The 55,618-nt window shown below is 73.5% G+C and carries 51 protein-coding genes and 3 tRNA genes (1 of these 54 only partly in view); 20 read left to right on the forward strand and 34 right to left on the reverse strand.

Annotation, left to right across the window (positions count from 1 at the left end):
* Together AB0C96_RS18120 and AB0C96_RS18125 are read right to left on the reverse strand one after the other, a co-directional pair.
* Positions 1 to 323 (reverse strand): winged helix-turn-helix domain-containing protein (locus tag AB0C96_RS18120; RefSeq protein WP_362918551.1); only part of this gene is annotated, 323 nt, incomplete at its 3' end.
* Positions 320 to 862 carry a UTRA domain-containing protein gene (locus tag AB0C96_RS18125; protein WP_362918553.1) on the reverse strand — a complete coding sequence of 181 codons (543 nt, stop codon included), beginning with the start codon at positions 860 to 862 and terminating at the stop codon, positions 320 to 322. The genes AB0C96_RS18120 and AB0C96_RS18125, both read right to left, overlap by 4 nt.
* A 173-nt stretch (positions 863 to 1,035) precedes the next feature.
* On the opposite strand from AB0C96_RS18125, the gene AB0C96_RS18130 reads away from it, so the two are divergent.
* From AB0C96_RS18130 to AB0C96_RS18145, 4 genes are all read left to right on the forward strand, one after another.
* On the forward strand, positions 1,036 to 1,341 hold the full coding sequence (locus tag AB0C96_RS18130; protein ID WP_362918555.1) for a hypothetical protein: 306 nt from the start codon (positions 1,036 to 1,038) through the stop codon (positions 1,339 to 1,341).
* Positions 1,342 to 1,477: 136 nt separating this feature from the next.
* Positions 1,478 to 2,257: an HAD-IIA family hydrolase gene (locus tag AB0C96_RS18135; RefSeq protein ID WP_362918557.1), complete on the forward strand. Its 780-nt coding sequence runs from the start codon at positions 1,478 to 1,480 to the stop codon at positions 2,255 to 2,257.
* Positions 2,258 to 2,341: 84 nt separating this feature from the next.
* Entirely contained in the window at positions 2,342 to 2,743 is a 402-nt protein-coding gene (locus AB0C96_RS18140; RefSeq protein ID WP_362918559.1) for a hypothetical protein, read from the forward strand.
* Positions 2,744 to 2,937: 194 nt separating this feature from the next.
* A complete protein-coding gene (locus AB0C96_RS18145; RefSeq protein WP_362918561.1) occupies positions 2,938 to 3,942 on the forward strand; it encodes a glycoside hydrolase family 6 protein in 1,005 nt (334 codons plus the stop codon).
* Positions 3,943 to 3,989: 47 nt separating this feature from the next.
* Here AB0C96_RS18145 and AB0C96_RS18150 read toward each other — a convergent pair whose 3' ends face one another.
* The 3 genes from AB0C96_RS18150 to AB0C96_RS18160 form a co-directional block, all read right to left on the reverse strand.
* The gene (locus AB0C96_RS18150; RefSeq protein WP_362918563.1) at positions 3,990 to 5,945 is read right to left on the reverse strand and encodes a kelch motif-containing protein; all 1,956 of its coding nucleotides are present in this window, start codon (positions 5,943 to 5,945) and stop codon (positions 3,990 to 3,992) included.
* Complete coding sequence (locus tag AB0C96_RS18155) at positions 5,942 to 7,849, reverse strand: cellulose synthase catalytic subunit (protein ID WP_362918565.1); 1,908 nt, start codon at positions 7,847 to 7,849, stop codon at positions 5,942 to 5,944. Before AB0C96_RS18155 ends, AB0C96_RS18150 begins: the two co-directional genes overlap by 4 nt.
* Positions 7,850 to 8,548: 699 nt before the next feature.
* Positions 8,549 to 8,622: transfer RNA gene (locus AB0C96_RS18160), tRNA-Lys, on the reverse strand.
* A gap of 479 nt (positions 8,623 to 9,101) precedes the next feature.
* On the opposite strand from AB0C96_RS18160, the gene AB0C96_RS18165 reads away from it, so the two are divergent.
* From AB0C96_RS18165 to AB0C96_RS18180, 4 genes are all read left to right on the forward strand, one after another.
* A complete protein-coding gene (locus AB0C96_RS18165) occupies positions 9,102 to 9,521 on the forward strand; it encodes an SsgA family sporulation/cell division regulator (protein ID WP_362918567.1) in 420 nt (139 codons plus the stop codon).
* A 29-nt stretch (positions 9,522 to 9,550) separates the two neighbouring features.
* Positions 9,551 to 10,726, forward strand: coding sequence for a hypothetical protein (locus tag AB0C96_RS18170; RefSeq protein WP_362918569.1), 1,176 nt, complete (start codon positions 9,551 to 9,553; stop codon positions 10,724 to 10,726).
* A 162-nt stretch (positions 10,727 to 10,888) separates the two neighbouring features.
* Positions 10,889 to 11,482: a lytic polysaccharide monooxygenase auxiliary activity family 9 protein gene (locus AB0C96_RS18175; RefSeq protein WP_362918571.1), complete on the forward strand. Its 594-nt coding sequence runs from the start codon at positions 10,889 to 10,891 to the stop codon at positions 11,480 to 11,482.
* Between the two features lie 60 nt (positions 11,483 to 11,542).
* Positions 11,543 to 13,291 carry an AMP-binding protein gene (locus AB0C96_RS18180; protein ID WP_362918573.1) on the forward strand — a complete coding sequence of 583 codons (1,749 nt, stop codon included), beginning with the start codon at positions 11,543 to 11,545 and terminating at the stop codon, positions 13,289 to 13,291.
* A gap of 60 nt (positions 13,292 to 13,351) precedes the next feature.
* Here the strand turns inward: AB0C96_RS18180 and AB0C96_RS18185 are convergent.
* From AB0C96_RS18185 to ehuB, 6 genes are all read right to left on the reverse strand, one after another.
* Positions 13,352 to 13,425, reverse strand: a tRNA-Lys gene (locus AB0C96_RS18185).
* A gap of 75 nt (positions 13,426 to 13,500) precedes the next feature.
* Positions 13,501 to 14,259 (reverse strand): IclR family transcriptional regulator C-terminal domain-containing protein, encoded by a 759-nt coding sequence (locus tag AB0C96_RS18190; RefSeq protein WP_362918575.1) that lies wholly within the window; start codon positions 14,257 to 14,259, stop codon positions 13,501 to 13,503.
* 681 nt (positions 14,260 to 14,940) lie between these two features.
* Positions 14,941 to 15,696 (reverse strand): ectoine/hydroxyectoine ABC transporter ATP-binding protein EhuA, encoded by a 756-nt coding sequence (gene ehuA / locus AB0C96_RS18195; protein WP_362918731.1) that lies wholly within the window; start codon positions 15,694 to 15,696, stop codon positions 14,941 to 14,943.
* A gap of 136 nt (positions 15,697 to 15,832) precedes the next feature.
* Positions 15,833 to 16,450 (reverse strand): ectoine/hydroxyectoine ABC transporter permease subunit EhuD, encoded by a 618-nt coding sequence (gene ehuD, locus AB0C96_RS18200; RefSeq protein WP_362918732.1) that lies wholly within the window; start codon positions 16,448 to 16,450, stop codon positions 15,833 to 15,835.
* 32 nt (positions 16,451 to 16,482) lie between these two features.
* Positions 16,483 to 17,214, reverse strand: coding sequence for an ectoine/hydroxyectoine ABC transporter permease subunit EhuC (gene ehuC / locus AB0C96_RS18205; RefSeq protein ID WP_362918577.1), 732 nt, complete (start codon positions 17,212 to 17,214; stop codon positions 16,483 to 16,485).
* Complete coding sequence (gene ehuB, locus AB0C96_RS18210; RefSeq protein WP_362918579.1) at positions 17,211 to 18,149, reverse strand: ectoine/hydroxyectoine ABC transporter substrate-binding protein EhuB; 939 nt, start codon at positions 18,147 to 18,149, stop codon at positions 17,211 to 17,213. The genes ehuC and ehuB overlap by 4 nt, the downstream gene beginning before the upstream one ends.
* Positions 18,150 to 18,299: 150 nt before the next feature.
* Between ehuB and AB0C96_RS18215 the strand changes: the two genes are divergently transcribed.
* Complete coding sequence (locus AB0C96_RS18215) at positions 18,300 to 18,800, forward strand: DUF3830 family protein (protein ID WP_362918580.1); 501 nt, start codon at positions 18,300 to 18,302, stop codon at positions 18,798 to 18,800.
* On the opposite strand, the gene AB0C96_RS18220 is transcribed toward AB0C96_RS18215, so the two are convergent.
* Both AB0C96_RS18220 and AB0C96_RS18225 read right to left on the reverse strand, forming a co-directional pair.
* Positions 18,797 to 20,221, reverse strand: a complete 1,425-nt coding sequence (locus AB0C96_RS18220) for an amidase (protein ID WP_362918582.1) — start codon at positions 20,219 to 20,221, stop codon at positions 18,797 to 18,799. The two genes, AB0C96_RS18215 and AB0C96_RS18220, sit on opposite strands and share 4 nt — an antisense overlap.
* Positions 20,222 to 20,300: 79 nt before the next feature.
* The gene (locus AB0C96_RS18225) at positions 20,301 to 21,266 is read right to left on the reverse strand and encodes a D-2-hydroxyacid dehydrogenase (protein WP_362918584.1); all 966 of its coding nucleotides are present in this window, start codon (positions 21,264 to 21,266) and stop codon (positions 20,301 to 20,303) included.
* A 207-nt stretch (positions 21,267 to 21,473) separates the two neighbouring features.
* Here AB0C96_RS18225 and AB0C96_RS18230 point away from each other — a divergent pair, with 207 nt between their 5' ends.
* From AB0C96_RS18230 to AB0C96_RS18240, 3 genes are all read left to right on the forward strand, one after another.
* The gene (locus tag AB0C96_RS18230) at positions 21,474 to 22,388 is read left to right on the forward strand and encodes a decarboxylase (RefSeq protein ID WP_362918586.1); all 915 of its coding nucleotides are present in this window, start codon (positions 21,474 to 21,476) and stop codon (positions 22,386 to 22,388) included.
* Between the two features lie 162 nt (positions 22,389 to 22,550).
* A complete protein-coding gene (locus tag AB0C96_RS18235; protein ID WP_362918588.1) occupies positions 22,551 to 23,276 on the forward strand; it encodes a decarboxylase in 726 nt (241 codons plus the stop codon).
* 164 nt (positions 23,277 to 23,440) lie between these two features.
* Complete coding sequence (locus AB0C96_RS18240; protein ID WP_362918733.1) at positions 23,441 to 24,544, forward strand: LLM class flavin-dependent oxidoreductase; 1,104 nt, start codon at positions 23,441 to 23,443, stop codon at positions 24,542 to 24,544.
* Positions 24,545 to 24,606: 62 nt separating this feature from the next.
* Here AB0C96_RS18240 and AB0C96_RS18245 read toward each other — a convergent pair whose 3' ends face one another.
* Positions 24,607 to 26,406, reverse strand: coding sequence for an EAL domain-containing protein (locus AB0C96_RS18245; protein WP_362918590.1), 1,800 nt, complete (start codon positions 26,404 to 26,406; stop codon positions 24,607 to 24,609).
* Between the two features lie 361 nt (positions 26,407 to 26,767).
* On the opposite strand from AB0C96_RS18245, the gene AB0C96_RS18250 reads away from it, so the two are divergent.
* Complete coding sequence (locus AB0C96_RS18250) at positions 26,768 to 28,009, forward strand: M6 family metalloprotease domain-containing protein (protein WP_362918592.1); 1,242 nt, start codon at positions 26,768 to 26,770, stop codon at positions 28,007 to 28,009.
* Between the two features lie 107 nt (positions 28,010 to 28,116).
* Here the strand turns inward: AB0C96_RS18250 and AB0C96_RS18255 are convergent.
* The 8 genes from AB0C96_RS18255 to AB0C96_RS18290 all read right to left on the reverse strand — a co-directional run bounded on the left by AB0C96_RS18255 (position 28,117) and on the right by AB0C96_RS18290 (position 34,761).
* Positions 28,117 to 28,190, reverse strand: a tRNA-Lys gene (locus tag AB0C96_RS18255).
* A 56-nt stretch (positions 28,191 to 28,246) separates the two neighbouring features.
* Positions 28,247 to 28,888 (reverse strand): hypothetical protein, encoded by a 642-nt coding sequence (locus AB0C96_RS18260; RefSeq protein WP_362918593.1) that lies wholly within the window; start codon positions 28,886 to 28,888, stop codon positions 28,247 to 28,249.
* A 294-nt stretch (positions 28,889 to 29,182) separates the two neighbouring features.
* Positions 29,183 to 29,509: a hypothetical protein gene (locus AB0C96_RS18265; protein WP_362918595.1), complete on the reverse strand. Its 327-nt coding sequence runs from the start codon at positions 29,507 to 29,509 to the stop codon at positions 29,183 to 29,185.
* 209 nt (positions 29,510 to 29,718) lie between these two features.
* A complete protein-coding gene (locus tag AB0C96_RS18270; RefSeq protein ID WP_362918597.1) occupies positions 29,719 to 31,098 on the reverse strand; it encodes an AAA domain-containing protein in 1,380 nt (459 codons plus the stop codon).
* A 101-nt stretch (positions 31,099 to 31,199) separates the two neighbouring features.
* Positions 31,200 to 32,750 (reverse strand): hypothetical protein, encoded by a 1,551-nt coding sequence (locus tag AB0C96_RS18275; RefSeq protein ID WP_362918599.1) that lies wholly within the window; start codon positions 32,748 to 32,750, stop codon positions 31,200 to 31,202.
* Positions 32,741 to 34,015 (reverse strand): hypothetical protein, encoded by a 1,275-nt coding sequence (locus AB0C96_RS18280; RefSeq protein WP_362918601.1) that lies wholly within the window; start codon positions 34,013 to 34,015, stop codon positions 32,741 to 32,743. The genes AB0C96_RS18275 and AB0C96_RS18280 overlap by 10 nt, the downstream gene beginning before the upstream one ends.
* A 204-nt stretch (positions 34,016 to 34,219) precedes the next feature.
* Entirely contained in the window at positions 34,220 to 34,414 is a 195-nt protein-coding gene (locus AB0C96_RS18285) for a hypothetical protein (RefSeq protein ID WP_362918603.1), read from the reverse strand.
* On the reverse strand, positions 34,411 to 34,761 hold the full coding sequence (locus AB0C96_RS18290) for a hypothetical protein (protein ID WP_362918605.1): 351 nt from the start codon (positions 34,759 to 34,761) through the stop codon (positions 34,411 to 34,413). Before AB0C96_RS18290 ends, AB0C96_RS18285 begins: the two co-directional genes overlap by 4 nt.
* Before the next feature lie 142 nt (positions 34,762 to 34,903).
* Between AB0C96_RS18290 and AB0C96_RS18295 the strand changes: the two genes are divergently transcribed.
* The 3 genes from AB0C96_RS18295 (at position 34,904) to AB0C96_RS18305 (ending at position 37,384) form a co-directional block, all read left to right on the forward strand.
* Positions 34,904 to 36,142: a helix-turn-helix transcriptional regulator gene (locus AB0C96_RS18295; protein WP_362918607.1), complete on the forward strand. Its 1,239-nt coding sequence runs from the start codon at positions 34,904 to 34,906 to the stop codon at positions 36,140 to 36,142.
* Positions 36,143 to 36,154: 12 nt separating this feature from the next.
* A complete protein-coding gene (locus AB0C96_RS18300) occupies positions 36,155 to 36,628 on the forward strand; it encodes a hypothetical protein (RefSeq protein WP_362918609.1) in 474 nt (157 codons plus the stop codon).
* A gap of 162 nt (positions 36,629 to 36,790) precedes the next feature.
* Positions 36,791 to 37,384 (forward strand): histidine phosphatase family protein, encoded by a 594-nt coding sequence (locus AB0C96_RS18305; protein ID WP_362918611.1) that lies wholly within the window; start codon positions 36,791 to 36,793, stop codon positions 37,382 to 37,384.
* Between the two features lie 58 nt (positions 37,385 to 37,442).
* Here the strand turns inward: AB0C96_RS18305 and AB0C96_RS18310 are convergent, their stop codons facing one another.
* On the reverse strand, positions 37,443 to 38,891 hold the full coding sequence (locus AB0C96_RS18310; RefSeq protein WP_362918613.1) for a tetratricopeptide repeat protein: 1,449 nt from the start codon (positions 38,889 to 38,891) through the stop codon (positions 37,443 to 37,445).
* Between the two features lie 313 nt (positions 38,892 to 39,204).
* On the opposite strand from AB0C96_RS18310, the gene AB0C96_RS18315 reads away from it, so the two are divergent.
* Entirely contained in the window at positions 39,205 to 39,603 is a 399-nt protein-coding gene (locus AB0C96_RS18315; RefSeq protein WP_362918734.1) for a hypothetical protein, read from the forward strand.
* A gap of 70 nt (positions 39,604 to 39,673) precedes the next feature.
* Here AB0C96_RS18315 and AB0C96_RS18320 read toward each other — a convergent pair whose 3' ends face one another.
* Together AB0C96_RS18320 and AB0C96_RS18325 are read right to left on the reverse strand one after the other, a co-directional pair.
* Positions 39,674 to 40,969, reverse strand: coding sequence for an NAD(P)-binding domain-containing protein (locus AB0C96_RS18320; RefSeq protein ID WP_362918615.1), 1,296 nt, complete (start codon positions 40,967 to 40,969; stop codon positions 39,674 to 39,676).
* Between the two features lie 97 nt (positions 40,970 to 41,066).
* Positions 41,067 to 42,155 (reverse strand): ATP-grasp domain-containing protein, encoded by a 1,089-nt coding sequence (locus tag AB0C96_RS18325; RefSeq protein WP_362918616.1) that lies wholly within the window; start codon positions 42,153 to 42,155, stop codon positions 41,067 to 41,069.
* Between the two features lie 185 nt (positions 42,156 to 42,340).
* Here AB0C96_RS18325 and AB0C96_RS18330 point away from each other — a divergent pair, with 185 nt between their 5' ends.
* Positions 42,341 to 43,462: a glycosyl hydrolase gene (locus tag AB0C96_RS18330; protein WP_362918618.1), complete on the forward strand. Its 1,122-nt coding sequence runs from the start codon at positions 42,341 to 42,343 to the stop codon at positions 43,460 to 43,462.
* A gap of 2 nt (positions 43,463 to 43,464) precedes the next feature.
* On the opposite strand, the gene AB0C96_RS18335 is transcribed toward AB0C96_RS18330, so the two are convergent.
* From AB0C96_RS18335 to AB0C96_RS18375, 9 genes are all read right to left on the reverse strand, one after another.
* Complete coding sequence (locus tag AB0C96_RS18335; protein ID WP_362918620.1) at positions 43,465 to 44,616, reverse strand: GNAT family N-acetyltransferase; 1,152 nt, start codon at positions 44,614 to 44,616, stop codon at positions 43,465 to 43,467.
* Positions 44,613 to 45,311, reverse strand: coding sequence for a Wzz/FepE/Etk N-terminal domain-containing protein (locus AB0C96_RS18340; RefSeq protein ID WP_362918622.1), 699 nt, complete (start codon positions 45,309 to 45,311; stop codon positions 44,613 to 44,615). Before AB0C96_RS18340 ends, AB0C96_RS18335 begins: the two co-directional genes overlap by 4 nt.
* A gap of 8 nt (positions 45,312 to 45,319) precedes the next feature.
* Positions 45,320 to 46,558 (reverse strand): glycosyltransferase, encoded by a 1,239-nt coding sequence (locus tag AB0C96_RS18345; RefSeq protein ID WP_362918624.1) that lies wholly within the window; start codon positions 46,556 to 46,558, stop codon positions 45,320 to 45,322.
* Positions 46,555 to 47,424: a polysaccharide deacetylase family protein gene (locus AB0C96_RS18350; RefSeq protein WP_362918626.1), complete on the reverse strand. Its 870-nt coding sequence runs from the start codon at positions 47,422 to 47,424 to the stop codon at positions 46,555 to 46,557. The genes AB0C96_RS18345 and AB0C96_RS18350 overlap by 4 nt, the downstream gene beginning before the upstream one ends.
* Positions 47,414 to 49,051 (reverse strand): lipid II flippase MurJ, encoded by a 1,638-nt coding sequence (locus AB0C96_RS18355; protein WP_362918628.1) that lies wholly within the window; start codon positions 49,049 to 49,051, stop codon positions 47,414 to 47,416. Before AB0C96_RS18355 ends, AB0C96_RS18350 begins: the two co-directional genes overlap by 11 nt.
* Positions 49,048 to 50,496: an O-antigen ligase family protein gene (locus tag AB0C96_RS18360; protein ID WP_362918630.1), complete on the reverse strand. Its 1,449-nt coding sequence runs from the start codon at positions 50,494 to 50,496 to the stop codon at positions 49,048 to 49,050. The genes AB0C96_RS18355 and AB0C96_RS18360 overlap by 4 nt, the downstream gene beginning before the upstream one ends.
* A complete protein-coding gene (locus tag AB0C96_RS18365) occupies positions 50,493 to 52,040 on the reverse strand; it encodes an exopolysaccharide biosynthesis polyprenyl glycosylphosphotransferase (RefSeq protein ID WP_362918631.1) in 1,548 nt (515 codons plus the stop codon). Before AB0C96_RS18365 ends, AB0C96_RS18360 begins: the two co-directional genes overlap by 4 nt.
* A complete protein-coding gene (locus AB0C96_RS18370) occupies positions 52,037 to 53,224 on the reverse strand; it encodes a glycosyltransferase family 4 protein (RefSeq protein WP_362918633.1) in 1,188 nt (395 codons plus the stop codon). Before AB0C96_RS18370 ends, AB0C96_RS18365 begins: the two co-directional genes overlap by 4 nt.
* 111 nt (positions 53,225 to 53,335) lie before the next feature.
* Positions 53,336 to 54,436 carry a hypothetical protein gene (locus tag AB0C96_RS18375; protein WP_362918635.1) on the reverse strand — a complete coding sequence of 367 codons (1,101 nt, stop codon included), beginning with the start codon at positions 54,434 to 54,436 and terminating at the stop codon, positions 53,336 to 53,338.
* Between the two features lie 267 nt (positions 54,437 to 54,703).
* On the opposite strand from AB0C96_RS18375, the gene AB0C96_RS18380 reads away from it, so the two are divergent.
* Both AB0C96_RS18380 and AB0C96_RS18385 read left to right on the forward strand, forming a co-directional pair.
* Positions 54,704 to 55,045 carry a chaplin gene (locus AB0C96_RS18380; protein WP_362918637.1) on the forward strand — a complete coding sequence of 114 codons (342 nt, stop codon included), beginning with the start codon at positions 54,704 to 54,706 and terminating at the stop codon, positions 55,043 to 55,045.
* Between the two features lie 232 nt (positions 55,046 to 55,277).
* Positions 55,278 to 55,618 carry the 5' end (the start) of a fused MFS/spermidine synthase gene (locus AB0C96_RS18385; RefSeq protein WP_362918639.1) on the forward strand. Its footprint extends 520 nt past the window's final position, so the window shows 341 of its 861 coding nt (coding positions 1–341); it begins with the start codon at positions 55,278 to 55,280; its stop codon lies off the right edge, out of view.

Genomic DNA, 55,618 nt, shown 5'->3' on the forward strand with positions numbered 1-55,618 from the left:
GCTTCTGTGAGCCAGCGGTAGCGATCGCCCTGGGTGGCCGGGGCCATGTAGGAGGCGGGACGCATGGTGCGTTGCCGACGGGCGCGCACGGTGACGGCCGAACCGGCTCGGCCGACGACCAGACGCTCGTCCTTCAGGAGCCTCAGCGCCTTCTGCACCGTCGCGTTCGAGGCGCCGAACCTCGCCGTGAGCTGAGCCGTCGACGGCACCCTGGCGCCCGGCGGGAGGTCTCCGTTCATGATCTCGTCGCGCAGATCGGCGGCGATCCGCTCGTGCAGCGAACGGCCGTCGAAGGGCTCGGTCTCGTCGTGGGGCATGGTCATCCGATCCTGACGTCGTAGCGCAGTCGCTGGAGCTGCGCGGACATGACGATTCTGTCTGCCTGGACGGGCCGGTCGTGCGTGTCGAACGTGATCCGGAGCAACTGGAGCACCGGCTGTAACAGTTCCGTTTCCAGGGCCGCGGCTTCCTCGGTGCTCGGCAGCCGTGCGGTGACGTCCTCGCGGGCCCGGACGCCGACGTACCCGAGCTCGGCGAGCAGCGTGACCGCCCCGCCCGGGATCTTCGCCGTCCCGGCGAGCCGGGTGCCGCCGGCGACGGGCAGCGGGTAGTAGGTGTCCGTCAGTTCGCACGGCCGCTCGTCCAGGTACATGATGCGCCGCCGCACGACGACGGCGGCGCCCTGTTCCACGCCCAGCGCCTCCGCGATCTCGGCAGGCGCGGTCACTTCCCCGGCATGCACGATGCGCTGGCTGCCCCTGCGGCCCTTGGCCGAGGTTTCGGTGCTCCAGGCGTCCTGCTGCCCCCTCTCACGTGGCGTCAGATACGGGGCTGACGTGCTGACCCATTCCACACTGCTCACGGCACCCTCCGGCGCGGTCGACGACGTCCTACCAACCTTGCTGCTTTACACGGTAAGTGATACTCCTCGGCTGACTCCCGCCTTGATGCATTTCGCGAATAGCTCTATGATTGTCGCCGTTGCGCGGCCCAATGAGCCGTGTGCGACCCCAAGCAACGAGGCGGTGGTCCACCATGCCCCTGAACCCTCCCCAGCGCGCCCGGCTCCTGCCGTGGTCAGGTCCCGAAGGCAAGGCCTGCTATGTCGTGGGCGACGGAACCGGCCCCGTGTCCCGCCTCGCCGACGAGGTGGCGGAGACGCAACTCGGGATGGCTGCCGAGTTACTCGGCCATGCGCGGGCGATGCTCGACGACCAGCGCGTGTCGAAGGGCGAGCTGCGCTTCCTCGGGGAGCGGCTGGCCGAGGCGCTGGGCGACGTACGACGGATTGCGGAGAGCCGGCGGACCGACCGTGCCCCCGGGCCGGAAGATCGGGACTGATCGACGAGGTCGCGGTCGCGGCCCGCTGACTTAGGGTGGGGGCGTCGGCCGTACGTACGACGCGTGGGGCGGTGGCCCCGTGCGCGCGGAAGACCGGCCGACGCCCTTGGTCATCGCGTACGGCAGGAGTCCGGCAGTGGCAGAGCGCAAGCCGATCGAGTCATGGCTCACCGACATGGACGGCGTCCTGATGCACGAAGGCGTCCCGGTCCCCGGGGCGGAGGCCTTCATCAAGCGGCTGCGCGAGTCGGGCAAGCCCTTCCTGGTGCTGACCAACAACTCCATCTACACCCCGCGTGACCTGCACGCCCGGCTGAGCCGGATCGGGCTGGACGTGCCGGTGGAGGCGATCTGGACGTCCGCACTGGCCACCGCGCAGTTCCTGGACGAGCAGCGGCCCGGCGGCACCGCACACGTCATCGGGGAGGCGGGCCTGACCACCGCCCTGCACGACATCGGCTACGTCCTGACCGACCACGCCCCCGATTACGTCGTTCTCGGAGAGACTCGAACGTACTCGTTCGAGGCGCTGACCAAGGCGATCCGGCTGATCGACGACGGGGCCCGGTTCATCGCGACCAACCCCGACGAGACCGGCCCGTCGCCCCAGGGGCCGCTGCCCGCGACCGGGTCGGTCGCCGCGCTGATCACCAAGGCCACCGGCGTCGAGCCGTACTTCGTGGGCAAGCCCAATCCGCTGATGATGCGGCACGGGCTGAACGCCATCGGCGCGCACTCCGAGACCTCCGCGATGATCGGCGACCGGATGGACACCGATGTGCTGGCCGGTCTGGAGGCGGGCATGGAGACGTTCCTGGTGCTCACCGGGTTGACCCGGCCCGAGGAGATCGAGCGGCACCCGTTCCGGCCCTCCCGGGTCGTGGACTCGATCGCGGACCTGATCGACCTGGTCTGAGCACCCGAACGGCCCATGCGGGGGCCGCACCGGGATGCGAGCCGGTGAGCGCGGGCGGACCTTCGGACGTATCGGAGGTTCACCATGCGCTCACCGCACCTGGCTCTCTGCGCCGCGGTCGTGGCCTGCGCGGTGACGACGGCGCCCGCGTACGGCACGGACGGTCGCGGCGCCGTGACCGGAACGGTCTTCGTCACCCCGGCCGCGGCCGAGCGCGTCACCGGCGACGTACGGATGCGTCCTGACGGCGCACCTCCCGACGGCGCACCCCCCGGCGCGTTCGCGTCCGCGGGAGAGGCGTCCTTCGGGGACGTGCCCGCCCCTCTCGATCCGGCGACCCATGCCGCCGGGCACCGCGAACTGAGCAGCACCTCCGCCGTCGGCCTGGTGCTCGTCGGCGGTGCCGTCCTGGTCGTCGCGGGACAGCTGCTGCGGCTCCGGCTGCGGCTGCGTCGTGAGCGCCAGGGTGAGGACGAGGAGGGCTAGGGGCCGGCCGATGGGGCATGGTCGGGTCCCAGGGCCTGTCCGATGGGTCAAGGCCCTGGGCACGCCGGCGGGCCCCGTAGCGGCCGCTGTTCGGCTTGTCCACAGGCCCGGGTCCGACGGCCGGCGGTGTGCCACGATGGATTGCGGCCGGTGGCCTCGCGCCGGCTGCGTTCCGTGCTCCGAGGGGGGAGTGGATGTACGGCAACCGACGGCGGGCGGCGGCGCTGGGTGTGCTGGTGCTGCTCGCGCTCGCCGGCTGTTCCTCGTCCGGCAGCGACGACGACCGGGTCCCGGGCAGACCGGCCCAGCGGCCCAAGTCCACCGTTCCGTACTGGGTCAACCCGGACAGCAGGGCGGCCCGCCAGGTGTCCGCCTACGGCAAGGAGGGCCGGGCCGCGGACGCCCGGCTGATCGACCGGATCGCCGCGCAGCCGGTCGCCGAGTGGATAGGGGTCGACGATCCGCAGGGCCAGGCCCGTGGCTTCACCGAGGCGGCGACCCGGGCCGGCCGCGAGGCGCTGCTGGTCCTCTACGACATCCCGCACCGCGACTGCGGCCGCTATTCACAGGGCGGCGCCGCGGACGGCAACGCCTACCGGGCCTGGCTGGACGGTGTGGTCAAGGGGATCGGCGACCGCGCCGCCACGGTCGTCCTGGAGCCCGACGCGCTGCCGCACCTCGTGGACAGATGCACCCCACCGCAGTTCCAGGAGGAGCGCTACGCCCTGCTGACGGAGGCGGTCGGCAAGCTCAAGGCGCTGCCGCACACCACGGTGTATCTGGACGCCGGCAATCCGCGCTGGATCAAGGACCCGGGCGCGATGGTCGAACCGCTCAAGCGGGCCGGCATCGACCGCGCCGACGGCTTCGCACTGAACATCTCCAACTACCAGACCACGGCGGAGAACGCGGCGTACGGCAAGCGGCTGTCGGCGATGGTCGGCGGCAAGCGCTTCGTCATCGACACCAGCCGGAACGGCAACGGGCCGGCGCCCGGTGGCGACGACCCGGAGAACTGGTGCAACCCGCCCGGCCGCGCCCTGGGCACCCCGCCGACCACCAGGACCGGCGACCCGCTGATAGCCGCCTACCTCTGGATCAAACGCCCCGGTGAATCCGACGGCACCTGCAAGGGCGGCCCGAAGGCGGGGGAGTGGTGGCCCTCGTACGCCCTGGGGCTGGCCCGCCGCGCCCAGTAGCCGACGGCGGCCGGCTGCGGCCGGCCGCCGTCGCCTCGGGGGTGCGACTACGGCGCTTCCGCTACCGGGACCTTCACCCACACCGCCTTCGACGGCGTGCCCTTGCCGTCCACCGCGGTGAGCATGTACCACCCGGGCGGCACCAGCGAGGGGTCCTTCGGCAGCGTGACCGTCACCCCGTTCCCGTCCTTGGCCACCGTGAAGTCCAGTGCCACCGACCGCTGTTCGACGTTGGTGACGTGCGTGAAGGAGCCGGGTCGGAGCAGCCGCATCTTCTTGATCGTGGCGGCGTGCGGGGCGCGGTAGGTGGCGGTGCCGCCCAGCGGGACGGTCCTGGGCGCCGTGTCCGTCAGCTCGGGCCGCGAGGACCGGAAGAGGTACGGCGGGGTGTAGAGGTCGATCTGCTGCTGGAAGATGCCGGGTCTGGTGTTGTCCTTGTCGGCGTAGAGGGAGTCCGAACCGAAGGTCATCACCCGGCCGTCCGGCAGCAGCAGCGCCCCGGAGTGGTAGTTGCGGCCGACGAGCGGATCGGCCACCTGCCGGGCGGTGTTGGTCACCGGGTCGTACAGCTCCGCCTTGAGGACGTTGGAGTCGCTGCGGCCCCGGTAGTCACCCGAGCCGTTGGTGGTCAGCACGGTGTCGTCCGGCATGATCACGCTGCTGGGGTAGCGGGCCTTGGCGTACAGCGGCGGCCCGTCCTTGAAGCGCGGCGCGCGGGCGTGCAGGTCCACGATCCGGGTGTGGTCCGTGGACCGGGGGTCCTCACCGACCCCGCCGCCGCCCAGCACCATGTACCGCTGGTCCTGCGCGGGCGGCAGCAGCACCGACATCGACGTCTCCAGGATCTGCGGATCGCTCATCCCCGGTACGACCTGGAACGTGTTCGACGTCAGGTCCCAGATGCCCGGCGTCCGGCCGACGTTGTCCGGGCCGTAGCCGGCGTTGGAGCCGGTGTAGAAGATCCGCCCCCGGTCGGTGAGGAAGAGCGCGGGGTAGGTCGGGAAGAAGCGCCGGTGCGGCAGGTAGGTCCACTTCTTCGTCGTCGGGTCGTAGACCTCCTGCTTGCCCGGGACGACCTGGCCTATCTCGTCCAGCCCGGAGACGGAGAGCACCTTGCCGTCCTGCAACGTGGTCAGCGTCGGGTACCAGCGGGCCTCGTTCATCGGGTCGACGGGGACGTAGCGCTCGGCCACCGGGTCGAACTCGAAGGAGTCCTTGATCCCCTGGAAGTCCTTCTTGTCGAAGGACAGCTTCTGTGCGATGCCGTAGAAGTTGTGGGCGTCCGCGCCGGTCAGACCGTGGATGCGGTAGTTGTCCTGGGCGCCCGTGGAGTGCGACGGGCCGTCCTTGAGCGCCTCGACGTAGACCCGGGCCTCGCTATGGGTCACGGTCACCGCGCCGGTCACCGGGTCCTTGGTCTTCTTCGCCCGCGGCACCACGATCGGGTCCTTGGAGGCGAAGGTCTTGCCGTTCTGCTTGCCGGTGAAGAGCGTGCCGGCCGGGAAGGTGCGCGGCCCGTCCGGGTTCTCGTTGTAGACGATCATGAGGCCGCCGGCCTTCTTCACATCGCCCTGGAGCTTCTCGTAGCGCTGGGTGCCACCGGCCACCAGCAGCTTCCCGTCCGGGAGTTGGGTGTGCCCGGAGCAGAAGAGGTCCTTGGGCGTGGGGATGTTCTTGAAGGTGTTCTTCTCGGGGTCCCACAGGACCGTGCGGAACGACTTGGCCCGGAAGTTCGCTGCGTTGTTGCCGGAGCCGGCGACCAGCAGCACCTTCCCGGTGTGCAGCAGGGCCGCGTGGATGGTGTTGATGCGGTACCTGTCGGGGACGTCGACGACGTCCCAGTGGCCGTTCGCCGCCTTGTACTCGGGCTTGTTGATCTCGTAGTCGTGGTACTGCTTCGAGGCGAAGCCGTAGAGGGCGGGACCGTTCATCCCGGCCAGTACGAGCACCACCCCGGTCGTTATGGCCACCCTGCGGGTGCGACGGCTCGGACGGTACATCATGACGGGCGTCCCCCAAGGGCGGTCTGAAGGCTCTGTTCGGACGTGGCGCCGGGATCGGCGGCCCGGCCGGCGGGCGCACCGGCGGCCTCACCACCGGGCGCACCGGCTCTCCGCTTCCGCTTCTCGGCCCGCACGCCCAGCCGCCACGCCACGATCGGTGCCACCGTGATCAGCAGCGCCAGCGACGCCCAGGTGATCATCGCCGGATGGCTGTGTCCCAGGACGAAGGAGGCGCCCAGCGAACCGCCGAAGACGAGGAGGAAGAAGAGGTGCACCCGGAAGGTGCCGAAGAGCGTGTCCGGGCTGGACGAGTCGCCCTTCGGCGTCACCACGAACCGGCTCTTGCGGCGCAGTACGGCATCGAACAGCGACCGTGCGTAGATCGGCGCGGAGAGCGCCGACATCACCATGCCGGCGACCCCACCGGACCCCTCGGGCTCGTGCGGCGAGACGTTGTGCCGCCGGTTCCACACGTACAGCCCGATCTGGAGCGCCGAGGCGTTGCCGTAGAGCATCATCCACACCGACGGATCGATCTGTACGCCGGAGGCGCCGAGGCCCAGGAACAGCGCGCAACTGAGCGCCGCCAGGATCCAGTTCAGCGCCGACATCGGATAGAAGATCACCATCATGGTGTAGTTGAAGAGCCGGCCCGGCGGCAGCGTGAACGGCGCCTTCCAGAACTGCTTGAGGATCGTCTCGTACGTCCCGCGCGACCAGCGCAGCTGCTGGGTGAAGAAGTCCGTCCAGGCCGTCGGCCCCTCGCCGACCGCGAGCACGTCCGGGGTGTAGACCGAGCGCCACTTCCTGCCGGTCGCCGGATTGCGGTGCCGGTGCATCTCGAACCCGGTCGCCATGTCCTCGGTGATCGAGTCGTACAGCCCGCCGATCTGCTTGAGCGCGCTGATCCGCACGGCGTTGGAGGTGCCGACGAACATCGGCGCGCCGTAGCGGTTGCCGGCCCGCTGGATCAGCGCGTGGAAGAGGAACTGCTGGGACTCGGCGGCCTTGGTGACGAAGGTGTCGTAGTTGCCGTACACCTGCGGGCCGATCACGAAGCCGACGTCCGGGTCGCGGAAGAAGCCCAGCATCCGCTCTAGGTAGTTGGGCAGCGGTACGTGGTCGGTGTCGACGGAGGCGAAGTAGTCGTAGGCGTCGCCGTGCGCCTGTAGCCAGGCGTTGTAGTTGCCGTGCTTGGTCTTGGCGCGATGTGGCCCCTTGGCCTGATTCCACTCCGGCACGCCCTTGCGGGTGAAGTGGTGCACGCCCAGCCGCCGGCAGACCTCCTTGACCTGGGGGTCGTCCCCCTCGTCCAGCAGCCAGACGTGCAGCAGTCCGCGGTGCCGGACCTTGACCGCCGCCTCCAGCGTCCTCGTCACCATGTCCAGCGGCTCCTTGCCGGGCACGAACGAGGTGAGGAAGGCGACCCGGGTGCCGCTCTCGGGTATGACCGGGACCGGGTCGCGGGCGACGAGCGTGGCGTGCGCGTTGGACAGCACGTTCATGCAGCGGAAGAACTCGATCAGTCCGATCGAGACCAGCATGACGGTGTCCAGCGCCGGCAGGAACGGGTAGGCGGGGTAGTCGCGTTGGGTCCAGTGCGACGGTTGCAGCAGCCAGGCGAGCAGCCCCAGCGAGAGCAGCGGGGCGGCCCCCAGCAGCAGCGCCGCCCGGATGCGGTGCGGTTCGTCCGCGAGCAGCGAGCGGTAGCGGACCGTGTAGGGCCGGTCCGGATCGGGCTGGGTGAGCGGTCCGGCCAGCCGGCTGTAGTGCTCGTAGTCGAAGCGCGGCAGCGGTTTGCGCGTGATCCGCCGTTGCCAGTGCTCGCGCGGTATGCGCAGGCGCGTGGTGGCGGACGGATCGAACGAACGCTCCGGCCGGGCGTCGTCAGGCGGCGACGTCATGAGTCCATCCCCCCGCACGCAGCACGGGCTGCGTGCCGTTGCTGATGTCCCGAACCCGGTCCCCCTCGACCGACTCGGGCTCTGTGGTGTCGGCCGCCTACACCGTCGGACGGTGACGGCCGTCTTCCGGTTGCGCATTTTCTGAACGCTCCGCGATCCTGCCAAGCCGCGGACTCCCCGCGTCCACATCACGCCAACCGAAGTATCCCCTTGCCCTCTATTGAGCTGAACCCAGCCTCTTTTCAGCCGAGTTACCAGGTCAGGTTCCCGAACCCACCCCATGATCGCAAGGCGCTACCAGGGTGGATACGGACAAGAGCGTGCAATGCGGGACGGTGTATGGCGCAGCGCGCATCACTTGGGTCCGATGTCGTCGGCAACTGGCCGTCTTCCGACGGTATTTGCCGCTATGGCCGAAGTGGCTACGGAGGCCGGTGCACATCTTCGGCCTGGGCGCCGGCGTTCCGGACCGCGACGGCCGCCCGGGTGGCTGCCTGCGACGGCTGCCCAGGGCGGCTGCCCGGGGCGGCGGAATCCATGGAGCGGTCACCGGAGGGGGAGGGGGAGGGGAGGGGAGGGGAGCGCTCGCCGGACGGGGCGAGCGGGGCCGGGCCGGCCGACCCTCGGTGCCGGCCTCCACGGCCCGGCTCCCCGGACATGACTGAGGCCCCTCGCTCGGCGAGGGGCCTCAGTGTGACGTGCGCCGCCAGGGACTCGAACCCCGGACCCGCTGATTAAGAGTCAGCTGCTCTAACCAACTGAGCTAGCGGCGCGCGCTGACCTGAAGAACTTTACACGACATCGGGAGGTGCTCCCTACCCACGACCGGGCCGCCCACGCCCTCGGGTCGTGTGATCCGCGCCACTCGCCGCCGCCCGTCCGTACCCCTATACCGCACCGCGCCCGCTCTCCCCACGGGGCGAAAGTCCCTTGATCTCGGGACCTTCGCCTACCGGGCCGCCCGAAATGCTCTGTGAAGATCGAGTTCAGCGCGTCCCGGGCCGTAGATCACCAGTTGCCCCGTCAACATGCGATATCTCCTGCTGATTGAGAGGCTGAGGCGAATCCCGAGGTGAGGGAACGCAACGCAGGAGAAACGCATGAGGAACGGGTGAGGAGGGGTCCACGACCATGGCGTCCGTCACTCATCCTCCGCCTCCTGCAACCCCACCCTCCACAGCAACGTCTGCCAGGACGCGCGCCCCGGACCGGGTCCCCGGGACTCGCCCCTCCGACGGAAAGGTTGATCGTCGTGGTGTCGACAGCCAAGCGCACCCTTGAGATGCAGCTCCTCCTCGGGCCGGACGAAGCGGTTCCGGTGGCCGGTCGGTTCGGCTATCGCAGTGACCGCCCGTACGAGGTCGAGGTCGCCTTCATCAGCCGCGGCCACACGGTCGCGACCTGGCTGTTCGCCCGCGACCTGCTGCTGGCCGGGCTGTCCGTCGAGGCGGGGAAGGGCGACGTCCGGGTGTGGCCGGTCCGCCGACCGGACGCGGCGCGCCGTGTCCACATCGAGCTCGCCACGGACGACAGCGTCTGCGAGCTCTCCGTGGGCGCGACGGAGCTGACCGCCTGGCTGGAGCAGACCGCGGCGATCGTCGCACCCGGCGAGGAGGGCCGCTACCTCGACATGGACACCCACCTTGCCCGGCTGTTGGCGGGAAAGTGCTGATGGGGGGCACGACGATGATGAGTACGGCTGTGAACGGAGCTGTCGTGGCACCGGCGGACGGGGGTCCGGCCGGGATCGGCCACGGCATACCGGCGGCCCGGCGCGGCACGGAGCCGTCCGGGGCGGCCGGGGACTGCCCCGAAGCGGCGGTGGCCGGCGCGCCCGCACCGCACGACCCCTGCGCACACGGCTTCCTGCCCGAACGGCCACCCGTCCGCTCCATGATCGGAACCTGGACCCGGCTGGACGCCATGGCGCGGGCCGCCGCGGTCGCGCCGGACCGCGAGGCGGCCGTCGCGCTGGTCGAACGGGCCCGCCACGCCGAGGAGTTGTCCGCCCTGCGGCAGCGGGTATCCCGGCTCTCCACGCGCAATGCGGAGGCCGCCGCGATGCGCATCGCCGTGATCGCGGTGTCCTGCGGCTGGAGCGGGCTCGACCCGCAGGCGCCGGCCGCACGCGAGGTGGCCGACGAGGCGTTCCTCGACCTGTGGGCGGCCATCGCGCACCGCATCGACCATGACCAGTTCGTCGCCCTGCCCACCCTCGCGCTGCACAACTGGGCCCCGGAGCGCAAACCGCGCCGCCACATCCCCATCGACCAGCTGGCCCGCACCGAAGCCCTGGTGCCGATCGTCCGCTGGGCGCCGGAGGGGCAGCCGCTCAGCCGGCTGGACCGGCTGATGCTGGCCGCGACCCGCCTGGAGGCGCACGGCATCTGGCTCTTCCGGCTCGCCGAAACCCTCGCCGGCCGCGCGCCGGACGACTCCTCCACCCCGACCGCGCTCCGCCGCCTGGTCCGCGTCCATCACGCCCTGCGCGCCCAACTGCACGCCGAGGCTGCGGAGTTGGCGGCCGCGCCGGCGACCGCGCAGCAGCGCGCGGTGCTCGCCGCACTGGTCGAGCAGGGCGCCCTGGAGCCGCCGGTGCTCCAGGCGGCCGACGCGGTGCTGGGCGTCGGCGGCCGCCGGATGGGCGAGGGGCGGCGCCAGCAGGTGCGCCGCCACCTCCCGGCGCAGCACCGCGCCTGGCTCAGCGCCATGGACCGGCACTGTGCGCCGGTGCGCACCCTCGCCCACCGCGGCGGCCCCGACGCCGCGGTCTACCGCGAGGCCCAGGAGTCCTTGATCGCCCTCCGCCGCACGTACACGGCCCTGGTGCAGGCCGCCGCCCGCCCCCCGGAAGCCGCGCTGACCCAAGCCGCCTGACGTCGACCCTCCCCACCCCGGCCGCGGCCCGGCCCCCTCCTGGCCGCGGCCGTTCATTGGTATGGACATGCCCGGCGCCGCTGATTAGTCTGCCTCGTGGTCTAGACCGCACATCGCCTCTCTCGGCTCACGGAACTCCCCCACGTTCTCCAGGAGCGAAGCATGCGCAAAAAGATCAGCGCCGTCGTGGTCGGCCTCGGTGTCATCGGCGTCTCCCTGCTCTCGACGGGCAGTGCCGCCGGCCACGGGTACAGCGACGCACCCCCCAGCCGGCAGGCGCTCTGCGCCAACGGCACCGTCAAGGACTGCGGCGCGATTCAGTACGAACCGCAGAGCGTCGAGGCCCCCAAGGGCTTCCCGGCCTCCGGGCCCGCGGACGGCAAGATCTGTTCCGGCGGCCATGACGCCTTCGCCGAGCTGGACGATCCGCGCGGCGGCAACTGGCCGGCCACCAAGCTCTCCCCGGGGCAGGGCTACACCTTCACCTGGCGGCTCACCGCACGGCACGCCACCACGGACTTCGAGTACTTCATCACCAAGGACGGCTACGACCCCGGCAAGCCGCTCACCCGCGCCGACCTCGAACCCGAACCGTTCATGACGGTCCCGATGGGCGGCGCGCGTCCCGGCGAGACCGTCCAGCACCAGGGCACCGTCCCCACCCAGAAGTCCGGCCACCACATCATCCTCGGCGTCTGGAACATCGCCGACACCGGCAACGCCTTCTACGCCTGCTCGGACGTCGACCTCTCCTGACGCTCCCTGGCGTACGCCTGCCCTGTCAATCTGACGTTGCGTCAGTTACGCTGCGGCGGCATGACGGCCGAGGGCGCAAGGGGCGGGGGCGGCGCGGGTACCGTCGCCGAGCTGGTGCAGGCGCAGTGGGGTGATCACCGGGTCGGCGTGAAGTTCGGCCAACTGACCTTCACCCACCACGAGATGGCCGGTGCGGCGGCGGCCCGCGCCGCGCTGCTGCGGGAGCTGTTGCCGCGGGGCGCGGAGCCGCACGTCGGGGTGCTGCTGGACAACGTGCCGGAGTACCCGCTGTGGCTGAGTGCGGCGGCGCTCGCCGGGGCCGCGGTGGCCGGGATCAACCCCACCCGGCGCGGACCGGAACTGGTCCGCGACCTCACCCACACCGACTGCGCGCTGCTCGTCACCGAACGCGCCCACCTACCGCTGCTGGCCGGCCTGGACCTCCCCCTCCCGCCCGACCGGGTCCTGGTCGTCGACGAACCGCCCTACCGGGAGCTGCTCGCGCCGTACGAGGGGGCGGCACCCGAGGAGATCACCGCCGTCACCGGTGGCGCCCGCACCCCGACGCCGGCCTCCCGGATGCTGCTCTGCTTCACCTCCGGCTCCACGGGCGCACCCAAGGCCGCCCTGTGCAGCCAGGGCCGGCTGGCCGCCGCCGGCCACGCGCTGGTCGGCTACTTCGGGGTGCGGCGGGACGACGTCCACTACCTCTGCATGCCGATGTTCCACGGCAACGCCGTGATCGCCGGCTGGGCCCCGGCGCTGGCCGGCGGTGCGGCCATCGCGCTGCGCCGCCGCTTCTCGGCTTCCGCCTTCCTCCCCGACGTGCGCCGCCACGGGGCCACGTACTTCACCTACGTCGGCCGGGCCGTGCAGTACCTGCTGGCCACCCCGCCGGCCCCCGATGACCGGGACCATCGGCTGCGCACCGGGTTCGGCACCGAGGCGGGCGCGGTGGACGCCGCACGCTTCGCCGAGCGGTTCGGCGTCCGGCTGATCGAGGGGTACGGCTCCTCCGAGGGCGGCGCCGCGATCCAGCGCACACCGGACACCCCGCGCGGCGCCGTCGGGCGGCCCGCGCCGGGCGACGACCTGGCCGTCGTGGACCCCGAGACCGGTGCCGAGCTGCCGCGCGCCCGGTTCGACCCGGCCGGGCGGCTGCTGAACGGGCGGGAGGCCATCGGGGAGCTGGTCAACCGCGGCCGCAGCTCCTTCGAGGGGTACTGGCGCAACCCCGAGGCGACCGCCGCGCGCACCCGCGGCCGGGCCGCGGGCGGGGCCGGTGCGGGGTGGTACTGGACCGGTGACCTCTTCTTCCGGGACGCCGAGGGCTTCTTCCACTTCGCCGGGCGCACCGACGACCGGCTACGCGTCGACAGCGAGAACCTGGCCGCCGCCATGATCGAGAACATCCTCGCCCGGTACCCCCCGGCCGCCGGCGTCGCCGTCTACGCCGTGCCCGACCCCGTCGCCGGGGACCAGGTGATGGCGGCCCTGGCGCTCCGCGACGGCGCCGGCTTCGACCCGGACGACTTCACGGCCTTCCTCGCCGCCCAGCCCGACCTCGGCACGAAGATGGCGCCCCGGTTCGTCCGGACGGTGCCGGCCCTGCCGGTGACGGCCACGAACAAGGTGCACCGCGTGGCGCTGCGGCGGGCCGGGTTCCGCTGTCCCGGGCCGGTGTGGTGGACCCCGATCGGGGCGACGACCCCGCCCGGGACCGGGTACCGCCGGTTCACCGACGAGGACCGGGCCGCCCTCCTGGCGCTCTACCGGGAGCACGACCGGGACCACGTCCTGGACCGCTGACCGCACGGGGAAACGACGAAGTGGGCGTTCCCGGAGAACCGGAAACGCCCACTTCCTACGTGCGCCGCCAGGGACTCGAACCCCGGACCCGCTGATTAAGAGTCAGCTGCTCTAACCAACTGAGCTAGCGGCGCGCGCTGACGAAAGAAATACTACCTGGTCGAGAGGGGTGCTCATGACCACCTTCGGTGCCGCCCCGGTCGGGCCGCTCAGATCGCCAGCGAGAGCAGTACCGGAGCCGCCTTGCGATTGAGGGTGTCGGCCGCCTGGCGCAGACGGTGGGCGTTCTCCAGCGGCATGGACAGCGCGAGGCAGCCGACCGTCGCACCGGCGGTGATCGGCACGGCCGCGCAGACCGTGCCGACGGCGTACTCCTGGAGGTCCAGGACGGGCACCGTGGGCGGCTGGCTGTCGAGCTTGTGGAACAGGACCTTCTCGTTGGTGATCGTCCGGGACGTGAGCCGGGCGGTCTTGTGGCGCGAGAGGTGGTCCTTGCGTCCGTCGTGGTCCAGCTGGGCGAGCAGACACTTGCCGACCGCGCTGGCGTGGGCGGTGCGGCGGAATTCGGCCCACTCGTTGACCTTCGGCGCCAGCGGTCCGTCGGCGTAGTGGAGGATCTTGACCTCGCCGTCGATGTACCGGCTGATGTAGACCGCCGCGCCGACCGAGTCCCGGAGCTGGTCGAGGGTGAGCTGGAGCTTGTCGCGCAGGGCCTGGTCGCGGTTGCTCCCCGACCCCAGGAGCAGGAGCGACTCGCCCACGACGTATGCGCCGTCGGACATCTGCTCGACGTAGCCCTCGCGTCGCAGCATCGACAGCATGTGGGTGAGCTGACCCGGGGACAGTCTGGTTTCGCGGGCGATCTGCGCATCGGTCACGCCGCCGGCGTGCCTGGAGATCGTTTCGAGCACGCGAAGTGCGTACTGCACCGAATGGAACGGCGCGGTCGGCTCGGGCTTCAGCGCCACGGTGTCCCCCTAGCAGGTTGGTACCGCTTGCTTCGTGGCCACCGCCGCCGGACACGCTCGACACATGTGCAACCGATGCCGGACAACGGGGCTGCTATCACGATAGCGGTCAACGGCCCTCGATGGAGGGGGTCTTGACTGAAAAGAGTTGCGTCCTGCTTTTCTGTACTGCGGCTTGGGCCAGTGGCATATGCCAAGGTCATCGGGCTGGGTGCGGGCTGCGGCGTACGCCGGTGGCACCCGGTCGACCTGGGGCAGAGCCGGGGTAGGGCCCTCAGAGGATAAGGAATCGGCCATTCCCAGACCGTTTCCGGCGGACCTCGGGGCGTCCCGCGAGGTGGGCGGCGTCTTCGCGTCGCCGGCGCCCTTGATCGTGCTGCGCTGCCACCCGGAGGCGTACCAGGGGAGGACGTGGTGCTCGATCGTCCGGCGGCCGAAGGTGCAGACCTGCCGGCCGCCCGTGTCGTCGCCGTAACAGCGATATCCGGCCTGCCCACCGGAGTTGACCGTGCCGCATGGGCACCGGCCTTTGCCAGTGGCGGAATCGACGTGCCGGAGCACAGAAAGGAGAAAGGCAGAAAAGGAGAAGGGAGAAAGGAGAAGGGCGGAAGGAGAAAGGTGGTGTGCCCCCGGCGGAGGGGGGACACACCACCCGCGAACCGCGCGGCTACTGCGTGCGGTTCAAAGCACCGCGCTCAGGAACTCCCGGGTGCGCTCGTGCTCGGGCTCCGTGAAGATCTTCTCCGGGGGCCCGGATTCGATGACCCGGCCGGCGTCGAACATCAGGACGTCGTCGGAGATGTCCCGGGCGAAGTTCATCTCATGGGTCACGCAGAGCATCGTGATGTCCGTGGTGCGCGCGATGTCCCGCAGCAGGTCGAGTACGCCGGCCACCAGCTCCGGGTCCAGCGCCGAGGTCACCTCGTCCAGCAGCAGCACCTGCGGGCGCATCGCCAGCGCGCGGGCGATGGCGACCCGCTGCTGCTGGCCGCCGGAGAGCTGGGTGGGGTACTTGTCGAGGTGCTCGGTCAGGCCCACCAGGTCCAGCAGCTCGCGGGCCCGCTCCTCGGCGGCGTCCTTGTCCAGGCCCAGGACGTGCACCGGCGCCTCGGTGATGTTCCGCAGCACCTTCATGTTGGGGAAGAGGTTGAACTGCTGGAACACCATGCCGATGTTCTTGCGCACCTCGCGGACGTGCTTCTCCCCGGCCGGTACGAGCTTGCCGCCCTTCTCCTCGTGCGTCAGATACGCGCCGCCGACCTTGATGGTGCCCTCGTCCGGCGTCAGCAGCGTCATCAGCAGCCGCAGGATCGTGGTCTTGCCGGAACCGGACGGCCCGATCAGGGTGACGTGCTTGCCTGCGGAGACCGTGAAGTCCAGGGAGTCCAGCACGGTGTGGGCGCCGAAGCGCTTGGTGACGCGGTCGAAGCGGATCAGCTCGGTGCCTGCCCCGGACCCCGTCCGGGCGGGGGTCTCCCCGGCGGTGGGGGAAGGGCCCTCGGCCGCCGTGCCGGCGGTTTCCTTCGCGTGGTCCTTCGCGTGGTCCTTGGCGTGGTCCTTCGAGGGGTTGCGGTCAGCGGACAAGACGACGCTCCAGGGCTCGCAGGAGGAGGGAGGTGGGGTAGGAGATGACCACGAAGAGGACGCCGACGACGGTGATCGGCTCCAGGTAGTCGAAGGTGGTGGCGCTGATGCTGTTCGCCTGGAAGAGCATGTCCGCGACGGTGATACCGGCCAGCAGCGGCGTGTCCTTGAACATCGCGATGACGTAGTTGCCGAGCGCGGGCACCACCCGGCGGAACGCCTGCGGCAGGATCACCGCGGTCCAGGTGCGTCGGCGCGGCAGGCTCAGCGCCGTCGCCGCCTCCCACTGACCGGGCGGCACGCCGTCGATGCCGGCGCGGTAGACCTCGGCGGTGTACGTCGAGTAGTGCAGGCCCAGGCCGATGACACCGGTGGTCAGCGGCGAGAAGGTCAGCCCCCAGCTCGGCAGGACGAAGAACAGGAAGAACAGCTGCACCAGCAGCGGGGTGTTGCGGATGAATTCGACGACGATGCTGACCGGCCAGGTCACCCACCGGCTCGGCGAGCGCAGCAGCAGCGCCCACACCAGGCCGAGGGCGAAGGACACCAGCGAGCCGTAGACCGTCGCCTGGACGGTGATCCACAGCCCCTTGAGGAGGTCCGGCATGATCTCGCCGACGTAGCTCCACGACCAGTTGTTCACGGCTTCCCTCCGGTGGCCAGCGCCTCGGGTCCCTGCGTCTCGACGGGCAGCTTGCGGGAGAACCAGCCCTCGCCCCTGGGCACCGCCCGGCCCACCGAGGCCTTGGCGCGGCGCTCCAGCAGCCGCATGATCCGGGTCACCACGAAGGCGACCGCGAAGTACAGGACGAGGATGATTCCGTAGACCTGGGCGCTCTGGCCGGTCGACAGCCGGGCCAGCTTGGCCTGGAAGGTGAGCTCCCCGATGGACAGCAGCGACGCCAGCGCGGTCCCCTTGAGCAGCTCGATCAGCAGGTTGTTGAACGGCGGCATCATCTCGGGGACGGCCTGCGGCAGGATCACCTTCCGCAGCCGCTGCCAGGGCGAGAAGCTCAGCGCGATGGCCGCCTCGCGCTGGGCCGGCGGCACCGCCTGGACGGCGCCGCGGACGATCTCCGAGCCGTACGCGCCGTACGACAGGCCGAGCGCCAGGGTGCCGGCCCAGATGCCGACGAGCTGCCAGCCCAGCAGGGGCAACGCGAAGAACAGCCAGAACATCAGCACCAGGGCCGAGGTGCCGCGGAAGAACTCCACGTACACACCGGACAGGAAGCGGACGATCCAGAGGCGCGAGGTACGGGCCAGACCGATGCCGAAGGCCACGACGGCGGCCAGGGCGGCGCTGTAGACCATCAACTGGATGGTGATCCACAGTCCCTTGAAGAAGAGTTCCCACAACGCAGAGGTCACTTTTTGCAGAGCTCCTTCGCGGTGAGGTCGGTCATGAACTCCTCGGTGAAGCCGTACGGCTTGGCGATGCGCAGCAGTTCGCCGCTCTTCTTCATCTTGTGCAGCTCGCGGTTGAAGGCGTCCCGCAGCCGGGTCTCGCCGATCCGGAAGCCGTAGCCGCCGCCGTCCTGCTGCGGCTTGCCGTCCACCGTCGGGGTGAACGGGGCGGTCATCTCCACCGTGGGGTGCTTACCGGTCTTCAGCGCCTCGATCATGGACAGCGCGGTGCCGGCGAAGGCGTCGATCCGGCCCGCCTCCAGTGCCTCCATTCCGGCGATCTGGTCGCCGTAGGTCTGGATGGTGCTCTTCTTGACGCCGTTGCCGACCGCGTAGTCGATCTCCGCATAGCCGATGCCGCTGCCCAACCGGAGGTGCTGCCGGGCGACGTCCGGATAGCCCTTGATCTTGTGCGGGTTCCCCTTGGGCACGAGGAAGGCGTCCTTCGACTCGTAGTCCGGGTCGGAGAAGAGCACCGCCTGGCAGCGCGCCTTGTTGATGAACATGCCGGCGACGATCACGTCGTACTGGAAGGAGTGCAGTCCGGGCACCAGCGCGCCGAATTCCACCGGCACCGGTTCGAAGTGCTTGATCCCCAGCCGCTGGAAGATCGTCTTGGCGACCGCGGGGGCCTCGCCGGTCAGCTCGCCCTTGCTGTTGATCGAGGCGTACGGCGGCTCGCTGGCGATGCCCATCCGCACGGTGCCCTTGCTGCGCAGGTCGTCGAGGAGGTGTCCGCCGTCCGTCGCGCCGGTGACGTCGACCCGGGAGCAGCCGGTGGCCGCTCCCAGGGCGCCCGCTGCGCCGAGCGCCGCTACCCCCGCGAGCAGCGACCGGCGGCGGATGCCGGGTGTCAAGTGGCCTGAGTTCTCTGAGGTGTTCCATGGTGGTGGAGCCATGGGCGCGCGGCTACCCGAACCCCTGGCAGATATGCCGATCGTTTCCGGCGCTTGATGCAAGCGGTCGGGAGTCGTTCCGTCCTGTGCCGTACTCGTCCATGCTGTTCCAAGCTGTTCCAAACGCGGCTATTGCCCCCCTACGATCTGAGCATGACCGATCGCTTCATCGAAGTCTCGCTCGACAAGCGCGGCGTCAGCTGCACGGCGAAACTGCTCGACGACCGCGCGCCGATCACCTGCAACGCCGTCTGGGACGCCCTCCCGCTCGGCGGCGACGTCTACCACGCCAAGTACGCCCGCAACGAGATCTACGCCCTGCTCGCGCCCTTCGCGCCCGAGGAGCCGCCGCTGGAGAACCCGACGGTCACCCCGATCCCCGGCGACCTGTGCTACTTCACCTTCAGCGACGTCCAACTGGGCACCGCGTCCTACGGCTACGAGAGCCAGGCACAGCACCAGGGCCGCGCCACCGTCGTCGACCTCGCGCTCTTCTACGAGCGCAACAACCTGCTGATCAACGGTGACGCGGGCTGGGTGCCCGGCATCGTGTGGGGCAGCGTCGTCGACGGCCTGGACCGGATGGCCGACGCCTGCCAGGACCTGTGGCGGGCCGGCGCCCTGGGCGAGACCCTCAACTTCCGGCGGGCCTAGCGATTCCCGGGGAGCGGCGGGGCGGGGATCCGGGCCGCCCCCGCCTCGTAGAGGGCGTGCGCGGCGCGCAGCACCAGCGCGTCCGCGTGCCGCGCGCCGACCAGCTGGACGCCGATCGGCAGCCCGTCGCCGTCCACCCCGCAGGGCACGGTCGCGGCCGGCTGCTGGGTGAGGTTGAACGGGTAGGTGAACGGCGTCCAGCCGGTCCAGCGGGTGTGGCCTGATCCGGACGGCACCTCCGCGCCGGCCTCGAACGCGGTGATCGGCTCGGTCGGCGTCACCAGCAGGTCGTAGGCGCTGTGGAAGCGGCCCATCGCCTGGCCCAGCGCCATCCGGGTGTCGACCGCCGCCAGGTAGTCCAGCGCGCTGTAGCGGGCGCCCTGCTCGCAGATCTCCCGCAGCCCCGGGTCCAGCAGCGCGCGCTGCGCGTCGTCCAGGTGCTGCACGACCCGTGCCGCTCCGCTGAACCACAGCGTGTGGAACGCCTCCACCGGGTCCTGGATGCCCGGATCGATCTCCTCGACGGACGCCCCGAGCCCAACGAGCACCTCGACCGCCCCGCGCACCGCCGCGGCCACCTCCGGGGCGACCGCCACGTCCCAGCCCAGCGACGGGCTGTAGGCCACCCGCAGCCCGTCGACCGGATCGGCCAGCGCCTCCCGGAACGAGCCGGCGGCCGGCCCCAGCTGCGACCAGTCCCGCCAGTCCGGGCCGACGATCACGTCCATCATCAGCGCCGCGTCCGCCGCGTCCCGGGTCATCGGCCCGACGTGCGCCAGCGTCCCGAACGGGCTCGCCGGATACAGCGGCACCCGCCCGTAGGTCGCCTTGAGCCCGAAGACGCCGCAGAAGGACGCCGGGATGCGGACCGAACCGCCGCCGTCGGTGCCCAGGCTCAGCGGTCCGGCACCGAGCGCCAGCGCCGCCGCGCTGCCGCCGCTGGAGCCGCCCGAGGTGCGCCCGGGGTCGTACGGATTGCCCGTCACCCCGTGCCGCGGACTGTCGGTGACGCCCTTCCAGCCGAACTCCGGAGTGGTCGTCTTGCCGAGGAACACCGCACCGGACTCCCGCAGCCGGGCGACCGACGGAGCGTCCTCCTCCCACGGTCCCTCGGCCCGCACCGTCCGCGAACCGCGCAGCGTCGGCGTGCCCCGGGTGAGGAGGATGTCCTTGACGGTGACCGGCACCCCGTCGACCGGCCCGGCCGGCGCGCCGGCCCGCCAGCGCTCCGTCGACTCCGCGGCGGCCGCCAGCGCCCCGTCCGCGTCGATCCGGGTGAAGCAGTTGGTGGCGGCCTGCGCGGCCTCGGCGCGTTCCAGTGCCGCCCGGGCGGCCTCGACGGGGGAGAACTCGCCGGCGGCGTACCCGGCGGTGAGCCGGGTGGCGGTGAGGTCGGCGAGCCGAGTCGATTCGGTGGTCATGCGTCCTCCGAGCGTTGGCCGCCCTGGAGGCGGCGGGCGGGGGCGTGGCTGCCGCGCCGGGGCCGGGCAGCCCGCGCGGTCACTGCACCGGTACGTACCCGAGCTGCTTGTCGACGAGGTTGGTCAGCGGCCGGCCGGCGGCCCACTGGTCGAAGAGGTCCTGGAACTGGTCGGCCAGCGCGTCCCGCCAGCCCAGGGTGTCGCCGCTCATGTGGGGCGAGACGATCAGGTGCGGTACGTCCCACAGTGGGCTGTCCGCGGTCAGCGGCTCGCGCTCGAAGACGTCCAGCGCCGCCGCCGCGATCCGCCACTCGCGCAGCGCCGCGACCAGGTCGTCCTCGACGACCAGCGGCCCGCGCCCGACGTTGATGAAGCGCGCCCGCGGTGGCATCCGGGCGAACGCCGCCGCGTCGAACAGCCCGCGGGTGGCGTCCGTCAGGGGCGCGGCGCAGACCACCCAATCCGCGTGGGGCAGCAGGTCGTTCAGCGCGTCACTCGGGTGGACGGCGCCGAATTGCGGGTCGTCCCCGCGCGCCCGGCGGCCGACCAGATCGACCGTGACACCCAGTGCCAGCAGAGTGGCCCCGATGGCCCGGCCGATCGGTCCGGAGCCCACCACGACCGCGCGGCTGCCGGCCAGCCGCAGCGTCTCCCGGTGCTGCCAGCGCCGCTGCCGCTGGAGCTCCCAACTTCCGTAGAAGTCCTTGGCCATGGCGATCACCAGCCCGGCGACGTACTCGGCGATCGGCTGCTCGAAGACGCCGCGGGCGTTGGTCACGAGGGTGTCGTCGGCGATCAGCGCCGGGCACATCAGCCGGTCCACGCCGGCGCTCGCGGTGTGCACCCACCCGGGTTTTGGACCCTTCTCCGGCCAGCTCTCGCGGATCGCGTCGGAGGTGAAGTCCCAGGCCAACAGCACGTCGGCGGTGGGCAGTCGGTCGGCCAGCGAGGCCTCGTCGGTGAAGATCACCCGGGCCCTGCCGGTCAGTCGATCGAGCTTCGGCGGGGGGTCGGAACCCAGGACGAGGACGGTGCTTTCGGACATAGGTCAGAAACCGTTCTGAAACGTGAGCCCCTTTCACTAGAAAGGGACGCCGGCAGATGCCTGAGATGCGAGGATTGACCACGCTAAGAAGTCGTATCTACCGTGTCAACAACGGCATCTGTCCCGACGTCCCGGCTTGCTCCGGCTGCACCTCATCCCCGGCCACTGGCCTGGCCATCAGCCCTTCGTTTCGTCTAGGGGCCTTCAATGGACGTCTCCTTTCTGGGTGGTCCCCAGCCTCAGCTCGGTGTGGGCGTTGTCGCCCCTTTTGACTTCGCGCTCGACCGCGAGCTGTGGCGCTGGGTGCCCGACGATGTGTCGCTCCACCTCACCCGAACTCCGTTCGTGCCCGTCGAGGTGAGCCTCGACCTGGCCCGTCTGGTCAGCGAGCACGAAACCCTGGACGCTGCCGTCCAGGCGCTCTGCGCGGTATCACCGCAGGTCATTGCCTATGCGTGCACCTCCGGCAGCTTCGTCGGCGGTGTGGCGGGCGAGCGGGCCATGTGCGCTGCCATGGTCCAGGCGGGGGAGGTTCCCTCCCTCACCACCTCGGGCGCGCTGATCGAGGCGCTGCGCGACATGGACGCGCGGCGCATCGCCGTGGTCACGCCCTATACGAAATCGGTCACCGACTCCCTGGAGGACTACCTCGCCGAGGCGGGCATCACGGTCACCGGCCGCGCCTATCTCGGACTGACCCGGCACATCTGGAAGGTGCCCTACCGCGACGTCGTCGACATGGCCCGCGCGGCCGTCGTCGGTGCCGCCGACGCCCTCTTCATCAGCTGCACCAACCTGCCGACCTACGACGTCATCCCGCAGCTGGAGGCCGAGCTGCGGATGCCGGTGCTGTCCGCCAATCAGGTCACGATGTGGGCGGCGCTGCGCGCCATCGGCGTCGAGGCGGTGGGCCCGTACCAGGCGCTGCTCGATCCGGTGGCGCGGCGCGGCCCGGCCGCGATGACCGGGACCGAACCGCCGGCACCGGACCCGGGCGCCCCGCGGGCCACTCCGGAGGCCGCCTTCGCCGGGTCCCCCGCGCCACCGGAAGGGGAGCCGGCGGACGGCATCGAGTCGACGCCCCACCCACCCGAGGACCCCGGTCCGCTGCCCCCGCTCTGAGGCCCGTTGGACCGGTCCCGGCCCCGGACGCTGTCGGCGCCGTTCGCCGTACCGCCGGCAGCGTCCCTCGCCGGACCCGCCGCCCCACCCGAGAAGACACCCGCACCCCCTCAACGCCCCGGCACCCGCAGCCGTACGCCCGTACACGCAAGGGAGATCTGCATGGCATCGGTCGGCTTCCTCTACCCCGGCCACTCCGCGGAGGACGACTACCCCCGGATGGAGACGATCCTGGGCGGCTCGGTCCGCCTGCCGCTGGTCCACACCGACATCGGCGAGGACGCCCACCGGGTCGACGCGCTGCTGGAGATGGGCTCCGCGGCCCGGTTGGCGGCCGGCGTCGCCGAGCTCGTCGAGCGCGGCGCCGAGGCGGTCGTCTGGGCCTGTACGAGCGCCAGCTTCGTCTTCGGCTGGGAGGGCGCGCGCGTTCAGGTCAGGGAGCTGTCGGCGACCGCCGGCCTGCCCGCCTCCAGCACGTCCTTCGCCTTCGCGCACGCCGTCCGGGCGCTCGGCGCCCACCGGGTCGCCATCGCCGCGACGTACCCGGAGGACGTGGCCGAGCACTTCCGTGCCTTCTTGAAGTCCGCCGGTGCGGAGGTCGTCGCCACCCGGGGCAGCGGCATCATCACCGCCGCCGAGGTCGGCACCTGGGGGCACGCGGAGGTGCTCGCGCTGGCCCGCGCCGGCGACCACCCCGACGCCGAGGTCGTCCTGCTGCCGGACACCGCCCTGCACACCGCGGCGCAGCTGTCCGCCCTCGAAGCGGAGCTGGGCAAACCGGTCCTCACCGCGAATCAGGTGACGGTCTGGGAGGGGCTGCGGCTGCTGGGTCGAACGGTCTCCTGCCCGGCTCTGGGCACGCTCTTCGCGTGCACCGCGGACGGGTGACACGGTCCGGGACGGTGACCCGGGAATAAGTGGAGAGTATCTCCGGTTGTCCTTGCGGCAGACCCAGCGACGCAAGGAGGACCCGCACCGTGAGCGGCGAGAACGACGAGAAGCGTGCCGGCGGCGAGGCGCTCCCCGACCCGACCCACGACGGTGGCGACGGCATACGGGGCACCGCCCGGGGCAGCGCCCCGGTCCCGCTGTCCGTGCTCGACCTGGTGACGGTCGGCGCCGGCAGCACCGCCTCCGGTGCGGTGCGCACCGCCGTCGAGATCGCACGTACGGCCGAACGCCGCGGCTTCCACCGCTACTGGGTCGCCGAGCACCACTCCATGCCCGGCGTCGCCTCCTCCTCGCCCGCCGTCCTGCTCGCCCACCTCGCCGCGCACACCGACCGGATCCGGCTCGGCTCCGGCGGCGTGATGCTGCCCAACCACGCCCCGCTGGTCATCGCCGAGCAGTTCGGCACGCTGGAGGCGATGGCCCCCGGCCGCATCGACCTCGGCCTGGGCCGGGCGCCGGGCACCGACGGCGCCACCGCCGCGGCGCTGCGCCGTACCGAACGGCTGCGGGAGGCTGGAGTGGGGTCTCCCCTGTTCGAGCGGAGCCGAGAACTTGGGGATGAATTCCCGCAGCAGCTCGCCGAGTTGACCCGTTTCCTGGACGACTCGTTCCCCGACGGACACCCGTACGCCGCGATCCACGCGGTCCCCGGCCCGGTGCAGGCCACCGCGCCCGGCGGGGTGCAGTCCGCGCACCGCCCGCCGCTCTGGCTGCTGGGCTCGTCCGGCTTCAGCGCCCGGCTCGCCGGCTCGCTGGGGCTGCCGTTCGCCTTCGCGCACCACTTCTCCGCGGCCAACACCCTCCCCGCGCTCGACCTCTACCGCGCGTCCTTCCGCCCCTCCGCGGTGCTCTCCGCGCCGTACGCCCTGATCGGCGTGTCCGCGCTGGCCGCCGAGGACGAGCGGGAGGCCCGCCGCCAGGTCATGACCGGCGCCCTGTCGATGGTCCGGCTCCGCACCGGCCGCCCCGGCCTGGTGCCGACCCCGGAGGAGGCCGAGACCCACCGCTTCAACGAGTTGGAGCGCGGCTTCGTCGACAGCTGGCTGGGCAACGTCGTCCACGGCACCCCGGACGCGGTCCGCCAGGGCCTCGACGACCTCGCCAAGCGGACCGGCGCCGACGAGCTGATGATCACGTCCAACGCCCACGGCAGCGCGGCGCGGCTGAGGTCGTACGAGCTCCTCGCGGACGCGTACGGCATGTAGACCGGGGGCCGTACGGGGCGGGTGCGGCGGGACGGGGCTCCGCCGCACCCGCTCCGGACGGCTCAGATGAACAGCGCGGCGACCCGGTCCGGCGCCACCGGCCGTGAGTACAGCCAGCCCTGCCCCGTGTCGCAGCCGATCCGCCGCAGCCGCTCCGCCTGTTCGGCGCTCTCCACGCACTCGGCGGTGACCGTCAGCCCCAGGCGGTGTGCCAGCGCCACCAGCGCCTCGACGATCATCTCGTCCGCCGGGTTGGGGTGCTCCTGGGAGCGGAAGCCGTGGACGAAGGAGCCGTCCAGCTTGAGCACCGACACCGGGAGCCGGCTGAGGTAGGCGAGGTTGGAGTAGCCGGTGCCGAAGTCGTCGATGGCGATGCGCACGCCCATGTCGCTCAGCGCCTGGAGGGCCTGGAGCGGCCGGCCGGCCGATCCCATGACCGCCGACTCGGTCAGTTCCAGCTGGAGCAGCTGCGGCGGCAGCCCGGTCTCGTCGAGGATCCCGGCCACGTCCGCGACCAGGTCGGAGTCCCACACCTGACGCACCGCCACATTGACGCTGACGAACAGCGGTTGGCCCTCCGGGTGCGCCAGCTGCCAGGCGCGCGCCTGGTAGCAGGCCCGCTCCAGGACCCAGCGGCCCAGCTCGACGATTGCGCCGTTCTCCTCGGCCAGCGCGATGAACCGATTCGGCGGCAGCGTGCCGAACTGCGGGTGCCGCCAGCGCACCAGCGCCTCCACCCCCTGCGCCCGGCCGTCGCCCAGCCCGACCAGCGGCTGGTACTCCAGGGTGAACTCGCCCCGGTCGACGGCCGGGCGGAGCGTGCTGGACAGCGCCTGCCGGGTCATCCGGTGGGCGTTGCGCTCCGGGTCGAAGAGCGTCCAACGGGCCTTGCCGTCCTCCTTGGCCCAGTACAGCGTGGTGTCGGCGGCCTGCATCAGCCCGGTCGCGGTGGTGCCGCTGGCGGCCCGCTCCACGACGCCGATGCTCGCCGACACCGACAGCCGCTGCCCGGCCAGGTCGAACGGGCGTTGGAGCGCGTCGAGGACGCACTGGGCGAGTTCGGCCAGCTGATCGGTGCCGGTGGAGTCCTCCACCAAAAGAGCGAACTCGTCACCGCCGAGGCGCGCCACCAGGTGCCCGGCCCGGCCCGTCCCACGGTCGTCGGTGGTCTCCGCGCAGCGCATCAGCCGCTGCGCCACCGCGCTCAGCAGCCGGTCCCCGACCCGGTGCCCCAGGGTGTCGTTGACGGCCTTGAAGCCGTCCAGGTCGAGGTAGCACAGCCCGATCCGGCCGGTGCCGGACGGTTCGAAGGCGGCGGTCTCCAGGGCGGTGGAGAGCCGCTCGAAGAACAGCGCCCGATTGGGCAGTCGGGTCACCGGGTCGTGCATCTGGAGGTGCCGGAGCCGGGCGAGCAGGTCGTGCCGGTCGCTGATGTCCGCCACCGACAGCAGCATCCGCTCCTCGCCGCTGAGCGGCTCCGGGGTGAGCGGCTCGACGGTCACCTCCACCCAGACGGAGTGCCCTTCGGGGTGTTTGAGGCGGCGGGTGCAGCGCATCCGCTCGCTGCGGCCGCACAGCACCTCGCGGTAGGCGGTCCAGACCCGGGGGTCGGCGCCGAGGTCGGTGAGGTCCGCCGCGGTGGCGGCGACCAGCTCGGCCGGGTCGGTGCCCACCAGCTCGCCGAAGGCGGGGTTGGCGGCCAGGACCAGGCCGTCGCGGTTGAGGACGGCCATTGCCAGGGGTCCGGCGTAGAAGGCGGCGCGGTAGTCGCCGAGGGAGGCCGCGCTGTCGTCGTCGCCGTGGTGGTCGGCGGTGGACCGGGCGTCCGCCGTTCCTTTGGTCGTATCGTTACGCTCCGTCACTGAGGGCAGTGTCGCTCCGGGGGTGCGGCCCGGGCTGTCGGGGTGTCCGCTCACTGCTCGCTCCCACATGGCACTGGTCTCGTGATGGAGGGTGCTTCTCGCGCTGGAAAGTGTGGCGATCATAGAGGCTGGTGCAACGGCCGATCCAGCGACGCAGCCGTGATCGTCGGCATGCATGACGGAACTTCAGCCATTTCTGTTCGCTGCTGTTCGTACTGATTGCCCCCTTGGTCGTTTGTGACTTTCCGTTACGAGGTGGCGGAGGCGCGCCGGTCACTCTTCTGGGCCCCTTGAGCGGGACGAATAGCATTAAATCGCCACAGGGTAGATGAGGTCTCCGAATCCGTCCCTGGAGGTATGTGTGCCGCGTGCCCAGACGCCTGACGGGGGCGAGCGCCGCCGTCTGCGGCGCGCCGCGGCCTTCGTCACGTCCTTGAGCGCGCTCATCGCGACATCCATCGTCGCCGGCCCCGCCACCGCGTCCGAGGCGGCTCTCTCCTGCGCACTGGGGCGCACCGACGCCCACCACTCCGAGGGCGTGGACGGCTGGAACGCCTCCTACACGCGACCGGACCGTCCGCTCGACGCCGTCATGATCTATCTCTCCTTCCCGGACTCCCGGCCGACCGCCGCCCCGCAGGAACTCTCCCGCGACTACTTCCCCGCCACCTCCACCTTCTTCGAACATGCCTCGTACGGAACGTTCCGGCTGCGCCCACATGTGCACCGCTCCTGGGTGAAGATGCCGCGCACATCCGTTGCGTATGGAATACGGCGCGACTGGGACGCCGGGCGACGCGCCGCCTATCTGCGCGACGCGGTCGCCGCGGCGGATCCGACGGTGGACTTCAATCGCTACGACATGGTCTATTTCGTCGCTGATCCGGACGCGCCCGGCGTCGATTCGGACGCCACCAAGGTCGTCAACCTCGATCAGCCGATGCACGCCGACGACCGCGAGCTCCGCCGGTTCGTGACCGTCTTCGAGCAGAGCCCGCCGGACCGCAACGTCCTCGCCCACGAGACCGGGCACGTCTTCGACCTCCCGGACCTCTACCACCGGCCGCGGAACGGCAAGGGCGACTGGGACACCTATGTGGGGGACTGGGACCTCATGGGCAGCCAGTTCGGACTCGCGCCCGACCCCTTCGCCTGGCACAAGTGGAGGCTCGGCTGGATCGCCGACAACCAGGTCGACTGCGTCGATCTGACCAGCCCCGCCCTGCACTCGCTGCGGCAGCTCTCCGCCCCCAGGGAGCCCCGCGGCCAGCGCCGGCCGCGGCTCCTGGTGGTCCGCACCGGCCCCGACAGCGCGCTGGCCATCGAGGCGCGCGGTGCCGGCGGCAACGACCGTGCGCTGTGCACCGAGGGCGTGCTGGTCTACCGGGTGCGCAGCGAGACGCCCTCCGGATCGGGCCCGGTCCACGTCCTAGACGGCCACCCCGGCACCGCGGCGTGCTGGGGCACCTCCGTCTACCCGCCGCTCGCCGATGCGCCGCTGGGCGTGGGGGAGAGCATGGACGACCGCGGGGACGGCGTGCGCATCCAGGTCGTGGGCCGGTCCGGCGACGGGGACTGGGCGGTCAAGGTCGGACGCGGCTGACGTCCGGACGCGGGGGCCCGGGCACACCGGGATCACCGCCGTACGGACAGGGCGAACGTGCGCACACGTCGAAGGCCCCCACCGAGGTGGGGGCCTTCGACCGTCTGTGCGCCGCCAGGGACTCGAACCCCGGACCCGCTGATTAAGAGTCAGCTGCTCTAACCAACTGAGCTAGCGGCGCCTGCTGACGGGGAAAACATTAGCATCCTGATCGGGCAGGGCAAAAATCGATCCGGGTCAGCCCCGCGCCAGCGCCGCAACACGGTGCTGAGCTGCGGGTTCCGGCTCCGTCCCGCCCGTTGCGCGGGCGGCGCGGACACAGGCCCACAGCAGGACGTCCGGCCCGGGTAACCAGGGCCTGCGGACGCCCGGCGCGACCAACCAGCGGGAGCCGGTGGGGGCGGCGGGGTCCTCGGCCGGTCCGGTGACGGGATCGATGCGGTCGGTGCCGTCGGCGCCCGCGGCGGGGCGGGGGCGCAGCGGGGGGACGGTCACCGCGTCGCCGCTGCCGTGGCACAGCAGCGGGGGGACGGCGGTCGCCCACTCCTCCCAGACGAGCAGCGCGGGCAGCCGCTGGGCCGTGCCCGGGGCGGCGAACAGCAGGATCCGCCCGCGATGCGCCGCCACCGGCCCCGAGCCGGGGCCGTCGGACCACAGCTGGTCGACCATGCGACGCCCGAACAGCGCCGGGGCGTTGATCACGTCGAAGGCGGTGCCGCACGGCAGCACGCTGGGCGCGGCCGGCTCCAGGGCCCAGCGTGCGTGCAGCGCGTCCGGGCGGGGGCTGGCGGAGGCGAGCCAGTCCGCGCCGGCGAGCGTGACGTACGCCGCCATGGGGGAGGCCGGGGTGCAGGGGGGCTCGGGCAGTCGCTCGCTCATGCCGAAACTCCCCAGGCCCGGGACCCGGGGGACGCCGCGCTGCGCCCGGCCCCGCATCCGCGAGGCGCGCGCCTCTCCCTGACCCGCTCACTGCGATCGCTCATGGGCACAGGTCTATCGATACGACACGTTCCGCCGCGGGTGATTGCCGGAAACCGGGACGGGGCGGCGCGGGGCCGGGTATCTTGCCCCGCTCGCATATGCCAACGGCTCATGGTCATGGACCATGAGCCGTGCGGGGTGTGTGGGACGGGTGAGGTGTGCGATGGGTGGGGTGACGGGGGGCGGGAGCGCTCAGTCCATGTCCCCCAGCAGGGCGCTGCCGCCCCGCATCAGGCTGCGGCCGAACTCGACCATCTTCTGTGCGTAGTCCTCGGTCCACTCCGCCTGCTCGGCGAGCACGGCCAGCGGCATCCGGTCGAACCGGCTGGGGTCGGCCAGCTGGGCGGCGGCCAGCGCCTGGAACTCCATGGCCCGGTCGGCCGCGGCGCGGAAGGCCAGGGTCAGCTCCGTCGCGCGGCTGAGCAGCTCGCGCGGGTCCTCCATCGACTCCAGGTCGAAGAAGTGCTCGGGGTCGGCGACGGCCTCGGGTGGCTCGAAGAGCAGTTGCGCGGGCTTCATGCGCCGTGGTCTCGGCGCCGTACCGCGTGGGTCGGGAGCCGGCTGCGGCTCGGACATGTACCTACCTCCAGATCGTGTGCCGCATTCCATTCTCCCGCCCCGCGCAAGGGGGCCGCGGGCCCGTGCCGGCGGGCCCGGCTTTCCGCAGGTCGTCGCGGGGCCGGCGGCGGTGTGCGGACCCCGGCACGGCCTGCCGTGCGACCCCGCGGTCACGGCCGCCAGGTCACCCGGTGCTCCGCGAGGTGCGCCAGTACCGCGTGGTTCGCCTCCCAGCCGTCCGGGAACTTGACCGTGACGCCCAGGCTGACCGGCTCGGTCGAGGGGTGTTCGTCCAGGAGGTCGGTGACGCCGGCGCGGCAGACGACGATGCAGGCGTGGCGGTGGCGCGAGGCCAGGACGCACAGCCGGCCGGTCTCCAGGTGGAAGGCGGTGGCGTCGGGGCGGCCGGAGAGCGGGTGGAGGACGACCGTGACATCGAATTCGCGGCCCTGGAGGCGGTTGGCGGTGTCGACGGTGACGCCGGTCACCCCCAGGTCGGCGAGGGCGGCGCGGACGGCCGCGGCCTGGTCGCGATGGGCCGTGCCGACCGCGATCCGGTCCGCCGTCAGCGGTACCGGATCGGGTCCGAGCTCGCTGGTCGCCGCTCCGCCGCGGTCCAGCAGCCGGCGCACCACCAGGGCCACCGCGCGCACGGCCTCCGGATCGGTGCGCGGGGTGTGCCGGGCGGGCAGTTCCAGCAGGCCCCAGCCGGACGCGGCGGCCTCGTCCAGCACCCGGTCCACGCCCGAGCCGTCGCCCGGCACGCCGAACGCCAGTCGACGGTCGCCGTGGCCGGTGCCGCTGCGGAAGCGGGTGTACGGGTAGAACGCGTCGGAGACGAGCGGGGCGGCGGACGCGGGCAGCCGCCAGGAGACCGGCAGGCGGTGCTGCGGCAGGTCGGCGTTGTGGGCCAGCAGCGTGGAGACCGCGCTCGCCGACGGGTCGTACGCCAGGCCCGCCCACTGCTCCGCGCCGACCACGCTGAACGGGTCCAGCTGTCCCGGGTCGCCGACGAACAGCGCCCGTTCGAAGAGCCCGGCGACGCTCAGCAGCGCGTCGGAGCGCATCTGGTAGGCCTCGTCCACGATGGCGTGCCCCCAGGGCTCGTCGACCTTGGTGTACGCCCACTTCGCGGCCGTGGAGACGACGACGTCCAGCCCGGCCAGCTCGGCGACCTTCGCCGACGTGCGCACCGCCGGCAGCTCGGCCAGCGCCGGGTCGAAGGCCCCGGGCTCGCTGCTGTGCAACCGTCCGACCGGCAGCTCCGGGTCCTTCGCGGCGAGCCGGAGGACGAGGTCGTCGACCTGGGCGTTGGTCTGCGCCACGATCATCAACGGGCGGCCGGCGGCGGCCAGTTCCCGGGCCGCGCGGACCACCAGCGTGGACTTTCCGGCGCCGGGCGGGGAGTCGACGACCACACCGCGCCGGGTGCCGTGCAGCGTGTCGTGCAGGATCGCCGCGGTGGCCGCGGCAGCCGCGGCGGCGGGGTCGAACGGGGACCGGGAGGGAGACCCGGAGCCGGGGGCGTGCGGGTCCTGGGCGGCCGTCATACGGCGGGATCCTCCAGGGATGCGGGATGCGGGATGCAGGGTGCGGGAACGGGGAGTCGGGGGCGGGGAGTCGGGGGCGGGCGCGGTGCGGGGGAGCCCGCTCAGAGGAAGTCCTCCGCGGTCACCGGGTCGGGGACGTCGTGCGGCGCGCCGTCGACGCCGGGCGGGGGGCCGCCGTGCGTCCAGGGCGTGTCCTCCGGCTCCGGCAGCTCGGGGCCGCCGCGCGGGGCGTGCTCGAACAGCGTCCAGCACACGGTGTCCGCCGGCTCCGGCACCGAGCCGGGTTCCGGGGTCTTCCCGCGCCCCATGCCGCCGACCAGCCGCACGACCAGCGTCCCCGGCCCGTCGGCCGCGTACGCTACGAACTCGGCGGGCTGGGCCTTCCCGTCCGCCAGCGGCCGGTGGAGCTTGGCGCCCGCCGACAGGTGGGGGCGGTCGGCCGTGCGGAGCGTGACCAAGGGGCGCGGCATCGGGCGCCTGCCCTCGGACATCGCCATCTCGACGTCGACGACCGTGCCCTGGAACGCCTCGCCGGCCAGCCGGCGCCCGGCCATCACCAGCGGGTCGTCCAGGGCTTCCTGGGCGTCCAGTTGGGCCTGTGCGGTCTCCCGCGCGGACAGCTTCTGGGCGGCGGTGACCGCGTCGTCCTGCTTGGGCTGCGGCGGCTCCCCGGCGCGCACCCGGTCGCGGTGGGCCGTGTACGACCAGCGGTCGCGCTTCCAGCGGTCGGCGACCCGGCTGCCCGCGGGCAGCGCCCGCAGCAGGTCGACGCCCCGCCACACCGCGTCCCAGGTCGGCCGCAACTGGCTTTCGAGGAGGGCGCGGAGCTCGTCCTCGGCGCCCGGGAGTCCTGCGTCGAAGCGGGCCATCGCGGGCGCCAGCAGCCGGTTGTCGAAGGCCGGGTCGGTGGCCGGACCGGCCGGCGGGCACAGCAGCTGCCCGGCCTCGTCCCGCGCCGTTCCCGCGCGCTCGGCGGCCTTGCGGCCGGGCACGCCCGGCGGTGGGTCGATCCAGCCGAGCAGCGCGCCCAGGTGCTGGTCCTCCAGCGCGCTCTGGCCGGTCGCCCAGTGGCGGGCCAGCAGGCCCGTCATGGACAGCAGCAGACCGGAGCCGGGGACCCGGGCCCGCTCGCCGAAGTGCGTCAGCCAGCGGCCGAGCAACGGGACCTGCGGCGGCGCGGGGTACGGCGTCTCCGGCTCCTGCTCGGCCGTCCGCCGGAACCGCATCGACCGCCCCAGCAACCGCACGTACTCGATGCCGGCGGCGCTCGGCACGATCAACTGCGGTGCGTCCGCGCACAGTTCGACCTGCACCGGGACCTTCTTGCCGGTCTCCGGATCGGTCTCCTTGCGCTCCTCCCACTCCACGGTGTCCGCGAAGCCGTCCACGTACGGCAGCATCGTCTCGGCCAGCTCGGCGAGGAAGGCGAACCGCAGGTCGCGGTCGCGCGGCTGCGGCACGGCCAGCAGTACGGGCTTCTCGCGGTCCGTGCCGACCAGTGCGCCCAGCGGTGCGCCGGCCTCGCCGGCGGTCGTCAACGGCACCAGGACCAGCGGACGTTCGGACAGATGGCGGTGGCGGACCGTGCACCGCGGCTGCGCGCGGCCGGCCGCCACCGCCTCCATCCGGGCCAGCGTCTCGATCAGCGACATCCCGGCTCCTCCGCTCGCGGGGTCGGCACGGCGGCGCCCGCCAGCGCCTCGGCGCGCAGCGCGGCGGCTCGGCGCAGGGCGAGCACTGCCGGATCTGCCACATCTGCCACACCTGACGGATCTGACGGATCTGCCGAGTTTGAGGGATCCGACGAATCCGATGGGTCTGACGGGTCTGACGGGTCCTCCGGGCCGTTCGGCTCACCGGGCGCCTGCGGGGCGGTGGCTGCCGCCAGCACCTCCTCGACGGTGCGCAAGCCGCCCAACTCGCCCCGTACGCTGCGCCCCAGCGCGGCCACCGCGCCCTCCTGGTGCGCCCGCGCCCGGCAGTGGAAGGCCAGCTCACAGGCGGCCAGACACTCGGGCGCATAGGCCGCGTCGACCGCCTCGACGGCCGCGGCCAGCTCCTGTGGCGGGCGGGTCGCGGTCTTGCCGTCGTCCGCGAGCCGGAGGTCGAAGGTCGTCCCTTCCGGGAGGGCGGCGGCGATCTCCTCGACCCGGGTGAGCCGGCCGAGCTGCCGCCGGGTCGTGGCGAGCTGCTTGCGGATGTCGACGGCGGCGGCCGTCGGGAAGTTGGAGAAGTCCTTCGGGCACACCAGCAGCACCCGGTCGCGCACCCGCACCTCGCGGCCGGTGCGTGCGCGGACGTGCCCCGCGACCGGCTCCAGGGCCAGTACGTACACCGCCGCCTGGCGCGCGGCCGCCCCCACCTTGGCGGCATCCGCCGAACCGTCGATCATCGGGAAGGACTTGATCTCCACGACCGTCCAACTGCCGTCCGGATGCACCACCACCGCATCCGGCTCCACATAGGCCGGTGAGCCGGCCACCTCGACGGCCAGCAGCGGATGGTCGAGCAGCGCCCAGCCGCCGGCCGCGGTCGCCTCGCGCAGCGCGAGCGCCGTGCGCGCCGCCCGGCCCTCGGGCCCGGCTGCGGACAGGTCGGGGGCGGAAACCGCGTCCGGCGCGGGCGGCGGGGTGCCGGGGGCCAGTCGCTCGTGCACCAGCCGCAGCAGCTCCGTGCCGCCGTCGGCCTTCACCCGGGCCTCGAACGCATTGCCCCGGACGATCGCGAACTGGGACTGGCCGTACGGTGCCGGCGAGCCCAGCGCCCGGGCCAGGGCGGCCTTGTCGACGCCCGCGCCGTCCAGCAGCGCACGGCGCCGGCAGCCGGGGTTGGCGGCCAGCGCGGCGAGCGCGCGGGCGTCCAGCGCGCGGGGGCGCACGCCGGGGCCGCGCAGCTCAGCGAGCCTTCCCCGACCCACGCCGGGTGAGGGTGACCCGGGCCGCGGGCTCGGTGGCGGCGTCGGCCGCCCCTCCGGCGGGGTGGCCGACGCGGGTCGACTGTCGCGGGAAACGTTCACCCGGCGAAGTCTCGCATCCGGCAGTGACACGGGGGGTCCCCGCCCGCGATGCGGTCAGGACCGGCTCCCGCTCGGGCCGCCCGCGCCTGCCGTGCCGTACACCGCTCACCACAGATCGCCCGCTGTGATGCGCTCGGTCCGCGTCCGTACCACGGTGAGGTTGACCTCGGCCGGGGCTTCCCACTCCTGGCGACCGTGCGCCCGCAGCCACACGCGGCCTTTGCGGATGTCGGTCACCAGGGCGCGGCGCCCGTCGCCGTATTCGACCTCGTCTCCGACCTGCGGTCGATGGGCGCTCATCGTGCTGCCTCGATCGCGGTCGGGTCCGTCGTCCATTCCCGGCCGCCGCCCTTCGGCGCCAGCCATGCCACCGGCGGCGCGTCCGGGACCGAGAGCATGAGCCCGGGGTCGCTGTCCTTCGGATCGGGGGCGACGGCCCGGAGGATTCCGATGAGGTCGCCGTGGGCGCGGTCGATCACCAGACGTCCGAGCAGCGGGTGAGACCAGTGCCCCAGTCCGAGGGGCTGTGCGGTGTGTGCGGTCATGGGTGCCTCGTCGTGGTCGGGGATGGAGAGGAAGGGCGGGCCCGTCCCCGACGCGGTGTGCAGGGACGGGGTGCTGCGGGTCCCGAACCTGTCCGCATGCACGTCGAGTCCGGGTCGACTGACAGTGAACGGTCACTCGGAGTCGTGGGACCATCACGCATGTGGCCCCCGCATGCGGATATGCGGTGAGCGGGTACGGGTAGGCGCCCGGAGCCGCATGGACTCGTAGCGTGAGGGGCGTGCCGTGAACTGGCAGACGGGGCCGATCCGGGACGCATCCCGGGCAGGCGACTACGGGCGGGTCATCGAGCTGGCCCGGACACGACTGCGCATGACGCAGACGCAGCTGGGTGAGTCGTTGGGCTTGTCGCAGTCCGCGGTGTCCCGTCTGGAGAAGCGCGGCACGAGTGCATACAGCATGGGCATCCTGGCAGCGGCGTCCGCACATCTCGGGATTCCGCCGACGCTGATGGGACTGGCGGACAGTCGCCCACAGGGTCGGTCGAACGGTGACAACGTGGACCGACGGAGATTCCTCGTCGGGGCGGTGGCGGCGGCCACGACCCCAACACTGGCCGCACTGCCCGCGGACGCGGACAACACTGACGGGCGGGCCGCCTCACTGCGCCTGAGCACGTCCGCATATCGCAGACTCGACGGCTCGAATCCGTCCCGGGACCTCGTGGAGCCCGTGCACGCGCACATGCGCCTCATCCAGACCGTGACACGGGCCGCTGCCGAGGAGCAGCGGCCCCGGCTCGCCGCCGTCGGGAGCGAGGCCGCCGGCCTTGCCGGGTGGCTGTCGTGGGACATGGGCGACTTCGGCAGCGCCCGCACCTGGTACGGCTCGGCGATCAAAGCCGCCCGCGCGGCCGGTGACCCGCTCCTGACCGCCTACCAGACCGGCAGTCTGGCCCAGTTCGAGGCCCATGCCGGGAACGCCGTCCAGGCTCTGAACCTCACCGGGCGCGCGCGGCAGGCACTCGCCGAACGGTGTCCGGCCGTGGCCGGTGCGTGGCTGTCCTCGGTCGAAGCCCTCGCCCACGCAGCGGGAGGTCACCGGCGGGACGCCGACAAGGCCCTGACCGCGAGCCGGGCGGCTGCTGAAGCGCTGCCGGAGGAACCGCCCCCGTGGCCTTGGGTGTTCACGTTCGACCCGGTGAAAGTGGCCGCTTGCCGGGTCGCCTGTGGGGCTCGGCTCGGCCTGCCGGAATGGGCGCTGTCCGACGACGTCGACGCTCTGGCCACTGGGCACGCGAAACAGCGAGCTCTGTTGGTGCTCGACATCGCCGCGGGGCACCTCGCCGGCGGACGGATCGAGGCCGCGTTCGCGCTCGCCTCTCGCGCGCTGGATACCGGACTCCAGTACCGTTCCGGCCGGATCGTGGCGAGGGCGCGCGCCGTGCGCCGATGCTTCACCACGGCCGCGCCGCCCAAGGTGGTGCGGGATTTCGACGAGCGCCTACACGGCGTCTACCTCTAGGAAGGGCAGCAGATGCGGGTGGGGATCACAGGGCATCGCGGGCTCAGTGCCGAGGTTGAGCAGCGGGTGCGGGCGCTGCTCGCCGAGGCGGTGAGCGCGTACGACCCGGCGGAGCTGGTTGCGGTCTCGTGTCTCGCGGACGGTCCGGATGCCTGGTTCGCGGAAGCGGCGTTGCGGCATGGCGGGCGGCTGGAGGCGGTCGTACCGGCCGTGGAGTATCGGGCGGGACTGCCGGAGTGGCATCACCCGGTCTATGACCGTCTGATGTACCGGGCGGCCGACGTCCATGAAAGCGGGCTCGTCACCTCCGACTCCGCCGCGCACATGGCGGGCAGTGAGACCCTGGTTGGTCTGGCGGACGAGCTGCTGGCGGTCTGGGACGGAAAGCCGGCATGGGGCTATGGCGGGACGGCGGATGTCGTCGCCTATGCCCGCCGGACGGGTATGCGGGTACGGGTGCTGTGGCCGGAGGGAGCCACCCGCTGACACCAGGAGTGCCCGGGCGGACTGGCCCCACGAGCCCGGCGGAGGGCGGGGGCGGGGGCGGGTAGGGACAAATCCACCCCGTGCGCGAGAATGAAGGCCCCGCGGTCAACGCCGCCCGCGCCGAGCAACGAGCAGCCGAACCATCGGCGAGAGGTACGACCCATGGCAGCGCGCATATTCCTGGCCAGGCACGGGCAGACGGAGTGGTCCCTCTCCGGCAGGCACACCGGCCGGACGGACATCCCCCTGCTGGACGAGGGCCGGCGCGGCGCCAAGCTGCTCGGTGAGCGGCTGCACCACGCCCCCTGGGACGGGCTGCCGGGCGTCGAGGTCCGCACCAGCCCCCTGGTGCGCGCCAAGGAGACCTGCGAGCTGGCCGGCTTCGGGGACCGGGCCCAGGACTGGGACGCCCTGATGGAGTTCGACTACGGCGCGTACGAGGGGCTGACGCCGGCCGAGATCAAGGCCCGGCGGCCGGGCTGGCTCATCTGGCGGGACGGGGTGCCCGAGGGCGAGACCCTCGCCGAGGTCTCCGCCCGGGCGGACGAGGTGGTCGCCTGGGCGCGTTCAGCCGACCGCGACGTGCTGGTCTTCGCGCACGGCCACATCCTGCGCGTCCTGGGCGCCCGCTGGCTGGGCCTGGACGTCTCCTTCGCGGCCCGCATCCGGCTGGACCCGACGTCCCTGTCGGTGCTCGGCTGGGCCTACGGGGAGCCGGCGATCGAGCGCTGGAACGACACCGGACACCTCGGCTGACGTCGGCCGGCGACCGGACCGGCTGTCGGGTGCGGGGAGGAAGCGGGCCGGTCGGGCGTCAACAGGTGCAGCCGGGGGCCGCCGCCCCGACGTCGGCCGCGGCCGCCGCCGCGTGCCGCTCCAGGAACTCGGCGACCGGTCCACCGGTGCGGTGCGCCCGCAGGGCACCGGCCGTGCCGTCGAGCATCGTCCGGATCCGGGCCGAGCGGACCTGCTCCAGCAGTCGCAGCACCCGCATCCCGGCCGCGGCCGCCTCCTCGGGAGCCCCGCTGGCCGCGAGGTCACCGGCCAACTCCGCGGTGAACAGCGCGATGTTGCGGGTGAAGTGAGGATCCTGGAGGGCCACCGCACGGTGCGCGTGCTCCGCCGCGCGCTCCGCGTCGCCCAGCGCCGCCCAGCACTGCGCCTCCAGGCCCGCCAGCTCGGCCTCGCCGTAGAACGTCATCCACTCCGGGTCGCCGTCCCGCACCCCGCTCGCGAACAGCCGCTCGGCCCGGGCCATCGCCTGCTCACAGCCGGACCGGTCCCCCAGCCCCGCCCAGCCGCCCGCCTCGCGCAGCGCCAGCAGCGACGACAGCCGTGGCGAGGCGAGCTGCTTGGCGGCCTGCTGCGCGGCCTGCGCGGCGCGCACCGCCTCGCGCGGCCGGCCGGCGTCGCGGGCCAGGAAGGCCGTGTTGCAGAAGGCGTGCGCCTCCAGCGCGACGTCGCCGCAGACCCGGGCGGTGGCCAGCGCCTCGGCGTAGTGCGAGCGGGCGTCCTCGAAGCGGCCCGAGTCGTGCGCCAACCACCCGACGGTGATGGACAGTTCGCCGGCGCCGGAGTGCAGTCGGTCGGAGACCGAGCGGCGCCGGACGTCGGCGTCCAGCAGCTCGTAGGCGGCGCGCAGCGGCTGGGTGGCGCGCCGGTAGATGCCCTCCGCGCCGTGCCGGTCGTCCAGCAGCCGGATCTGCCGGACGGCCTCCTCGACCGCGGTGGCCTCGGCCGCGCCGACCCGGCCGCCGGCCGGCGTACGCGGCCCCGGGACGTGGACGGCCGCCGCGGCGGCAGCGGCCTCGATGGGGTGCAGGGCGGCGAAGCCCAGGGCGGCTGCCGGGCCGCCGGTGATGAACGCGCGACGCAGCACGTCGCTCTCCTCGTGGATCTGGATACAGGTATCGCGGTTGTCGGGTTCGGTTGCCAGGCGCGCGGCGCCGATCGCCGCCGTACGCGCCCCCCGTCCGCGTACCGCCTCGCGCGGCGCGAAGCCCATGTCGGGCAGCGTCAGCTCGGGGAACATGTGCCGGAACACGCGCTCGTAGGCGTAGTTCGGACACCGGATCTCCCCGGACTCGACGCGGCCCACATAGCGGGCGTCGCACGAGACCTGCTCACCGATCTCACGGGCGGCCCGTCGGACCGCCGCCGCGAACTCGCCCGGCGACAGCCGGCCGCGCAGCTGTCGGAAAGCGGTGTTCGGGCGGGCGGGTACGGTGCGGGACGACGCTGAACCGGCTGCTGGCGACGTCATGGCGGACCCTCTCCGTGCCCTCTCCGTGCCATCTCGTGGCGCTGCCGCCTCCTGGCGGAGCGGCGGGACGACCGTACCGGCCACGATGGCTCCGATACGCCCAGTTTGGCTACAAACCGGATATCTCGCGCGCGATCTGCCATGAACTGCCATCCTTTGCAGCGTTACGCCGCCGTAGCTGTTGACATGCCCAACCGTTGAACTCGGTGTAAAGGGTGTGGCGTGTGCAGAGGAGGGGTTCTCCGTGTGGGAGACCGGCGTGAGCAGAGGCGGCACCGGGTCCGCGGGCCAGGCCGGCGGCCGGCGGCACCAGATCGTGACGGGTGGTGCGGCCGCCGTACCGGCACAGCCCTGCGACCTCGTCACGGTGCCCGCCCGGCAGGGGCTGGAGGCCGTCGACATCCTGCGGCTGCGGGACGGCGTGGGCCCCGTGCTGCACGACGGCACCTGCGACACCCTCGGCTTCCTGGTACCGCCGGGCACCGCCGACGGCTGGGACGTACCGGGCAGCGCATGCACCCAGACCTACGGCCGCGGCGTCGCGCTGGGCGGGCCGGGCGGTGACGGCACCGCGGCGGAGCCCCCGGTGACCGGCACCGGTTGGCTGGTGCCCCCGGAGGGCGCGGGCGCCGCCGCCACCGACCCGGTCGTGCTGCGGGCGGCGCTCGGCGAGGCGGCGCGCACCATCGAGGCCGTCGACCGCTGCCAGTGAGGGCCCGCTCCTCGTATCCGCTCGTGAGGGGGCGGGGCCGCCCGGTGGGATGCCGGGCGGCCCCTCGGCGTCAGAGCGCGGGCTCGCCGGCCGTGGAGTCCGGTGCCGCCTCGTTCGCGGCGGCCGGCACGCCGTCCCTGGTGGGGCGGGGGACGTTGGAGGCGCCGGGACGGTCGCCGAGCCGGCGCTGGACGCCGCGCAGCAGTCGCGCCGCGGTGAAGTGCGCGCCGTAGACGAAGCGCATCGACGGGCCGAACGACGGCGCGGTCAGCATCCCCGCGAAGAACAGCCCGGGCCAGGACGACTCGAAGCCCGCGGTCAGCTCCGGCGCGCGGCTGCCGCCCACCGTGCGCAGGGCGGTGCGCACCCGGGGGTGGAGCAGCCGCAGCCGGCCGAGGTCGGGGGTGAATCCGGTGGCGGCCACGACGTGGTGGGCGTCCAGGGTCTCGGTGCCGCCCTCGGTATCGGTGAGGTGCAGCCGCACCTTGTCGCCGTGGCGGGCGGTGGCCCGGACGCGGTGGCCCAGCAGCGTCGGTACCGCCGACTCGAAGCGCTCCCGCAGCCACCAGGCGCCGGCCGGGCCCAGCGCGGTCTCGGCGATCCGTAGCCGGGTGCCCAGGGGCAGCCGGCGCACCGCCCAAGGGGCCTGCGACCACACCCAGTTGGGCCAGCCGACGCCGAGCCCCGAGTGCGGGTCGCGCAGGGCCCGCAGCCGGCCGCGCTCCAGGGGCTGCGGCGGGGCGTTCCAGCGCAGCCGGCCGGCGCGGGCCACCACACAGGACCGGGCGCCCTGTTCGGCCAGCAGCGTCGCGGTCTCCAGCGCGGCCTGCCCGGCGCCGATCACCGCCACGTCCCGGCCGGCGAAGTGCCGCAGGTCGCGGTGGTCGATGCTGTGCGAGGCGAGTTCCGGGGGCAGTTCCAGCAGCGGCCAGGGGCGATTGGCGAACGGCCGCACGCCGACGGCGAGGACGACGGTCCGGGCCGCGATCAGCTCGCCAGTGTCCGCCTCGACCTGGAAGCCGTCGCCGTCCGGGCGGACCGCGGTGACGGTGACCTCCTCGACCCGCGGGACGGCCCGTTCGCCGAACCACCTGCCGTACGCGGTGAAGGTGTCGAGGGGCATCGGGACGCCGTGCTCGGCGGGCAGTCCGTGGGCGGCGCAGTACTCCGCCAGGGTGTGCCGGCCGTCCGGGGCGGAGAGGCTGGAGGACCAGGGCTCGGACTTCAGGAGCATGCCGTCCGGCATGTGGTCGCGCCACGAGGCCATCGGGCGGCCCAGGACCCGCAGCCGCAGACCGGCCGCTGCCGCGTGCGCGGCGATCGAGAGTCCGTAGGGGCCGGCGCCCACCACCACGAGGTCGTACATGGATGTTCCCTGCGCTTTCTGCTGGTGCGGTCGTACGGTGCGGTTTGTGTGCGTGCGTGCGTGGGGTCGGTGTGGTGCGGTGGCCGCGGTGCGGGGGTCACGGCCGGTGGGGCGCACCGGGCGGCGGCGCGGGACCGGCCACGGCGGACTGATGTGAGGGTTCGTCAGATAGCGTGGCCGGCGGACGGCGGACGCCGGGGACGGCGCGGCCGGTCAGGTCGAGGTGGAGCGCGCGGACCACGTCGAGGCCGGAGGACGGGTCGGTGACGAGGCGGGACCGGGCGCCGGGGCGGGGGGTGACGTCCAGGAGGTGGTAGTGGCCGTGGGCGTCCCGGCGGAAGTCCAGATCGAGGATGCCGCGGTAGCCCAGATGGCCGGCCAGTCGCAGTGCGGCCCGTTCCACCGGGGCGTTGGGCAGCCAGCGGCCCGTCGCCGTCCGGCCGGTACGCGGTGGCCAGGCCCGCGCCGCGCGGCCCGCGCCGCCGGTCAGGCAGGCGCCGCCGCGGGCGAAGCAGCCGTGGAAGAACCAGTCGGCGTCCGGGCCGCCGGGCAGCCGGCGCTGGAGGAGCAGGGCGCTGCCGGCGCCGGCGGCCACCTCGTACAGCCGGCGCGCGTCGTCCCGGCTGCGCACCACCGTGGTGCTGCGCGGCCCGGCGGACGGTGCCGGCAGCCAGGGCCGGCTCCACTTGGCGAGCAGCGGCAGCCCCAGCTCCCGGGCCGCGTCGGCGGCCTGTGCGGCACTGGTGGCGACCGCGGTCGCCGGGTGCGACAGGTTCAGTTCCTGGCAGAGCCGGGCGAGTTGGGCCCTGTCCAGGAGGCGCTCGGGCAGGTCGGCCGGCTGGGCGGGCAGCAGGTAGCGGCCGAGCAGCCGGCCGGCGAGCCGGGCCGCGGCGATCGCCGCGCGGTCGTCCATCGGGAGGAGCACCGCGGGCCGGCCGATGCGGTCGGAGAGGTCGCGCAGGAATTCCAGCGGCGCGGCCGGCGCGAGCGGGCCGGCGGGCGGTAGCGCGTGGGCGCGGTGCAGATGGCGGCACCGGCCCACCGGACCGCGCGGCGATTCGACCACGGCGTGCACCTCGATTCCCGCCCGGCCCAGCGATCTGACCGCACCGAGAGCGCCGCGGTGAAAAGGGTCGGGACCGAGCCGGAACAGCAGTACCGGCACCTCGGTGTCGAACGATGACATTGCGCGGGAGTCCTTCACGTGGCTGGACCGTGTGGGGGACGGGAATTCGCCAATGGGCTAGCAGAATGCGTTCGGGCGGGCCGTGCCGGCTGTTTCCTGAATACCGGCCGGGTCGTTCCTGATGACCGTCATGACAGCGGCGCGCCGCACCGCGGACGTCCCGGAGGAGCCGCGGAGGAGGCACCATGCCCGAGCGCAGCAGAGGGGCGGCGGGTGCCGCACGCGCACGCGTCGCAGCCGTCGCCGCGGCCGGCGCGGCCGTGGTCTGTCTGTTGGGCACGGCGCCCGGCGTTCCGCCGCCCGGCACCGGCACCGTGGCGGACGGCAGCGGCCCCGAACGGCCCGTCACCGCAACGCCGTTGCCGGCGACCGGGCTGGGCGCGTTCCTGGGGCCCGATGCGACGGCCGTGCGGCGGCTGTCCGCTCTGGAGCGGTGGCTGGGCGGGACCGACGTCCGGATCGGGCACACCTATCTGCCCGGGAACCACTGGTCGGACATCGAGGGCGACCCGAACCTGCTGCGCCCCTGGGCGGCCTGGCGGCGCGCCGCGGCCGGCCGGCGGTTCGTGCTGAACGTGCCCATGATGGAGCGCGACGAGGCGCGGCTCCCGGACGCCGAGGTGCGCCGGCTGCTCCGACAGGCCGCGGCCGGCGGCTTCGACGGGCACTTCCGCACGCTGGCCCGGCACCTGGTCGAGGCGGGGGTACCGGACGCCGTGCTCACCCTCGGCTGGGAGATGAACGGCACGACCTACACCCACCGCTGCGCGCCCGATCCGCCGTCCTGGAAGGCGTACTGGAAGCGGATCGTGCACACCATGCGCGCGGTGCCGGGGCAGCATTTCCGCTTCGATTTCGCACCGAACCGGGGGACCGACGCCATCGGCTGGAGCGGCTGTTATCCCGGTGACGACGTCGTGGACGTCATCGGAATGGACTCCTACGACCAGCCGTCCGGCGAGACCTTCGAAGAAATGGTCCGCGAGCCCTACGGACTTCAGGCCCAGGTGGATTTCGCGGCCGTGCACAAGAAGCAGATCTCGTACCCGGAATGGGGGCTGTTCCGCAACGGCGACAACGCGGAATTCGTCGCACGCATGCTGGAGTGGATGGCACGGCACCCACCGCTCTACCAGACGATCACCGACTACTGCCCGCACGGCGTGTGGCAGTGCCGGCAGAATCCGCGGTCCGCACGGGTCTACCGCCAGGTGCTCCACGGGATGCCCGGTGTGACCCGTGCGCCTGGCGTGCCCGGTGGGCCCGGCGTGCGGCAGTCGGTACCGGCGTGGGTCCTCGCTCGGTAAGTTCATGGCCGGTCCGCACCCCTCGCCCGTCGGGCGCTGCGCAGGGCCCGCAGGTCGTGCGGCAGCGCCGTCAGCGTCGGCAGCCCACGAGCTGCCGCCGCGGCCAGCGCCCGGCCGGCGACCTGCGCCGCGTACAGCCCGAGCGCCGGCGCCAGCGCCCGTCGGGCCAGCAGCAGCCGCTGGTTGGTCACCGGAACCGGCCGCCAGTGCAGCTTGTACGGCTCGGTGCCGCGCAGCAGGCTCAGCGCACCACGGCCGGTGTCGACCACGTGGCGGGTGTCGCGGCGCATCAGCATGGCGGTGATGTCCACCTTCCGGTCGCGCAGTTCGGGATGGGCGCCGTAGAGGTAGCCGCCGGCCAGGTCGGCGGAGGTCAGCAGGATGTCGGCGGCCAGCACCCGCCCGTCCAGCCGGTACTCGGTCAGCACCGCGTCGCCGGTGTCCACCATCTCCCGGGTGGCGCGCACCAGATGGGCGGCGAACCGCGGGTGCAGATGCTCCGGTGTCACCCGCCGGCCCCGCCACTGGAGGCCGTGCAGATGCAGCATGGTGCGCACCGAGGCGGGTACCTCCCGGGCCGGCACCGGGCGCTCCTCGATCCCCAGCGCATCGAGCTTGCGCAGCTTGGCGCGGAAGCGCTGGGCGCGGGGGCCGGGCAGCCGCCGGAGCAGTTCGTCCATCGGCACACCGGGCAGCTCCAGGCACACCGAGTCGTCGAGCCGGCGGCGCGGCCCCGGCCAGGCCGCGTACAGCCGCTCGGCGGCGGCGCCGGGCCGCACCTCCCGCAGGTCCACCAGGGCGCCGCGGGCCGCACGGTACAGCCCCTCGGCGAGCGCCCCGGCCGCCGGAGCGGCGCAGGAGTCGTCCAGCAGCACGTCGGAGAAGTCCGAGATCGCGCCGCCGAGCGGCACCAGCACCGGCAGCGGACGGTGCGTCAGCATCAGCGGCGCCGCCGCCACCAGCCGCCCCGCCCGACGCACCAGCACGATCCGCAGCCGCCCCGGAGTCCCGTACGACAGCCACCACGAGTGGAGCCAGGAGTGGCTCTGGAACGGGGTGGCCGCCCGGCAGCGCCGGTGCAGCGCCCGCCACTCGGCGGCCAGCGCGGCGAACTGCTCCGGGTCCCGGCACAGCGTTGTCTTCAGCGTCGTCATCGCAGGGAGTCCTCTGCCGCCGGTACGGCCCCCGCGGCGACCGCGCAGTGCGCCGGGGCCGGGAGCACCCCGCCCTGCCCGGCCGCCCGGAGCCCCGTCCCCCGTGGCCGGACGAGCAGCAGCAGTCCGCCCAGCAGGCCGCCCGCGCAGCCGCCCACCCCGGTGGACAGCGGCACGGACGCCGACACCGGGTCGGCGGGGACCGTGGCGGGGGAGAGGAACAGCGGTCGGGCACCGGTGCGGGGGGTGGTCTCCTTGCCGGTCCGGGCCAGCGCGCGGGCCACCGCGTCGGCGAGCCCGGCCGAGGTGCGCGGGTCCCGCGCGGTGCCGGTGATCTCGATCATCGGGGCGTCCGGCGAGGTCATCGCCCGGACGCCACCGCGCAGCGCGCCGAGCGGCAGGCCCGAGGCCCGGTGGGCCTCGGCGAGCACCGCCCCGCCGGTCGCGATCCGGCCGTACGCCTGCGCGAAGCCGAGCGCGGTGGCCGGGTCGGCGTCCTTGGCGGGCACCACCAGGACGTAGGCGGTGGCGGCGTACTGTGGCGGTGCGAGCAGTCCGTACGCCGCACCGCCGACGGCCCCGAGCAGCGCGCACAGCGGCAGCGGCCACCAGGAGGGCAGTCGCCGCAGCCGGGGCCGCAGTCCGGACGGCGGCCGGCCGGTGCGTCCGGGCAGGTCCTGCTCCGTCGTCGCCATGGTGCGGCCTACCTGTTCGAGAGCTGGGACGGGGCGGGCGGCCGGGCCGGGTCCGGCAGGGCGACCACTCCGGACGGACGGGCCGTCGCCGCGGAACCGCGCCACCGCGTCGCGGCGGAGGCCAGCGCCTGCTCGTACACCGCCATCACCGCCTCCGCGCTGCGGGCGATGTCATAGCGTCGGACCACCGGCGGCACCGGCAGCCGGCTCGGTGCCTCACGACGCAACTCCCGCAGCGCGGTGGTGAGTTCGTGGACGGCGAGGCCGAACCGGCGGGCGCCGGGCGCCTGGTCCGCGGGCAGTTCGTCGACCGCCGGGCAGCTGCCGTAGAGCACATGCAGCCCGGACGCCAGCGCCTCCACGACGGCCAGCCCGAACGCCTCCTCCGGTGACGGCGAGACGCAGACGTCGATGGCGGAGAGCAGCCCCGGGATGTCCGGGCCGTCGCCGCCCGCCCGGCCGTCGCCCCCGGTGTCGACCGCGCCGTCCCGCACCCCCAACAGGTGGATGCGGTCCCCCGACCCGAACTGCTCCGCCATCCGGCGCAGCATCTCCCGCTCCGGCCCGTCACCCGCCAACAGCAGGTGGACGCCCGGGAGATGGGTGACCGCCCGGACCAGGACGTCGAACCGCTTGCCGGCCACCAGCCGGCCGACACCGCCGACCACGAAGGCGTCCAGCGGCAGCCCGAGCCGGGTGCGGACCACGGCTCGGGCCGCCGGGTCGAAGCCGAACCGGTGCGCCTCGATGCCGTTGGGCACCACGTGGATCCGGTGCTCGGGCACGCCCCAGCGCCGGAGTCGGGCCGCGACGGTGTCCGAGACGGCGACCGTCGCCGCGCCCAGCCGCTCGGTGGCCCGGTAGAGCACACGGACGCCACGGGTCAGCCGCCGGCCCTCGATCACCGCGTCGCCCAGCGAGTGCTCGGTGGCGACCACGGCCCGCACACCGGCCATCCGGGCCGCGATCCGGCCGTAGACGCAGGCCCGGTAGAGGTGGGTGTGCACCAGGTCGTAGCCGCCGGCGCGGATCAGCCCGGCCAGGCGGGGGAGCGCGGACAGGTCGCGGTTGCCGGTCATGCCGAGGTGGGTGACGGGGGTGCCGTCGGCCTCGATGCCCGCGGCGACCGGCCCCGGGTCGGTCAGGGTGACGACCTCGCACTGCGCGGGCAGCCGGCGCAGCAGCAGCCGCAACTGCTGCTCGGCGCCGCCCACATCGAGGCCCGTGATGACATGCAGAACCTTCACCGGTTGCCTCCAGAGGGAGCGGATAGCGGTCTCCCCTGCGCGCACCGGGTCGGCGACACGGGGGAGGCGGTCTCGTCGTCGGGCAGCGCGCGCCGGCGCAGCGGGTGCAGGGCGCGCTTGAGGTGCAGCCGCCAGGAGGTGTCGGCGGCGCCGATGTGCACCCGGGGCAGCGCGTGCCGGCCGGTGAGCGGACCGGGGTCGACGGCGCAGGCGTAGCCGTACCCGGCCGCGCGCACCGCCCCGACGGCCCGCGCGTCGACCGCCCCGTACGGGTAGCAGAAGCCGTCCGGGGCCCGCCCGGTCAGCTCGGCCAGCCGCCGCCGGCTGTCCGCGGTCTCCCGTTCCAGCGCGGCCTCGTCGGCGGTGGTCAGGTTCTGGTGCCGCAGCCCGTGGGAGGCGACCTCCATACCGGCGTCCACGACGGCGCGGATGCCGTCGTCGGTCAGCAGGGCCTTGCGCGGACCCAGCGGGTCCCAGGAGTTCTCGCCGCCCGGCAGGCCGGGCAGGACGAACACGGTGGCGGTGCAGCCGTGGCGGCGCAGCACCGGCAGCGCCCCGGAGAGGAAGTCCGCGTAGCCGTCGTCGAAGGTCAGCCCGACCAGACCGGCGCCCCGCCCGGCGGCCCGGGCGCGCAGCAGCGCCCCGACGGCGACGCCGCGCAGCCCGCGGCCGTGCAGCCAGCGCAGCTGACGGTCCAGCCGGCCGGGCGGGACGGTGATGCGGTACGGGTCCTCGGCGGGGCCGGCGACCTCGGTGACCGAGTGGTACATCAGGATCCACGGCGGGGCGCCACGGCGGGCGGGGCGGTGGCCGCGGGCCGTGGGTACGGGGGCGGGGGCGCGGGGCGGCGCCGGTTCAACGAGCATGGGCGAGCTTTCCTTTGACGGCGACGAGCAACGGACGGACCTCGGGGGCTCGAAGGGCGAGGGCGGCGCCGGCGAAGACGGCCGGCACCAGCAGCGCGCCGACCGCCGCGCCGAGCAGCCCGGACCCGGACAGCGCCGCGAGCGGGCCGCCCACCGCCCCGGCCACCACGGCGGCGAGCGCCAGCCGGCCGAGCCCGGCGACGGTCCGGCGCACGTCGAGGGCGACGGCGCGGGTTCCCGGGCCGCGTCCCAGCCCGTACAGCAACAGCAGCGCGCAGACGCTGATCCCGGTGGCGTTGGCGGCCGCGATGCCGTGCACCCCCCAGCGGCCGACCGCGTACCGCCCGGCGACCACGGTGACCAGCAGCCCGGCGGCCATCGCGGCGACCGGGTACCAGGTGGGCCGGGCCCCGGCGAAGTACGGGCGGATGAGCGCGCCGACCAGGCTGTGGCCGAGCAGCCCCAGCGCGTACACCCGCATCACCGTCGCGGTGGCGGCGGTGTCCGCGGCGGTGAACGCACCGCGCTGGAAGAGGACTTCGACGATCTGCGGCGCACAGCCGATCACATACGCGGCGCCCACCAGCACCACCAGCCCGGCCAGCGTCAGGTCCCGCGCCACCCGCCGTCCGGCCCGCACCGCCGCACCGTCGACGACCGCCCGCGCGACCACCGGGAAGGTGACGGTGCAGACCATCAGCGACAGCGCCATCGGCAGCTGGGCGACCTTCTGCGCGTAGTTCAGGTGCGAGATGGCCCCGGCCGGAAGGGAGGAGGCGAGGAACCGCTCGACGTAGACCTGGGCCTGACGGCCGACGGCGAAGCAGACGACGGGCGCGAGCAGCCCGAGGCCCGGGCCGCCGACCGCCGTCGGCGGCTCGGCGCGCCGCGCCGACGTCGTGGCGCGCCCGCCCAACCGGCGTGCGAACGAGGGTAGTTGGACCAGCACCATGAGCGCCCCGCCCACCGCGACGCCGGCCGCGGCGGCCCGGATGCCCCACGCGGAGTGCAGCGCCAGCACCGTGCCGACGATCCCGAGGTTGTACGCCACGTAGATCGCGGCGGGGGCGACGAAGCTGCGGTGGGCGCGGAGCGCCGCACTGAGGTAGCCGGCGAGACCGAAGGTGAGGACGGTCAGCGCGGTCATCCGGGTGCAGGCCACGGCCGGGGCCGGGTCGTCGAGTCCGGGCGCCAGCAGCCGGACGAGCAGCGGGGCGCCGAGCACGAGCAGCGCGGAGCCGCCGCCCAGGGCGGCGCACAGCCGCGGGAAGGTGGCCGCCAGCAGCGCCCGGACCGGGTCGGCACCGCCGGCCGGCGTCCCGGGGGCGCCGCCGCCGGCCGCGGCCCGCGCCGCCAGCGCCCGGCTGAACGCCGGGACCAGCAGCAGCGCCATGCCGTCCTCGATCAGCAGGGTGGCCGCCGTCTCCGGCACCGTCCAGGCGACCAGGAACGCATCGGTGTCGCGGCCCGCCCCGAAGAGGTGCGCGACGGTCTGGTCGCGCAGCAGACCGCACAGCGCACCGGCGCCGGTCAGCAGCGCGGTGACCGCGGCGGCCCGGGCCAGGGGACGGCCGAGGGAGTCGTCGGCGACGCCCTCCGGGCGCACGGCGGCCGGGGCCGGGATCACCGCTCCGCCGCCTTCGCGCTGCCCCCGGGCGCCAGCGCCCACCATCCGACCAGCCCGAAAACCACCGCGACCAGTACGGTCGACGGCCCGCCGATGTCGGACGAGACGAAGTCGACGGCCTGCCAGACCAGCAGTCCGACGGCGATCAGCCCGCAGTCCACGGCACGGTCGGCCGGGCAGCCGTCGCCGGTGCACCCCGCCGGTCGCCCGCGCCGGGCCCGTACCAGCCGCCGCAGCCCGCGGACCAGCAGCGCCGCCCAGCTCCCCACCAGCGCGGTGGCGCCCACCAGCCCCTGCTCGCTCAGCGCCAGCAGGTACATGTTGTGCGGTGAGAGCAGCGGCTCACGGCGGAAGGCGACTCCGGCACCCGCGGTGTCGCCGCCCGACGACAGGCCGAGCGAGGCGTGCCCGTCGCGATGGGCCGGGAACTCCTTGAGTCCGACGCCGGTCAGCGGACGGTCGCGCCACATGCCGGCCGCGGCGGCCCACAGCGCGTACCGGTCGGTGACCGACCGGTCCGGGGCGTCGGACACCGCGCCGATGCTCGCGACCCGCTCGCCGAGCAGCGCGGAGCCCACCCCGGCGCCGCCGACCAGGACCACCGCCAGCGCGACCAGCACGGCCAGCGTCCGCACCGCCGGCCGCAGCCCGGCCAACAGCAGCACGCTCCCGGTCGCCACCGCGGTGGCGATCCAGGCGCCCCGGCTGAACGACACCGCGAGCGGCACCACCAGGACCGCCGCGCAGCCCAGTGCGGCCGGCCGCTGCCAGCGCGGCGCGTCCGGGGCCGGGGCCAGGCCCAACCCCAGCGCCGCCATCAGCCCGTACCCGACGACCGTCGCCATCCCCATGACGTCCAGCGGACCGAAGGTGCCGACGGCCCGGACGTTCTGCCCCATATAGGAGGCACCGGTCGCGGTCAGGTACTGGTGGACGCCGAGCGCGCCCTGGACGAGGGCGAGCAGCACCAGTGCGCCGGCCACCACCCGGAAGTCCCGGGCGCCGCGCAGGGTCAGCAGCAGCGCGGCCGGCACCAGCACGAAGAGCTGCAACTGGCGGACGAGCCCGGTCAGGCTCGCGGCCGGATCGGTGGAGGTGACCGTGGCCAGGGCGAGGCCGACCACCGGCGCCCCCAGGACCAGCGCGGCGGTGCGGCCGAGCGGCCGGGCGCCCCGGCGCAGCAGCCCCAGCACGCCGCAGACCACCAGCACCGCGGAGGCCACATCGGCCGGGGTGCCGCCGCCCGGCACCGCGCTCCCGCCGCCCGGCACCGCGCCCCCGCCGACCGGTGCGCACAGCAGCAGGACCGTCGCCAGCGCCGGGACCAGCGGCGCCCACGCGGCCACCGCCGCCCGTGCCCCGGACCGGCCGGGCGCCCACGCCCCGGTCCGACCGGCCGCACGACCCGGGCCGGGCAGCACGGACGCCGACCGCCCCCCGCTCATCGGTCCTCCGGCCGGCACAGCGCGGCCAGGGTGCGCAGCATGATCCGGATGTCCTGCCCCAGCGACCAGTTGTCGATGTAGAGGTTGTCGAACCGGACCCGGTCCTCGATGGAGGTGTCGCCGCGCAGCCCGTGCACCTGGGCGAGTCCCGTGATGCCGACCGGCATGCGGTGCCGGTCGGCGTAGTCGGGGAAGTGGTCGGTGAACTTCCCGACGAAGAACGGCCGCTCCGGGCGCGGCCCGACCAGGCTCATGTCGCCGCGCAGCACGTTCCACAGCTGCGGCAGCTCGTCCAGCGAGGTGCGGCGCAGCAGCCGGCCGACCCGGCTCGTCCGGGCGTCGCCCGCCATGGTCCACCGCGTCGCCGCCTCGTGCTCGTCGTCGGGGCGCAGGGTGCGGAACTTGAGCAGGGTGAAGCTGCGTCCGCCGCGACCGATGCGCTCCTGCCGGAAGAGCACGCCCGGTCCGTCGCCGAGCTGTACCGCCAGCGCGCAGGCCAGCAGCACCGGTGCGCCGGCCACCAGCAGCAGTGTGGCCAGTGCGAGGTCCAGCGTCCGCTTGCCCCGACTGCCGTGCTGCGGCGCGCCGGTGTCCAGCAGCCGACAGGCGAAGCCCCACAGGTGCTCGGTGCCGGCGCCCGGCGGCCGGCCCTCGTGGGCGGCCGCGGCGCCGGCCAGCCAGATCGCCGAGCCCTGGTCGACGAACCGGCGCAGCAGCGCCGCGGTGTGCGGATCGGCGAACGGCGGCACGGTGAACACCGCGTCCCGCACGGTGTTCTGGATGACGGCCCGGGTGATGTCCTGAGGGGAGGCCAGCCGCGGCAGCGCCGCCACCGGGCCGGGGGCGGGATCCGGCTCGGCGGACGGCAGCGGCGACGGCGCGACCAGGCCCACCGGCCGCATCCCGTACTCGGGGTGGGCCAGCAGCGCGGCGGCCAGCTGACGGGCCGCCGGGTCGGAGCCGACGACCAGCGCGGCGCGCGGTCGGCGGCGGGCGAGGTTGCGGCGCGCCCGGTAGACCGTGGACCGGCCGCAGAACGCCAGCGCGATGTGCACCACCAGCGCACACAGCAGCGGGACCGGTGCCAGCGCCCGTTCGGGGCGTACGGCGGCGAGCACCGCGGCCGCGGCACACCAGCAGACGGCGGCCCGGCCCAGCACCGCCGGCAGGTCGCCGAGCGCGGCCGGCGCCGGGCCGGGACGGTAGAGCCCGGCCCGGGCGTGCAGGAACAGCAGCACCGGCACCATCGCGCACGGCAGCAGCGCCGGGCCGAAGACCGGCAGCGCGGCGCCCACCAGGGCCAGGCAGTCGACGGCCGCCAGCGCGACGGCGGTCCACCGCCGGGCGCCGTGTCCGAGTCGGGGCGGCGGCAGGGTCTCCCGGCCCGGCCCGCGCGGCGGACGGACCACGGTGGCCGGCGTCCTGGCAGAGCCCCCGGACCCGGACCCGAGCCCGGTCCCGAGCCCGGTCCCGGTCCCGGGGCCGAGCGTCGACGACGGCCCCACCCGGGCGGACAGGGGCGCGTCCGCGCGCTCCGTCGTCATCGCGGGCTCCGCCCGCCGCGATCCGGAGCCGGCGCACCGAGCAGCGCGCGGTACAGGTCCAGGACCTCCGCCGCGGTGCGCCGTACGTCGGCCGTCGCGCGGGTGTGCTCCAGACCCCGGCGGGCCAGTTCACCGCGGAGTTGAGGGCGGGTCAGCAGGGTGCGTACGGCCTGTGCCAGGGCGGGCGGGTCGGCCGGCGGGACCAGGCAGTGCGGTGCGGCACCGGGCGGCAGGCTCTCGCGGGCGCCGCCGACGTCGGTGACCACCACGGGACGCCCGCAGGCCATCGCCTCCAGGGGCGTCAGCGCCATCCCCTCCCAACGGGACGGCAGGACGACCAGATCCGCCGCCCGGTACCAGGGGACGACGTCCGCGGTCGCGCCCGCGAACCGCACGCCGGGCGGCGCGGCCGTCTGAAGCGGCGCCCGGTCCGGTCCGTCGCCGACCAGCACCAGCCGGGCGCGCGGAACGGCGGTGCGCACCGAGGGCCAGGCGCGCAGCAGCGACGACTGGTCCTTCTGCGGGCACAGCCGCCCCACGCACACCACCAGCGGGGCCTCCGGCGCCAGTTCGCCGAGCGCCGGCAGCGCACTGCGCAGCGCCCGCCGCGCCGCGTCGTCGTGGTGCCCGGGCGCATGGCGCTCCAGGTCCACGCCGTTGCGGATCACCGTCCACCGGGCCGCCACCCCCACCTCGACGCCCCGCAGTCGCTCCGCCTCGCTCACGCACAGCACCCGGTCCGCCCAGCGCGCCGCGTACCGCTCCCAGCCGAGCGCCAGCCGCCCCGCCGCCCCGCCCACCGCGTCGAACGACCAGGCGTGCGGCTGATGGACCGTCGGGATCCTGCCGCGTACGGCCAGCCGGGCGGCGAGCCCGGCCTTGGCGCTGTGCGCATGGACGAGGTCCGGCCGCAGCCGCCGGACCAGCCGGGCCAGTCGCCCGGTCTCGCCGGCCAGCGCCGGACCGGGGGAGCGGTGGGCGGGCCAGGGGACCACCTCGGCGCCCGCCGCGGCGGCCTCCCGGTGCAGCCCGCCGTGCGGCGGCGCGGCGACCACGGTCCGCAGCCCGGCCGCCACCTGGGCCCGCACCAGGTCGGTGACGACCCGGGCGACCCCACCGTCGACGGGCTGGGAGACATGGAGCACCGTGGGCCGGTCCCGGGACGGCACGTCTTGCGTCAGCACGCACTGCTCCCCTGATTCCGAGCTGACAGAACTCTCAGCGGACTCTCTACGGACTCTTCGGTCTCTGTGCGGATGATTCGGGTCGTCGCGGGAATTCCCGGGGCGGGCCGCTCAGCGCCGGGTATCGGCCTGGACGAAGAGTGCGCCGAGCAGATATCCGGGGTCGCGAGTGGTGAAGCGGAAGGTGAGTCGATCGGCTCCGGAACGCAGCACGGGCCGCATATCGAATACATCGGAGTCGATTCCGAGGGTATTGCGGAAGTCGGGCTTCCGGGCGCCCTCCCGACCGAATTCCGTAATGGTCGAGTTCATCACGTCGTGCGCCGGGTTGGCGGAGTCCCGCACGGCGAGCGGGCGGCGCCGGTCGGCCTGGACGAGGAGCTGGTCGTGCCCGTCGCCGCGGTCCCCGCCGTACGCCACGACGCCCACCCGGCCGGCCGAGCGCGCCGGGATCCGCAGGTCCTTCAGGCGCACCGACAGGGCGCGGCGCCCGCCGCCCAGCGGTTCGAAGCCGTCCCACAGCGCGAGCCGGCGCAGCGGCAGCTTCGCGTTCTCGTACACGGCCACCAGCGTCCAGCCGCCCCAGGCACCGGCCTTGGAGCGGTCGCCGGCGACGTTGACCCCGCCGACCGTGTAGGCGCCCGGCCCGCCGCGGCGCACCAGGTCGGTGACGTCCGCGGAGGCCTGGTAGACGTCGCCGGCGGCGGTGGTGCGGTGGCCGGTCGGGGTGTCGGCGCGCACGGCCTTGTACCGGCCGCCGGGCTCGGCGATCAGCACCCGGTTGTCGTCCTTCGCCGCTCTCCGCTCACCGGCCCGGAGGTTGCCGCCCCAGTACAGCCGGGCGTAGCTGATCCGGGAGCCGGCCGGGATCCGCAGCACCGCCGTGCTGGAGTCGTCGGTGCGCCGGTCGGAGTCGACGTCGACGGACGCCATCGGGTACCGGCCGTTGCTGCCGGCGTCGCCCTGCTGGGCCGCGGCACACGCGGCCGCCGCCGCGCGGCCCGCGCGGCCCGCGGGGCCGCAGGTGACCGAGGAGTTGGCGGCCCGCGCGATGCCGCCGTGCCCGGTCGCATGGAAGCGCTCGTGGAGCGGAATGCGTGCGGACTCCCGGGGAACCGGCGCGGCCGCTGCCGACGTCAGCGCGGCCGACACGGCCAAGGACGCCAGCGCGCACGCGACACCGCGCCCGGTGCGGTCCAACGACTTCCGCATGTCTTCCTCTCCGACTTCTATCAGTCAAACAGGAGAGCACTCTGACAGAAATCATGCTGGAAACCGCGACAGGCACGCCCGGATCCGCTCCGGGGGTCCCGATCGGCGGAATACCGGACTTCTCGACGGGGCGCGGTGGCGCCAAAAGAGCTAAGGAATAGTGCCAGAAGGGCTAATGATTTCCCGTTACGGGGGAACGCCCGCATCCCTGACCCAATTCGTTCGTTGTGACCGGGTGCCCCATTCGCGAACTGAAAGGAGAATGGGATGAAGCGGTTTGCCAAGACCGCCGCGGTCGCCGCGGCCAGCTGCACCCTGGTGGTGGGTGGCGCGGGGATCGCATCTGCCGGTGGGGTGGCCCACCAGCAGGGTGGCCACGCCAGTTACGGTCACCACTACGGCTACAACGGCCATCACCACCACCGCCGCCACCACCACCACCGCAGTGGTGGTGCCTTCGCCAAGGGCGTCGCGGTGCATTCCCCGGGCGTCCTCAGCGGCAACGTGGTCCAGATTCCGATCCACATCCCGATCAACGTCTGCGGCAACACCATCAACATTTTCGCGCTGCTGAACCCGGCCTTCGGGAACATCTGCATCAACAAGTGACCCGCGGCCGGTCCGGGCGAACGTCGGACCGGCGCGGGGCATCGTACGCAGTCGGCGGACCGCTACGACCCCGGTCGTGGTGGTCCGCCGCTGTGCCATGACCCGGCACCCCGCCCTCCCGGCGCACCGCCCTGACCAGCGAGGGGACCCTCCACCGGCCAACGCCGGGGGCACCCCGCCCGGTCCTTGGGCCCCGGGGGCGGCATCCGGGGCACCGGTCATACTGGAGGGCATGGCGAGGAGCAGACGCGACCGGGGCGGGGCGGAGTCCGTCACGGAGCAGGTGGACGGCGGGCTCGCGGAGCTGAGGCCCGACCGGGACCGGCCGCGCGGCTGGACGCTGCTGATCGACGGCGCCCCGCAGTCCCACGTCGACCTCGACGACCCGGCCTTCCTGGACTTCTCCTACCAGCGGCGGCTGGGGCACATCGTGGACCTCGCCGGCCCGCCCGGCACACCGCTGCGCGTCGTCCACCTCGGCGGCGGCGCGCTGACCCTCGCCCGCTACGTGGCCGCGACCCGGCCCCGGTCCACCCAACAGGTCGTCGAGATCGACGCGCCCCTGGTCCAACT

Origin of the sequence: Streptomyces sp. NPDC048506 (assembly GCF_040651315.1) — a bacterium.
Lineage (GTDB): Bacteria > Actinomycetota > Actinomycetes > Streptomycetales > Streptomycetaceae > Streptomyces.

What these genes read in the sequence shown, in the direction of transcription:
- AB0C96_RS18130 (WP_362918555.1), top strand. Translation starts at nt 1,036, where the DNA reads ATGCCCCTGAACCCTCCCCAGCGCGCCCGGCTCCTGCCGTGGTCAGGT.
- AB0C96_RS18140 (WP_362918559.1), top strand. Translation starts at nt 2,342, where the DNA reads ATGCGCTCACCGCACCTGGCTCTCTGCGCCGCGGTCGTGGCCTGCGCG.
- AB0C96_RS18145 (WP_362918561.1), top strand. Translation starts at nt 2,938, where the DNA reads ATGTACGGCAACCGACGGCGGGCGGCGGCGCTGGGTGTGCTGGTGCTG.
- AB0C96_RS18150 (WP_362918563.1), bottom strand. Translation starts at nt 5,945, where the DNA reads ATGATGTACCGTCCGAGCCGTCGCACCCGCAGGGTGGCCATAACGACC.
- AB0C96_RS18155 (WP_362918565.1), bottom strand. Translation starts at nt 7,849, where the DNA reads ATGACGTCGCCGCCTGACGACGCCCGGCCGGAGCGTTCGTTCGATCCG.
- AB0C96_RS18175 (WP_362918571.1), top strand. Translation starts at nt 10,889, where the DNA reads ATGCGCAAAAAGATCAGCGCCGTCGTGGTCGGCCTCGGTGTCATCGGC.
- AB0C96_RS18180 (WP_362918573.1), top strand. Translation starts at nt 11,543, where the DNA reads ATGACGGCCGAGGGCGCAAGGGGCGGGGGCGGCGCGGGTACCGTCGCC.
- ehuD (WP_362918732.1), bottom strand. Translation starts at nt 16,450, where the DNA reads ATGCCGGACCTCCTCAAGGGGCTGTGGATCACCGTCCAGGCGACGGTC.
- ehuB (WP_362918579.1), bottom strand. Translation starts at nt 18,149, where the DNA reads ATGGCTCCACCACCATGGAACACCTCAGAGAACTCAGGCCACTTGACA.
- AB0C96_RS18215 (WP_362918580.1), top strand. Translation starts at nt 18,300, where the DNA reads ATGACCGATCGCTTCATCGAAGTCTCGCTCGACAAGCGCGGCGTCAGC.
- AB0C96_RS18220 (WP_362918582.1), bottom strand. Translation starts at nt 20,221, where the DNA reads ATGACCACCGAATCGACTCGGCTCGCCGACCTCACCGCCACCCGGCTC.
- AB0C96_RS18225 (WP_362918584.1), bottom strand. Translation starts at nt 21,266, where the DNA reads ATGTCCGAAAGCACCGTCCTCGTCCTGGGTTCCGACCCCCCGCCGAAG.
- AB0C96_RS18230 (WP_362918586.1), top strand. Translation starts at nt 21,474, where the DNA reads ATGGACGTCTCCTTTCTGGGTGGTCCCCAGCCTCAGCTCGGTGTGGGC.
- AB0C96_RS18235 (WP_362918588.1), top strand. Translation starts at nt 22,551, where the DNA reads ATGGCATCGGTCGGCTTCCTCTACCCCGGCCACTCCGCGGAGGACGAC.
- AB0C96_RS18260 (WP_362918593.1), bottom strand. Translation starts at nt 28,888, where the DNA reads ATGAGCGAGCGACTGCCCGAGCCCCCCTGCACCCCGGCCTCCCCCATG.
- AB0C96_RS18265 (WP_362918595.1), bottom strand. Translation starts at nt 29,509, where the DNA reads ATGAAGCCCGCGCAACTGCTCTTCGAGCCACCCGAGGCCGTCGCCGAC.
- AB0C96_RS18270 (WP_362918597.1), bottom strand. Translation starts at nt 31,098, where the DNA reads ATGACGGCCGCCCAGGACCCGCACGCCCCCGGCTCCGGGTCTCCCTCC.
- AB0C96_RS18275 (WP_362918599.1), bottom strand. Translation starts at nt 32,750, where the DNA reads ATGTCGCTGATCGAGACGCTGGCCCGGATGGAGGCGGTGGCGGCCGGC.
- AB0C96_RS18285 (WP_362918603.1), bottom strand. Translation starts at nt 34,414, where the DNA reads ATGAGCGCCCATCGACCGCAGGTCGGAGACGAGGTCGAATACGGCGAC.
- AB0C96_RS18300 (WP_362918609.1), top strand. Translation starts at nt 36,155, where the DNA reads ATGCGGGTGGGGATCACAGGGCATCGCGGGCTCAGTGCCGAGGTTGAG.
- AB0C96_RS18305 (WP_362918611.1), top strand. Translation starts at nt 36,791, where the DNA reads ATGGCAGCGCGCATATTCCTGGCCAGGCACGGGCAGACGGAGTGGTCC.
- AB0C96_RS18310 (WP_362918613.1), bottom strand. Translation starts at nt 38,891, where the DNA reads ATGACGTCGCCAGCAGCCGGTTCAGCGTCGTCCCGCACCGTACCCGCC.
- AB0C96_RS18320 (WP_362918615.1), bottom strand. Translation starts at nt 40,969, where the DNA reads ATGTACGACCTCGTGGTGGTGGGCGCCGGCCCCTACGGACTCTCGATC.
- AB0C96_RS18325 (WP_362918616.1), bottom strand. Translation starts at nt 42,155, where the DNA reads ATGTCATCGTTCGACACCGAGGTGCCGGTACTGCTGTTCCGGCTCGGT.
- AB0C96_RS18330 (WP_362918618.1), top strand. Translation starts at nt 42,341, where the DNA reads ATGCCCGAGCGCAGCAGAGGGGCGGCGGGTGCCGCACGCGCACGCGTC.
- AB0C96_RS18335 (WP_362918620.1), bottom strand. Translation starts at nt 44,616, where the DNA reads ATGACGACGCTGAAGACAACGCTGTGCCGGGACCCGGAGCAGTTCGCC.
- AB0C96_RS18340 (WP_362918622.1), bottom strand. Translation starts at nt 45,311, where the DNA reads ATGGCGACGACGGAGCAGGACCTGCCCGGACGCACCGGCCGGCCGCCG.
- AB0C96_RS18350 (WP_362918626.1), bottom strand. Translation starts at nt 47,424, where the DNA reads ATGCTCGTTGAACCGGCGCCGCCCCGCGCCCCCGCCCCCGTACCCACG.
- AB0C96_RS18360 (WP_362918630.1), bottom strand. Translation starts at nt 50,496, where the DNA reads ATGAGCGGGGGGCGGTCGGCGTCCGTGCTGCCCGGCCCGGGTCGTGCG.
- AB0C96_RS18365 (WP_362918631.1), bottom strand. Translation starts at nt 52,040, where the DNA reads ATGACGACGGAGCGCGCGGACGCGCCCCTGTCCGCCCGGGTGGGGCCG.
- AB0C96_RS18375 (WP_362918635.1), bottom strand. Translation starts at nt 54,436, where the DNA reads ATGCGGAAGTCGTTGGACCGCACCGGGCGCGGTGTCGCGTGCGCGCTG.
- AB0C96_RS18380 (WP_362918637.1), top strand. Translation starts at nt 54,704, where the DNA reads ATGAAGCGGTTTGCCAAGACCGCCGCGGTCGCCGCGGCCAGCTGCACC.